The sequence below is a fragment of the Pseudoalteromonas sp. HF66 genome (genome assembly GCF_011806445.1).
GTDB lineage: Bacteria > Pseudomonadota > Gammaproteobacteria > Enterobacterales > Alteromonadaceae > Pseudoalteromonas > Pseudoalteromonas apostichopi.
Map to the genome: position 1 here is coordinate 57,672 of NZ_JAATOU010000012.1, position 57,671 is coordinate 115,342.

The following is a 57,671-nucleotide window of genomic DNA, read 5'->3' on the forward strand; positions in this document are numbered from 1 at the left end:
ACAACTCAGGTGCGAACCCAAATGAGTTTGTGAAGCAATCTATCGCTTTTGATCAGCAGGTTAAGCAACTTTATATGAGTATGCCTGAAGAACTCGCGGCCCGCTGTTTTGAACAGTGTATTGACAGGCACCCTGATATAAAAAATAGCTTTTTGGTAAGTGGTTTATCAACAAGTGGCTTAATTTACCCAGATGAGCAACATACCATGCGCTGTTTTGCAGCGCTACTTAATTACTTTAATCAATTAGGTTCGCTGTTGCATCAAGACTAATTTCAACTTTCTGCACCTCGTTTATCCAATCTAAATAATCATCTGCACAGAGCGGCTTTGAAAAATAGTACCCCTGCCCAAACTGGCAGCCATAACTTTGCAACATAGCCAGACTTTGCTCATCTTCGATACCCTCAGCTACAACATGCGCCCCTAAAGTAGTGGCTATATCACAGGTTGCCCTACAGATACTTTGATCATTAACCGAAAACGGCAAATTCAATACAAACTGCTTATCTATTTTTACTTCATCAAAGCCAAGCTGACTTAAATAAGCAAGTGAAGAATAACCTGTACCAAAATCATCAATCGCGAGCTTTAATCCGATTAAACGGTAGTCATCCAGTGTTGCTTTAATCTTTTTACTTTCTTCCAAAGTTGCTGATTCTGTAAGCTCTAACATCACTGAGTCAGCCGATACTTTTTGCTCATTTAAAATGGTGATTAAAAGCACCGGTAAGTCTTTATTTAATAGATCTTTTGCTGATATGTTAATGGAAATAACGTGATCGGGTATCAGTTTGCAAAACTTCGCTTGCCACTCAATACCTCTTTCAACAACCCATTCAGTCAACTGATTGATCACCCCTGCTGACTCTGCTATCGGAATAAACACATCAGGGCTTACTGCGCCAAATACTGGATGCTGCCAACGCAGTAATGCTTCACAACCCACTACTTTGCCTGTTTTCAGACATATCTGCGGCTGAAAATGCAAGCTAAGTTGGTTTTCATCAATTGCAATTTTAAGAGCCGCAGCAATAGATAACCTTTGCTCTGAAAGACGCGCACTTTCAGAGTCGAACATACGCCAACGCTCACCTTGTAAACGCTTTTCCGACATCGCTTGTATAGCACATTGAAAAATTTGCTTCGCAGTATTGCCATGCATAGGGTAATACGCAACACCAATATCAACACTGTCGACTAAATTAATCTCTTCATGAGTTAGTCCTTCTTCAAACACGCCATGGATCAAACATGCAAACTGCTCTATGTGACTTAGCTCAAGCTCTCCCATTACTAAACAGCCAAACGTACTGTCATCAACATGAGCGAGCCATGCACTTCTGCTGGCTTGAATTTCGAGTTTCAATGCATTCATACTCTGCAGCTGACTATTTAAAATACTTAATCTTTCATTGATACAAATATTGGCTTGTTCAAAGCCAAAAGTAGAACGTGCATTTGAAAGTACATGAGCCTTAAATAATAAAACTGAAAAGTGTTGTTTCTGCGATACTTTTTTTACAATTTGCGCGATCAAAAATTGTTTATTTGGCAGTCTAGTATCTACATCATGCAGCATCGAATAACTAAATGCTGAAATTTGTTGGCGATCTTTTAACAACAGCACAGAACAAATCGCCAATGAAGTAATAAGCAAAATGGTATTATGAACGTCATGATAACCAATGCCAAAGCCATTCCAGATGAATAAACTAAATACTTGAATAACGATGGTTAAAAGCATAAAAACACGCAGATGAGTACGGTTGTTAATACGCTTAATCAAACTGTAAAAGATTGCTGCAACAAAGCCCAAAAAGCCCAAACAGCTGACTATAAATAGCCACTGACGATTAAATTGAGGCAATATTGATGAGAGCAAGGCCGCAATCAACAAACAAGCCATCATTGTTTGCCAAGCTTTTTTAAACTTAGCTGTGTAAGTATGAATCGCTAAAAAGTGATATAAAAAATAGCTAACAAAGCACAATGCAAGCTCATTAACAGGCCATTTAGCTTCCCAATCTAAGCCGTCAACCAGGTAGCTAATCAGGCCGTTATCAATCAAGAAACCAATACAAACCAGTACAAAGTAAGCACTTAAGACCATATATTTTGGTTGCTTCGATACAAAGAAGTACATTGCGCTTACTAAGATACATAAAATGAGTACACCTAAAATAGCACCGTAACCTAAAATTGTTTGGTGTAAGTTGGCTTCAAATACTTTTGCAGCAACAACTCCCACCTCAATGGTCAACGCCCTATCATGCACAAAATTAACCAATGCCCAGCGATGCCCTTGGCCATGCTCAATCAACCAATGAGGGCGAACATTCGATAAGCTTTCTAGTGAAGCAAGCCGCTGATTATTAGTAGCCTGAAAATTTTCATCTAAAAGATAAAATTTAGCCCATGTTAAGTTTGGCTCGCCGAGAAAAACAACATAGTTTTTGTTCTTGGGTAATTGATATAAATCGATGATCAGCCAATGAGATGTTTTTGCTGCAAGGCGAATCGAGCTTGTTTCTAACGCATTTAATTTTTTTGCGTTTTGTAACGATGCTTCGAGGGATTGGCTCAGTTTGGCAAGTGGCTGCTCTGAATTAAGCAACCATACAGGCAAATCTTCATTAGCAGCAGAAACAATGCCGCTGTGTAGCAATACACAACACCATAATATGAGCAGCTTTGTAATTATCCGACTGACTTGCTTGCCAATAAAGTGCATTTTAGCTCCGTGCTTTAAACACCAGCTAAAAGTATGGGGGTGATAAGCTTAAATTGCCAATTATAGTTAACTAAATTAGGTAAAAAGTTTGGCAACAAAATATTATGTGGCACTCAAGCCACATAATATACGATTATTTATTATCATCACTGATACGACTTGCTACGGCCGAATTTTGATCTTTATATTTCGCGTCTTTACGGGTGTTATATGGATTTTCTGCAGGGCTTGTCATGGTTTCAAAGCTCATAGCACCAATTTTCATCATCGGACGAAGTGCTAACGGCAATTTGCCTGAGTTATAAAACTCTAAGACAATATTTCCAGACCAACCTGGATCAATACGATGAGCGGTTACGTGTACCATTAAGCCTAAGCGAGCTAATGATGAACGTCCATCTAACCAACCAACAATATCAGCGGGCAAAGTCACTTTTTCATAAGTGATAGCCAAAGCTAACTCGCCAGGATGAAGGAAGAAAGCTTCTTCTTCTGCAAGCACAATTTCATCACTCATGATTGATTCCATCGCCTTGTTTAGCTGATCTTTTGGACCACTTAAGTCAACATAAGCTGCGGTATGATCTTGAAAGACTCGAAATTTATTGCCCAAACGTAAGTCCACAGTCACACCTGAAATCATTTCTTTACTCGGTGTTGGCTCAATAACAATGCGGCCTTCGTCAATATACTGCTGAATATGGGTGTCTGATAATCTCATTAATTATTCTACCTAAAACAACTTAAACATCTGATTTTAAGCTGAAAAAACACGCTAAGCTTTAAACTAAACACAGCAAAAGTCGCGTGTGTATTAGTAAAGCCAAATGGGGTGGATATAGTGTGACATATATTACACAAATCAACAGCGTGTTGCGCGAATAATTCTCAACAAAATAAGATAAGCCATCTCAGCTAATAACATCAGCTATTTCCGATTTATCTGAACTGCTGAGGTTTGTTTTAATTCCCCGATTACAGGGAGAATGAGGATAAGTTGTTATGGATTACGTTATTTTATCCGTAGTAACATTGCCAGCATGCGTTGTCGCAATTTTAATCGCCAAACATTACGCTAAAAAGCACGATTTATGGTATGGCTTTCTCGTTTTTGTAGGTTCACTACTATTAACTAGCTGGTCGGTGGCTGGCTTAGTTGCTAACGAAACTTTCTTTTTTCCGCTACCTTCATTGCTCAGTATTGCCTTTTACTTCTACTGTTTTGGTGAAACCGATATTGTGTTTATGCCAAATTTTTTAATTAATCCTGGCATTGCTATTTTTTGCTATTTTTCTGGTTACTTTTTTTATCGTAATAAACTCTTTTAAAGCCCTGCTATTTTAAATCGATTAGCTTATCTCCATTAGTTTAATAAAAATAAAAGCCGCTCATTGAGCGGCTTTGGTTCTATCAGGGATCATATATTAAAAGCTATAACGGGCACCAATTGTGTAACGAGGTCCGTATTGACGAGCAAATAAGAATTGCTCTTCGTAACGACCGTAGCCACGCTCAGTTTCGTTGTTAAGATTTATACCTTCAAAGAAAACGGTCATGTTTTCGTTAATGTCATAGTTAACGCTTAAGTCCCATTGACCGTAAGTGTCGCCAAACTGTGGCGGCGCATCAGATGAACCTTGTGACTGACCCACACCAATCAAGTACGAATCACGCCATGCGTAAGTTACTTTAACTGACAAGCCATCTTTATCATAAAAGGCTTGGAAGTTAGCTGAATCGCTCAAACCTGATAACGGAGCTTGTTGGGTCAAACTATCAACATCAAATTCAACATCACCATCTACAAATGTGGCATTCACACCTAAACCGAAGCCACTTTCACCAAATAAGTGTTGAACAGCAAGTTCAAAGCCATCGACTGATTTGCTGTCGGTATTTTGTGGCTGAGAAATGTTCCATACCATGAGGGGGTCTGAGCTCGTCGGTTCAATAGCGCCATCCGCATTGCCATAACCAAGCGCTAACATTTCATTGAAAATAGCATCACTCGTAGCCTGCTCTCCGCGCGCTTCAACTGACGCTACAGCCTCTTGGTAACGAGGACCATTTAAGATGTCATGTAAACCATCAATCGTTGTTTCAGTAATTTGTGTTTGAATAAAGTTATCAACGTCTTTTTTGAAGTAGCCAAGCGATGCATAGCTACCTTCGCCGTAGTAATATTCAAGCGATAAGTCTAAGTTAGTTGATTCAAAAGGTAAAAGACTAGTGTTACCTTGGCCACCAGTGCGTGAACCCGGTTTAGGACTACCTGATAAGCTTCGGCCACCAGCAAGGTTACCAAGCGGTGCACGGGCCATGGTTTTACCCCATGAAACACGCCCCACAAGCTCGTCTGTGATCTCAACTTTTACATCGATATTAGGTAACCAGATATCGTAATTACCTTCTTCTTGATAAAAATTATCTGTGCCACCAGTTTCGTACTGCATAATCCATTCAGATGCACTCACCCAGTTCACTTGGCTTTCAACGCGTTGGCGAACCGTACTGGTTACATCCGTTTCTTCATAACGAAGACCTGCGTTAATCTGAACGAAGTAATTAGCTACATCAAATTCCCACAAGCTGTTCACATAAAAACTTTGCGTTTTCTCTTCTACATAGCTTTCGCTGTCGATACCATCAAAGAATGGGTCAATTGAATATTGATTATCACCCAATAAATCTTCATTTAAAAAAGCAAGCTGACGAGCTAACGCCTCTTCAAAGCTATAGGTGTAATAGTAATTTGGCTCAAGGGCACTACCACCACCAGCGAACTGGTCAAGCATGTCACCAGTTTCGTTATAAGTGAACATGCCGTCAGGGAGAATTTCGGTAAATGATGGATTAAAACCCGGACCGCCTCTTAAGCCACTCCAGGCCGTGAAACCACCCATGGTTTGCTTGGTATTTGCCGCCCCAAATTTTACTTTAACTAATGGAATTTCGAAGCTTTCATTAAACCAAGTTGTATGAAGCTGGGCTTGCTCAACCTTAGACTCACCTGGCGAATAACTAAACTGGCTGAAGTTTGAATCAATTTCACTTGGGTCAAGTACTGTTGTGCCGTTGTTCCAGTTAACGTATGCGTGCGGAATTTCACCTGTGCGGTAGTCATATACTTTGCTCTTTAACTGGTCAGAACCAAGGATAATTTGACCGTCTGAGCCTAAACCGTCATCTGCACCATTATCTGTTTCGTTTTTCGAATCATGATAATCGAACTCAACTTCCCACTGATCGTTAATTTGCCACTCTAGGTTTAAACCGATTGAACGCGCTTTAACTTCTGTAGTAACACGGCTTGCAGTAAATGAGCCGTCGTTTCCACTGATATCGGCATAAAGTGCAGTACCATTTTCATCAAGCTCATAGCCATTAATGTTACCACCGAACTCATTCCAGATACCCCAACCTACGGTATTCACACCAGTAATAGCACGGCTTGCTGTGTAATCAACTGTTGCAGTAAAGCTTTCAACTGGCGAGTACTGTAAAGTTACTTGGCCATTAGTACGCTCACGTTCAACATCAGCAATACTGTAGTTCATGTCTTTCGGGAAGAAATGATTACCGACACGGTTGCCTTCGCTATCTAATGGACGCGGGTCAATGTACTCTCCTTCATCAAGAGTTGGTAAATCAACATTAGCTTGCCAACCTTGAATATTGGCACTTTGCTGTTGAAAGTCACGTTCTTGATGTGAGAAAGATGCCGCAAAACCAAATGTATCATCAGCATAGGTATTGCTGTACATCGCTGAAAATTCTGGCGTTACATCATCACCTTTTTCATTTGACGAGTCATGAATAGCTTTAATAGACGAGCTAAACTTTTCGCCTGGGCTATTTAATGGGCGAGTTGTAATAATATTTACAGTAGCGCCTAGACCACCACTTGGTACATCAGCTTGACCTGATTTTGCTACTTCAAGTGCACTTACACCATCAGCGGCAATATTCTCAAGGGCGTATGAACGCGTATAACCCGTGCCTGGCATTTGGCGACCATTAAGCATTACTAGGTTAAACTCAGGGCCAAAACCACGTACCGTAATTTCGCTACCTTCGCCGTTTGAACGACTCACCGATACACCGGTAATACGCTGTAATGATTCAGCTAAGTTAGTATCTGGGAATTTACCCATCTCTTCTGCTGAAATCGCATCAACAACACCTGTTGCATCACGTTTCATATCCATGGCGCGGATCATACTGCCACGAATACCTTTAATTTCGATAACTTCAATATCGTTATCAGCTTTCTCTTGCTCATCCTGTGCATAAGCCGACATAGTGCCTAGCCCTGCGGTTAAAATCATCGCAACTGACGCTGCAAGAGGTGTTTTAATAAATTTTGTGCTTTTCATGATTTACCTGCTTTTGCAATATGTTGTCATGGATACTGGGTGCTGTAATCAGCACCCATCACTTGTTGCCAATGTTCATTACGGGTTTGCAATAACTGCATTATCAATACGGTAAACCGCACCTTCACCCATCCCCCATGACGGGAACACCATAACAACGTCGATTGCACTAATATCAAGACCTGCACTTAGTAGATCAGCAAGTGTATAGGTATACGTTTGCCACTCACCAACTACAGGCTCGACACCTTCTTGGCTTGCACTTAACGCAAGCTCCACAGCTTGAGCTGCATCGTTTGACTCAATTTTGAATAACCACTGAGCATCTTGGTTGCTGGCGTTTGAAACTATTTTCATTTCAAAGCGAACCACACCTTGTGATAATAAGTGTGAAGCATCAAAGCTTACGCCGTCATCAGCTAAGAAGCCCATAACTGTTGGTTGAGCGCCAATTTGAAACTCAGCAACTGAGCCATGTGCTTCGTCGTCAGTTTCAACTGTTGGCGTACTACCTGCACAACAATCCCAAATACTCCATTGGTCAGCTACATTATTAGCAAATAATGTTAGCTCTGACGCAGCCGTATCTTGCTCAGGTGCATAGATGCGGGCATTGTCAACACGGTAAACCGCACCTTCACCTTGCCCCCATGCAGGGAAAATCATAATTACATCAATTGTACTGACATCTAAACCAGCGTTTAATAAGGTGCTAATTGGGAATGTATAGGTTTGCCACTCTCCAGCAACAGGATCAACACCTTCAGCACTCGTGTTAAGGTTTAATTCAACCGCTGTAGCACCTTCATTTGACTCTACTTTTAAAAGCCAAGGTGCATCTGGCGTTGACGATAAAGACGTGATCTTCATTTCAAATTGCAACATGCCATCATCAACTAATGCTGATGCATCAAACTGGCTACCACTACCACCTGATGAAGTACGGTTGATAAAGCCCATTACTGTTGGTTGAGCACCAATAGAGAACTCAGCTGTCACACCATGCTCTTCATCGTCGACTACTTCGACAGGCGTTGAACCGCCACAACAATCCCATAACGGCCAATCAAGGTTCATTTCATCTGCAAATAAGGTTAATGAAGGTAATGTCGTCGTTGCACCATTGGTGATCTCTACGTTATCAACACGGTAAACTGCGCCCTCACCTTGACCCCATGCAGGAAAAATCATAATCACATCAATCAGTGAAACATTTAGCCCTGCATCTGCCAGTGTTTGCAGAGGGAATGTATAGGTTTGCCATTCACCGACAACTGGACTTACACCTTCAGTACTCGCACTTAGATTTAACTCAACCGCAGTCGAGCCTTCATCGCTCTCAATTTTAAATAACCAAGGTGCATCTGGAGTTGAAGGAAGCGAAGTTACTTGCATGTCAAAAGTTACATAACCGTCTTCTAACATAGCACTAGCATCGAAAGGTGAGGCTTCTCCGTTTTCATCTGTGATAAAAGCATCACGACTAATGAAACCATTTACAGTAGGTTCTGCGCCAACAACAAACTCAACCACATCACCGCGCTCAGCATCTTCTACTAGCGCAGGTGTTGAACCGCCACAACAGTCCCATGCAGGCCAGTTAGGATTAAAGCTGTTATCAAAAATGGTGAGTGGCGTTACGGTGCCATCACTCGGTGGAGTCGGAGCTGGTGCTGCACCCTGCACAAGTGCATCTTCTGGATTGTCGTAACCAGGACGAACTGTTTCACAGCCTTTGCCTGTGTCTGGGTTTTGCGAACATTCATAAACACGAACATAGTCAACTTCAAAAGTCTGACCATTTTCGAATGCACTAGCATCAATACCTAAAGCATTAACGTTTTCTGGCCAGTCACCGCCCACTGCAAAGTTAAGAATTAAATAAAACTCTTGATCAAATGGGGCTGTGTCCCAATGAGTTTCTAACTCACCCGTTGTTTGATCAAAATACTCGGTATACCAACCCTTATGTTTTAGAGCAAGCGCCTCACCATTTGCATTGTAAAGTAATTCTGATTTGCGCTGCGTGGCATACAAGTAGTCATCGACGTACCAGCGGATTTCACCCTCTTGCCACTCAATAGCATAGGTATGAAAGTCATCAGCAGGGTTTACACCTTGGTCAAATGTGTAAGCTTTGCCGCTTTGATCGTTATTTGGCCACTCTTTACCATAATGAAGTGTTCCGTAGATGTTTGACTCGACACCATCCTCGGTTGGAACTTTCAAGTTAACCGACTCAACAATGTCAATTTCGCCTGAACGAGGCCAGCCACCGTAAACTTCATCGGTTGGCATCATCCAAAACGCAGGCCAAGAGCCTTGGCCACTTGGTAATTTAGCTCTTACTTCAAAGCGACCATATTTAAAATCAGCTTTGTAACGAGTATTGATACGTGCAGACGTATAAGGTTTTGCTGCCCCTTCTTCTGCAGGTAATGCAACAATATTAAGAATACCGTCTGCAACAAAGGCGTTTTCTTCACTATCGGTATAACATTGTTTTTCGTTATTACCACCACCTGCACAGTCTATTTCGAAATTCCATTTGTTGTCATCTATGGCATCGCCGTCAAAGTTATCTTCCCAAACCATAACCCAATCTGAAACTGGCTCAGTCGGGTTTACAGTATCTATTTTTGTATCTGTGGCAGAGCCACCGCAGCCAGCTACAGTCACTACTGAAAGCGCCATTGCTAGTTGTGTTAAGTGTGTTTTGAATTTGTTCATTGCATTGAACCCTAACATTATGTGTTTGTTAGTACTCAACTGATTCATATAGTATTATTTTAATCAGTTAATTGTAAGCGCTTACAAAACAGATTAAATAAAAAGAACCATTAATGTAAGCGCTTACATTAGAGTATGGCATGGTTATTAAAACGTCAATAAATTATTAACAATTACTGCAAATTTTTTGACATGTTTTACGCAAATTTAGGCTATATGCTGCTAAAAGCGTGGTTGGGAGTGAATTTAGTACAAAATAATCAAGTCTTTGTTAATAAGAAAAACCCATTAACAAAATCTTTGCAACAATCAATCTTCAGTAATAACAATTTCAACGGAGCTTGTGTGTGACTGCTGATAATACAAGCTACTAGCAAGTACACGGGCAGCTGTTTTGTATGTTTCACTTATTTGAGCCGCGTTATCTTTCGCTATTAAATTGCCCTGCTCTGAGCTTTCACGAATTTCAATGGCCAACGGAATATTAGCAAGTACAGGCACACCATGGCGATGAGCTAATTTTACGGCGCCATCTTTACCAAATACATGGTTTGGTTGCCCACAATGGCCACACAAGAAGTAGCTCATATTTTCAATTAAACCAAGCACAGGGACGTTTACTTTATTGAACATAGCTATACCTTTTTGTGCATCGGCAAGGGCTAAGTCTTGAGGGGTGGTAATGATCACAGCACCACTAGCAGGCACTTTTTGGCTCATCGTCAATTGAATATCACCCGTACCAGGGGGCATATCAACGATTAGATAATCAAGCTCTCCCCAAACGGTTTCGTTCATTAATTGATTAAGTGCTCCTGATGCCATAGGACCACGCCAAACGGTGGCATCATCACTTGGAACTAAAAAGCCGATCGATTGCGCTTTGAGATTATGTGCCTCAAAAGGAAGTAAGTTTTTATTATCCGCTGTTTTAGGTTCAGCTCCTTGCAGACCTAAAAGTAATGGAATAGACGGGCCATAAATGTCGGCATCGAGAATACCTACTTGTGCACCCTCTTGCTCTAAAGCCGAGGCAAGATTCACTGCCGTGGTTGATTTGCCAACTCCACCTTTACCTGATGCAACTAGAACAATATGTTTAATTTGCTTAAAACTATAAGAATTAGGTAATTTGACTTTGGCGCTAATTGACACAGGCACTGATAATTTATCGGCGACAAACTTTTCAATTTCGTTGATTTCACCACAGCCAGCAAAAGGTAGGCTTAGTTTTACTTGCCAGCTTTTATCGCTGTTTTGATTAAGCTCTTCGAGCCAGCTTTGCTCAATACCAATGGCAAATGCGCTACTACGATAGGCGGCGAAGGCATCAATGATCGGTGCTTTTTCAGTCGATTTACTTGAGAATAGTTTTGACAGTCCAAACATAGCAATAAATTAGCGTTTCTTTGATGAAAAGTGCTGCGGAATTATGTAACATTCAAGGCATTAAAACCAGACAATTAGATAATATCATTGCTTTAGGTTGTATATAAGCAACTCACAATGAATTAAATAATGATATTCGTGCATGTTTGCATCGAACTAATCTCAATTCGGAATGATTATGGCACAGCGAAAGATCCTGATTACTAGCGCATTACCTTATGCCAATGGCCCGACTCACTTAGGTCATTTACTAGAATATATCCAAACTGATATTTGGGCGCGTTACCAAAAACAACAAGGTCATGAAACCTACTACGTTTGCGCGGATGATGCCCACGGCACACCAATTATGCTTAATGCGCAAAAACAAGGGATCACGCCTGAGGAAATGGTTAAAAACGTGAGTGTTGAGCGTCAACGCGACTTTGCTGATTTCAACATTGAATTTGATAACTATCACAGCACGCACAGTGAAGAGAATCGTCACTTTAGTGAATTAATCTACAATCGTTTAAATGAAGCGGGTCACATTAAAAAGCATACTATTTCTCAACTGTTCGACCCAGAGAAAGGTATATTCTTACCAGACCGCTTTGTAACAGGTACTTGCCCTACGTGTAAGTCAGAAGATCAAAACGGTGACAGCTGTGATTCTTGTGGTGCTACTTACAGCCCAACTGAGCTTATCAACCCACGTTCTGTAATGTCGGGTGCTGAGCCAATCTTAAAAGATTCTGAGCATTACTTCTTCGATCTTCCAGCTTTTGAAGACATGCTTAAAGAGTGGTTACACTCAGGTACGATTCAACAAGAAATGGCGAACAAGTTAGATGAATGGTTTGCAGATGGCTTACAGCAGTGGGATATCAGCCGTGACGCACCTTATTTTGGCTTTGAAATCCCTGGTGCACCGGGTAAATACTTCTACGTATGGTTAGATGCTCCAATTGGTTACATGGCGAGCTTTAAAAACCTGTGCGATAAAAAAGGTATCGATTTTGATGCATTCTGGAGTGAAGACTCAGATGCAGAGCTTTACCACTTCATTGGTAAAGACATCATCTATTTCCACAGCTTATTCTGGCCGGCAATGTTAGATGGCGCAAAATTCAGAAAGCCAACAAACGTATTTGCCCACGGTTTTGTGACAGTAAATGGCGCAAAGATGTCTAAATCAAAAGGCACCTTTGTTAAAGCGCGTACTTACCTTGATAACCTAGACCCTGAGTATCTTCGTTATTACTACGCAGCAAAACTAAACAACGGCATCACTGACCTTGACTTAAACCTTGAAGACTTTGCACTGCGTGTAAACTCTGACTTAGTAGGTAAAGTTGTTAACATCGCAAGCCGTTGTGCAAGTTTCATCACCAAGAAATTTGACGGTAAGCTTAGCGACACAGTGATGGATGAAGCACTGTTAGGTGAGTTCCAAGCGGCTTCTGCAAGCATTGCAAATCACTATGAAAACCGTGATTACAGCCGTGCAATTCGTGAAATCATGGCCCTTGCTGATAAAGCAAACCAATTTATAGATGCTAAAGCGCCGTGGGTGTTAATTAAAGACGAAACAAAACAACAAGAAGCACACGATGTATGCTCTCTTGGTTTAAATATGTTCCGTGTACTTATCACTTACTTAAAACCAGTTCTTCCAGGTATGGCTGCTAACGTAGAAGCCTTCTTAAACGACGGTTTAACATGGCAAGGTGCGCAAACAGCGCTTGTAGGTCACGCAATTAATAAATTCAAACCGTTAATGCAACGTGTTGAAATGGATAAAGTAAATAAAATGATTGAAGAATCTAAAGAAAGCCTAGTTGCTGAAAAAGACAAGATTGATCCAAACAGCCCGCTAGCAAAAGAGCCAATCAGCCCAGAAATCGAATTTGATGATTTTGCTAAAGTTGATTTACGTGTAGCAAGAATTGCTAAAGCAGAACACGTTGAAGGCGCAGATAAGTTATTAAAACTAACCTTAGATTTAGGTGGCGAAACGCGCCAAGTCTTCGCAGGTATTAAATCTGCATATGCTCCTGAAGACATCGAAGGCAAGCTAACGGTAATGGTAGCGAACCTTAAGCCTCGTAAGATGCGTTTTGGTATGTCTGAAGGCATGGTATTAGCAGCTGGCCCTGGCGGTAAAGAAATTTATATTCTTAACCCAGATGAAGGCTCAGAGCCTGGCATGCGCGTAATGTAATTGCACAATTACTAGCTACTAAAAAACCGTTGTGTTTTAGGCACAACGGTTTTTTTATGTTGAATGTATGGTTATGAACTTGGGCATGCCGGGTGCTCAGTCAGTACTTGAGTAATTATTTGCCCGAACTGCTGGTGTTGTTGCTCTGTGATAGCAAAAGCAGCATTGTAAGCGAGAGTGTCAGCAAGCTCACCGGTTATTACTTCATAAAAAGTCATTGCGGTAAGTAAGTGCCCTGCATCTGAAGCATGATTACCATCGGCACTGTAAAAATTCAGATCTGGTAATGCAGCTATTGCTTTGTCCCAAACTAAACCGACAGGTGCAACACAGCTTGTTTCTTTTTCGCTAATAGACAAGTGTAATTGATAGACAAGCTCCCCTTCTTTGCTGTCACCTCGCTGTGGATGCTCAGGAAATAAGATGGGTGTGATATCCAGCTCTTTCGCACTTGCAATCAATCGCTCTGCCTCACTCGTAGAATAGTTAACAGAGCCAGACTGAGAATATTTCTGTCCTTGAAAAATAGCATGACTCCAATTGTCTTGCTGTAGCTTTTCAACATTGCCCGATTCGTTAACTATCTCATCTAAAAAGCGACCACTGACGGTAAGGGTTGATACTTGAGCGTTGGTTAACTCACTTGAAATGAGCTGTTCAAGCAAATCCCCTAATTTAGCGCTATGGCTATTACCGTAAATAATAACTTTATAGTCAGCACTACCACTGTTATCGACTAGCCCAACAGTTGTATCTGGGGTGGAGCTGTCAGGCTCATCGACTTTTGTAGTTTCGCTTTTTGAGCTTGAACCACATGCAACGAGACTAAATGAAATGACTAGTAACAAATAGCATCGAATTAACCTAGCAAGCTTATCATTGATCATATTTAACCTTTTTGGCTTATTATTTTTATGTCGTTAATATTGAGACATAAAACTGTAAATTGCCAATTTTTATACGATTTTCATCTAAGGTGCTAAATATAAATCATGTAAAACTCGCTCTTTTCGAGGTAAATAATAGTCATCATAATCAAGTGACACTATGACTCTTTTAGCTTTACCTAACAACTCACTGCGAGGCACTAAACCAATCACTCTCGAGTCTGCACTATGATCGCGATTATCACCCATCGCTAAATACATATCCTTTGGAATTACGACAGGTGCAAAATGCTGCATCACCGAAGAGGCTTTTGATACCTGGATGGCGTGCTGAACACCTGCAAGGTTTTCAATCAGTGTCTGCTGTTGTTGCTTGTCATCAGTTAATGCGTAATTAAGCGCTTTACCGTTAATAATCAATTTATTATCTACTAAAGTCACTGTATCGCCCGGCACACCAATAACACGCTTTATTAAACGATTATTTGCAGCCTTGGAATCAAATACGATGATATCCCCGGCTTTTGGCTCATCGGTGCGCATAAGCGAAATATGAGTAAATGGCACACGCAGATCATAAGCCATTTTATCCGTTAAAATACGATCCCCTTCGACAATGGTCGGATTCATTGAACCTGTTGGCACTTCATACCAATCAGCTACCGCACTTCTAAAAACACTCATCAAGCAGATAAATACAATCAATGAACGGTTATTTTTCCATACTTTTACAATCCAGTTCATAGTCATTCCTTATTTTGTGGTTTGTTTTACTAAGAGCCTTTAGCTGAGAATTAGTTCTTAACTAAATGTAACGAGATACGTCAAAGATAAAAATATCATACATGATGTTAAAAATATTTGACACAGCAAGCGATGAGTAGTTTACTTAACATCAAGTCAAATATATTTTACATGGGATTATGAAATATGAGCTACAAAGAAATGACAATTTGGGGCACTTTAGTAGTGACAATTGGCCTTTTAAGTTATTACCTCCTAGGTATTAATTCACTACAAGCTGCTGGAAATCTTAGCCAAGATACCATGGTTTCATACTTATATAAGGTCGTTGTTGTAGCGGTAATCTTAGAGATAATCATGCAATCGATACTTGCAGGCATTAAACACAAAGAAGCAGACTTAGGTGATGATGAACGCGATAAGCTCATTGAATTAAAAAGTACCAAACTTGGACACTGGTTTTGCTCTGCAATTATCTTAATGTGTGTATTTCTAACGACTCAAATTGAGCGTGTGTCAGACCGTATGTTGTTACCTGAGGTCTCTGATCTATATAATATTATGCATTTACTTATTATAGGTTTTTTAATTAGTGAAATTATCACTAATGCTAGCAAAGCATATTTATATCGAAGAGATAGCTAAATGACAAAACAGCTCAGTAATACCATTCGTGAACTTCGATTTCATCACAATGAAATGACTCAGCAAGCATTGGCAGAGGCTGTTGGCGTTTCAAGGCAAACCATAGTAGCGATTGAAAAAGGTAAGTATTCTCCGTCGCTCGAAGTGGCTTTTAAGATTGCTCAATTGTTTGATAAGAAGCTGGATGATGTTTTTTCATATCAATAGGCCAACAAAAAAGGTTAGCTATTTAGCTAACCTTTTTTGTTCAGTAAGCATCGTAAAATCTTACGGCTGCTGATTTTTGAACTGCGCTTTGGCTTGTTCAACTTCGTCATCACTGATCCCAACTGATTCAGCCGCTTCTTTAATAAGGTGTGGCTGCGTCATCACTAATGCCATAAGTTGTTGAAGCTTTTCTGGTGGGATACCTAACTGTTGAACCAAACCCATTGCCATCATTGGGTTTTCCATAAATGCTTGGAACAGCTCACGCACTTTTTCGTCACTTACATTGTGCTCTTTGAGCATTGCAATAATTGGGTTCATACTAACCTTTACTTTTAACTACTAATAAAACCAATAATATGGGCAAATTAATGTTATTCAACTAACATCACCACTTTTCCCGAATTTTCGTTGTTATCTAAAATACGATGAGCCTCATTTGCATCTTGCCAATTTAACGTTTTATAGATATTGCAATCCAACAGTCCTTGTGCCAAATCATCATAAAAGCGGGTTATAAACTGCTCTTTTAAATCGCGCTTAAATTCAATTGAACGGTTTCGTAAGGTTGATGCATGAAAGGAAATACGTTTGCTAAGCAGCCTTGCAAAGTCAACCTCAGCAAAGCGCGCATCTAAAAACGCTAACATCACAATTTGGCAATCCATTGCTGCAACGGCGGCATTTTTGTTTAAATAGCTCCCTGAAACTGGATCAACAATGGTATTGGCCTGTAAATTATTTGCTTTGAAGTATTCTACAAAGTCGGTGGTTTTATAATTGATGGTATGGTCAGCACCCAGCTGTTTGGCATGCTCGCACTTTTCATCGCTTCCGGCGGTGATCACCACTTGAGCGCCAACGCGTTTAGCCATTTGAATTGCGGCACCGCCTACGCCACTGGCTCCTGCATGAATAAGTGCCGTTTGCCCTGCTTTAAGCTGACCAAATTGAAACAAAGCAGAAAATGCCGTTAAGTAAACTTCGCTGATTGCAGCGCCTTGGGCCATTGTCATTTCATCTGGTAAAGGCATCACTTGCGCAGCATCAACGGCAACATACTCGCTGTAAGCACCGCCCGCACACAAGGCAAAAACGCGTTTATTAAGCCAGTCACCGGATACTGCACTACCTTGCTCAACAATGGTACCGGCGCATTCTAACCCTAGAATTTCACTGTCACCTTTGGGCGCAGGATATTTACCTTGTCGCTGTAAACAATCTGCCCGATTAACGCCGATTGCTGCAACAGCAATAAGAACTTCGTTATCTTTTAGGGCTGGTTTATCTGTTTGCGCAAAATGTAACTGTGAGTCTTCGTGCTTAATATAACGCATATCACCTTCTATTTAATTCGTTGCCAGATCTCAGCTTCGACTAATTTGCCATTTTCATACAAGGTGTGGTGCCACAAGTCACCTTCTATTTTGTAATCAAATGCCATGGTCTTACCAAGTAGTGAAGGTACATTACCATAGGAAAAAGTTTCGATAAATTGCTGGTCTTGCAAAACATATTTGCCGCCACCAGCATAATGAAAGTTGCCTTGCTTTTGGGTGATATAGCTAAAATGACTGGGTGTAATCAGTTTAACAGAGGTTATTTCTGGCGATTTTGCCGTCACATAGCCGTCATTGGCTGCATATTTGCCTTCAACAAATTGCCAGCTACCTAATAACGGATTGGCGCTTACCATAGACGAAATAAATAAACTCGATAATAACAGTGTGTTTTTCATAGTGCGTTCCTTAGCAATTTTTTCAATAGCATACGCTAACACTATGTTACTATTAAACAGTTATAGGTTGAGATTTTTTCATTTGAGCTTTCATCGAAGAAAAGCGCCAAGACTGCTTATAAGGATAAACATCAAGCAATTGCCCATCGTTAATAGCCGCTTGTAATTGCTGCCACATAGTGGCTGTGAAAATATCTTGGTGGGCTGCATTAAAATAATCAAACGCCCGCTTATTGGCGCTAAAAAACACTTTAAACTGGCTCGGAAATACGTCGTTTTCTGCGATATCAAAGTAGCTTTCGCTGCTGAGCTCATCCAATGAGTCATCAGTTTTTGGCAGCTCTCTAAATTGACATTCTGTCATTGGGCAAATTTCATCGTAGTCATAGAACACTACTCTTCCCCAACGAGTGACACCAAAGTTCTTCATCAGCATATCACCGGGAAAGATATTAGCCCCCGCGAGCTCTTTTATTGCTTTACCGTAATCAACCATGACTTGCTGCAGTTTTCGCTCATCACAGTCATTGATATACAAATTAAGCGGCGTCATTTTGCGTTCTACATAAACATGGCGCAATATAAGTGCATTCCCCGAAATTACTAAACTATCACCAATTTGCTGCTGCATTGTCTTTATTAGCTCTTCACTAAATCGACTTAAATCAAACGCTAAATAACGAAATTCATGTGTATCAACTAACCGGCCAACTCTGTCGGCTTGTTTAACAAAATCGTATTTGGCCATGACCTGCTGTTTGGTGGCTGTTTTCGGTGCACTGAATTTATCTTTGATTACCTTATAGACATAATCTGAGCCTGGGGTTGTAAATACTAGCATTACCATGCCCGGCGTTCCTGGCGCAATAATGTATTTATCATCCACAGGGCTATTGCGCGTGGTATCAACTTTGTAACGATAGAACTCGGTTTTAGCATGTTTGATAAAGCCTATGGCATTAAACAACTCAAAGCGTTGCTTATGGGGCATTAAAACACTGAGATAATCAACGTATCGTGCGGGTTGGTCGGTATCGACCATAAAATAAGTACGCGCAAAGCCAAACAATAAGCTAAGTTGGTCAGCTCCCATCATCACAGCATCAATATGCAGACCTTTTTCACTATTTAACAACGCAATCGCAAATGGCATGTTATCGCCATTTTTAGCAATACATCGACCTATGATGTAACACGCTTTATTTCTGAAAAACAAAGAATTTGCGTATTCAATATAACCATCGTTGAGTGCAAGTAGCTCATAGACTTGCGGGCATTGCAGTTTTGCACCCGCAATTAAAGTACGCTGCAACATGGCAACATCACCAGTAAAATCAGCGTATTGTGAACGAAACACATGGCGTTTTATTAAGCTACTGATGGCACTTTCAAAACCATTTTGTAAAGAAATGCGGCTAACCAATGAATCAAAAGGCCGCGGCCCAAGTTGATAACGTGCTTTTAGTACAAACAAATGTACATTGCGGATTTTTCGTGAGTCCCAAATAGCACCGAAGGTTGAGTTAAAAAAAGTATGAGCAATCGGCTGATTTTCATGGCTTTGCACCATTTCTGCGTATATTTTTTTGGCTAGTAACCAAATTGCAGGATCATCTACCTCGCTATAAGCAATAATTTTTACTGCTTGGCTTACCTTTTTTACTTGCCCTTCATAAACCTGTAATCGCGATTTCATAGCCCCTTGAACTTGATGCCACTGGCGCTGTTCAAAACGACTTTGTGCACCGAGGGTAATATTTAAAAACTCTGCAAACATTGCCTCAAAGCCAGCATACACCGCGCGGGCAAGCTTAGTCGCTACTACCTGATTTAACTGTTCGCTGTGTGATTTAACAGCCAAATGTGAGCTCTGCTGTGGCATTATTTTTATCGCTTATGCTGATTATTTTAGTCGCCTTGTTTACACACAATAGCAAGCGCGCTTTAATTTAGGTAATTAATAAAGATAATAAATAAGATTGATCAAATGAATATTAGGCACGTCGACCTCAACCTATTGGTGTATTTAAATGTCCTCATTGATGAACAAAGTGTGTCAAAAGCCGCCAATAAACTGGCTTTGACTCAACCAGCAATGAGTAATGCCCTTAAGCGTTTACGTGATTTATTTGATGATCCATTATTAGTGAGAGCCGCTGGCACGATGACGCCGACAGCAAAAGCGCTCAGCCTTAAACCTGAAATAGAATCACTGTTAAAAATGGCCGAAGAAATTACTCAGCCAAGTGAAGTATTCGACCCTAGCACAGCTAAAATTACATTTCGGATTATGGCAAACGACTACCTAGAATCAACCCTAATTGCGCCGTTTATCACGCAGCAGCTGGAAAAAAATCCGGGACTTAACTTTGATATTTTGAGCCCAAGCGATGTTAATCTTCAAGATATGGAAAAAGGCACCATCGACCTTGCCATAAACCGCTTTAACGGCCTGCCCCGCTCATTCCACCAAGCCAGTGTTTGGCGCGATAATTACTGCTGCTTAACACACCCAGACAATCCCTACTTACAACAGCAAAATCTTGAAGGCTACCTTGCACAAGAGCACATTTGGGTGAATCGGGCAGGTTGGGGCGTAGAAGCGGCATTGACGAATAAATCAGGTAGTCAAAAACTCGGCTGGGTCGATGAGGCATTATGGCAATTAGAACAAACCCGCAATATTCGCGTATTCACCCGCCACTACATGGTGGCAAGCTTGCTATGTCAATCACCAAAACTGATTGCCACATTACCTCGTCGACAAGCCATGTTATTAGCAAAACACACTGATTTGGTAATAAGTCCAGTACCTTTTCAAATTGTTCCTATTGAAGTGAAAATGTTATGGAGCCCTTTGTTACATCACGCAAACCCGCACCAGTGGCTTCGCAGAGAGCTACTTGCCTTTGCCAGCACCGTGGCTGATCGCTAAAAACAGCGTAATATTGATAAAATCAATATCAGTTATTGAAAACAACAATTTCATTAATAATGAGTGAAGGGCTAGAGTGAAGTTAAGCACATAAACAAAGAGAAAATGATTATGGAAACTTCAGCGCAATTCACTCAACAGGACGGCCTTTACATTAATGGTCAATTACACTCATTCATCGAGCAACAACTTTGTAAAAAAAGTAATTTACCTTGTGAAGAAATTTACCAAACATTAGCCACTATGGTTGATGAGTTTGGTTGCCAATGCCGTAAAACCAAACATCAAGATGATGATGTTTTACAAGCGGACACACTGTTAAAAGCATACAGCACAGTACGCACTCACCCGCATTGTCATGTTGATGCTCAAACAACAACTGCAGTACTCGATGAATACTGCTGCCAAGTACCCGCTATTTTAGTGGTTGCGTTAATGGACACATTAACAGGCATGACAAGCAATGAACCAGGTGCAGAACATATTTACCAACGTGCAGCACAATTAACAGGTAAACCATGTGTCTACGCAGTTAAAAGCGCCAGTGCCGCATAATATGGTTAATTATTTGAGTTACTTATTCGCGCGATGATGCTTTTTGCAAAATCACTGCAACTAAGCATCGTCGCATCGGCTACTAAATTAGCCAAGTCAAACGTCATTTCATTTGCTTTAAGCGTCTCTTCTAGAGCTTTTTCTATTCTATTCGCAGCTTGATGCCAGCCCATAAAACGTAGCATCATTACCGCACTTAAAATACTGCTTGTTGGATTTGCACTGTCTTCACCGGCAATGCGATTAAATGTGCCATGAGTCGGTTCAAAAAAGGCTACTTCATTATTTAAGTTTGCCGCAGGCATAATTCCTACCCCACCGACTTGTGCTGTTAACATATCAGCTAAGTAATCGCCGTTTTGATTGGTTGTTACCACCACATCGAATTGCTCAGGAGTGAGCAGCGCTTGTTGTAACATGTTATCGGCAATGACTTCTTTGATGATTAAATCATCTTGCTCTTCACGTTTGATAACTAACCAACGACCATTGTCATGCGCTATAGCGTTAAATTCTTGCTCAGCAAGGGCAAATGCCCAGCGTTTAAAAGCGCCATCGGTAAATTTAAGTACATTACCTTTGTGCACCACAGTCAGTGATTCACTGTGCTCTTTAAGGGCAAAGTTAAGGGCATAGCGCATCAAGCGTTCTGCCGCCTCTTTCGAGCTGTTTTTAATACCAATGCCGCATTGGTTATCAAAACGTAGTCGGGTGACACCCATTTCTTGACACAGAAAATCAAGCATCCGCTCGTTGTCAATACTGCCAGCCTGCCACTCAATGCCTGAATAAACGTCTTCTGAGCTGTCGCGGATTACTGTTATTTGGGTTTTTTCAGGTTCTTTTAAAGGTGATGGTAAGTGCGGATAACTGCGAATGGGCCGCATGTTAACGAATAAATCCATCTCATGACGAAGGGCCACATTTAAAGAGCGAAAGCCACCGCCAAGGGGGGTTGTTAGCGGCCCCTTTATGGCAATTTTAAACTGCCTAACGGCATGCAGGGTTTCTTGCGGGAACCAGTCACCATCATAAAGCGCTGCTGCTTTTTCGCCATTGAACACTTCCATCCAATGTATTTGTTTATCGCCTTGATAAGCATGGTCCACTGCTGCATCGACAATCTCACGCATCACCGGGCTTATATCATGACCGACACCATCGCCTTCAATGTAAGCGATAACTGGATTGTCAGGAATATGCCACTGGCCCTTACTATCGATAGTAATTTGCACGCCATTCGATGGTACTGAAATATGTTGATACTGCATCATGTCTTCCCAGCAAGGTGTTTTAACAATATTAATATCAGGAAATAATTAATTTGTCTGTGCTTACAAAGAAATAGCCGCTATTCAAGCAATCAATGCGTTACCTTGGTTATCTCGTCTTGCATGGCACAAAATAAGGATGCAATAAGCTGCGTATCGAGCGTGACGGTATCTTTTTTAAGCGCAGTATCTACTGCAACGGCTTTAACATAGAGCATTTCACATTCGAACATGTTTGCAGCGCCTTTAAGCATATGAACATTTCTGCTTAAGCCATCAATGTCCATCTTTTTGTATTGCTCGCGCATTTCTCGATATTGTTCTTCAAGGCCCTTTATATAATCATCTTTAAGCGCCTGAAATTCTTTTTCAGGTAACTTGATATCGGCTAACTCATCGCAATCTAAGTAACTGGCAATTTTATGGCTAAACGCGTTTCTATCAATTGGTTTGGCGATTAAATCATTGAAGCCTTGCTTCATATAACGAGCAATTTCATGCTTCATGGTATTAGCTGTAAGTGCAATGATTGGCGCACTCACTCCCGTTGCTTGCATCATTTTTAATGCTTCTTGACCGTCCATAATCGGCATTTGAATATCCAGTAGAATAAGGTCAAAGCTGTCTTCTAGGGTTGCTTGCACTGCGTCTTTACCATTTTCAACGGTGGTCACTGTCAGCCCCATACGCTCTAATATTCGCGCAATTAAACGCCGGTTGTCTGGGTGGTCTTCAGCAAGTAGTACCCTACCCTTTAAGTTCTCAGGTGCATCAAGCTTACTAAACGGTGAGGTTTCAACAAGTTTGACTTCACTCATATCATTGAGCCAACGTGTATTATCTGTGGTATAAACCGACATGGTAAAAATAAATTCACTGCCAGAACCGACATTACTTTTAACACTGATATCCCCATCCAATTTTTTGGCGAGGCTTTTAGAAATATTAAGGCCAAGACCAGTGCCGCCATATTGCCTAGAAATACTTGAATCCGCCTGATAAAAGGCACTAAATAAAGCTTGTTGCTCTTTGTCTGTCATGCCGATACCGGTATCTTTTACGCTTATCGACAACTTATCGTTATGACAGCTCACCGTTAAGGTTATACGCCCGACTTGAGTAAACTTAAGGGCGTTGGTTGTTAGGTTTAATAAGATTTGCCTTAATCGACTCGGATCAGTAATTAGGTAGTCTGGCAACGGGAACTGATAATCAACACTGAACTTTAAGCCCTTATCACGGATTTGCTTGCCAATAAGTGACTCAATATTGGCAATCGTGGCAAACAAGTCTGTTTCGACTAAATCTATTTCTAGCTTGTTGGCTTCAATCTTCGACATATCGAGTATATCGTTTATTAATCCAAGAACATGGCGGCTATTTTGCAATATAACGCCAATCCCATGGTTGCGCTCATGAGGCTTAATGTCCCCGAGCATAATGCCATCTGCATAGCCAATAATTGATGTCATTGGGGTGCGAATCTCATGACTGATATTCGCTAAAAAGCGACTTTTAGCTTCATTCGCATCGCGAAGCTCAGAGGCAAGCTCTTCAAGCTCCAAGGTTCTTAAATGTACTTTTTCTTCTAGATTTTTATTGAGCTCTACGTTGTCATCGTGAAGCAGCCTAAATTTATCGGCCACAGCAAACGCCAGCAACATGGCGTCCATGGCTGTGCCTATCAACCCCAATAAATATAAATTAATGGAAGTAGCTGGCAGCAAGCCTAAATTAGTTAAATTACCCACCATATTCGGTAGCATCATGGCAATGTAAGCCAGCACAAAATAGCGTGCTGGCTTAAAGCCAATGAGCATACAGCGAATACCTATGTATAAGCCTAAACATAAAGCAACACCCGTTACTAACGTTGACCAATAAAAACCAAAGCTTGGCCATAAAATACAAAACGGAATACCCAAAGTGGCAATTACACCCACCGTGAGTGATAATTGCGCCAGTTTCGGAAATGTTTCTTTGAGTTTAAGTAAGTTGTTGTAAAACAGAATATTGGTTAATGGTGTGAGGGCAAAGCCGAGCCAGTGAAGATGAGGATTATAGTAACCAAACAGCTGATCAGAAATATGGAAAAAATGGCTCCAAGCAAACACCCAGGATGCAGTAAATAATGCGTAATACAGGTGTGTAACATCACGGGAAACCAAGTAAATTAATAAATTATATAAACCAAGTGCAATGCCCACCCCAAAGCACAGCATCATGATCATATTTTCGACGGTTATGTTCTGAAAATAATCTTGATAAGGCGTTAATACCAGCTTTGCGGGAGTATAAAAGTAGTCACTCTCAAAATAAGTGATTAACGTGTAGTGCTTACCTTTTTCAAGAGATAAACGATTGCCATAGTGAAAAGCAAATTGGTTAGGCTCGACCCCACCGGTTACAAAGTGCTGTATCGGGGCACTTGGATCAGATATATCATAAATGCGGCTTTCTATTTTCGAAACCAAAGTGTTATACGGATAGAGGACTAAATCTTCGATATCACTTTGATTTTCAATTTCAACAATTAACCAATAGCTACCGCCGACAGAGCTTATTCGAGATTGCGGTTTTTTGCTGACTCGCCAAGCATCAATCGCAGCCACAGATTGCGGGAACATATTATCGTTCGCCATAAACACTTCACCGACATCATGGAGGTTTTGATCAGCTACAGCATCAGTGTAGACAAACGTATCTTGTGCATTAGCCGAAACACTTAATATAAACAATAACAGCAGAGTACTTAAATACAGCTTTAACCGCATTCACAAAACCCCTGTACCATTGTGGTGATGGCAACGACTAGAATTGTAGTGAAACATCAAAGCCATAGCGACGCCCTTCCCCTTTAAAGTCTTCAAGCATGCCTAGGAACGAACTTAAATCGAACTTTAACTGACTATATTCAGTATCAAATAAATTTTTGCCCCACAAAGTAAATGACCAATTATCAACATCGTATTTTAGATGCGCATTCACAATGCTAAAGCCGTCTTGGAGAGCATATGGATTCATATTCTGATCAAAATAGAACTCAGACTGATAATCGTAAATAATGTTGGCCGATAACGGATACGACGCCAAGCTGGTATCGTATTTTATCCCCGCTGAAACATTCCATTTAGAGGTAAATGGCAGTTGGTTATCGGTAATACTGTTACCAAGTGGGTCAACGTATTCTTCAAATTCAGCATGGGGGATATAACCTACTGAAAGTAGCATGGCTAATTGCTTAGTTGCTTGGTAATTAATTTCAGTTTCAAGACCATAAATAGTTGAATCAGCAACATTTTCAAGTAATTGCACAGGAGGCATTTGCGGTGTTTCTGACGCTTGGTTCATAAACACCTGTTGGTCGTTATAATCATAGTAAAACGCTGCCCAATTCATTCTTAATTGCTGGCTAGGCCAGAACGACTTCAAGCCAACTTCATGGGCATTTAAGCGCTCTTTGCCGTAGTTTGCTAACATTGCTTGTTCTTCAGATGACAAAAAGCCGCCATTGTAGCCGCCACTTTTACTACCATTAGCAAAACGATAATAAAGGTTGCTTGCATCTGAATAGCGATAATTAATTGCAAATTGCCCGCTAAAGCCATTATCTGATTGCTCATCGGTAACGCGATAAAATGGTACAAGCACACCGTCTAAGTCGTTCACATCAAGCACCGTATTTAACGTGGCGATTGAGTCATACTCAAGTGACTCATAGTCATATCTAAGACCCGCGGTGATCATCCATTTATCTGCGACAGGCACTTCAATTTGGCTAAATACTGCCAAATTTTGCATCTCGATTTCGTTATCGTAGATAAAGGTCGCGGTTAAGTTTGTGGGTAAAATGCCACGAAAATCGCGCAAAATATCATTTAAATTATCTTGCTCAATTGTTTCATCTGCAAAATACACCCCACTGGTTAACGTGTAATCAGCAAATTCGTTAAGTAATCTGAATTCTTGGCTAATTAGATGTGTATCTAACCCTAATACTCCTTCACACAAGCGAGCTGGCGAGCCATCACAATTAAAAGCATGGCTTCTTTCGAGATCGTTAAAGCTCGAAAGCATTGTAAAAGTACTTTGCTCGTTTAAATGCCAATTTACTTCAGCAATAAAGCCATAGCCATCAGATTTATGAGGCGAGTCATTATTGACGCTTACCGCAAAGAAATCATCACTGCCATCATTAAAACCAAAGTTGTCAAAGCAGCGTGTTGAGCCTGCATCTGCTGGTGAACACAGCTCACCCGTTAAAGGGTTGGCGACAATACCAATACTGCCAACAGGCTGGGCAATACCATCCCAGTCTTCAATATGCGCTTGCAGGTAAAGATCAACCTCATCCCACTCAGATAGAAAAGACACACGGGCATTTTTTTGCTCCATACCTGCTGTTGGTGAGTCTGTATAGATATTATTTGTTGAGTACTCATAGTCTTGATAGTTAACAGCAATACGCATTGCACTTGAATCTGATAGTTGTTGGTTCCACATACCATCGATGCTAGTAGCGTTATTATTGGCAATGCCTAATGTCAATGAACCATAGCTATCAAACTCAGGGCGGTTTGAGCGAATCAGAATTGCACCACCGGTAGAATTGCGCCCAAACAAAGTACCCTGTGGGCCGCGTAAAATATCGAGCTGTTCAATATCGTATAAGTTAACAATTTGATTATTGGCAGACCCCACCGCAACGCCATCAATATACATAGCGACAGGTGAAGTGTTCGCCGTATTGTAATCAAGTAACCCTACCCCTCGAATACTAACAGCAGGTGGCGTTCCTTCTGCGGCGTTTTGGGTTATTTTTACATTTGGCGCAAACAAACCAATTTCAGTTGAATCTTTAAAATGCTGAGCTTTTAAAATTTCGCCATCCACTTGGCTTACCGCTACACTCACGTCTTCAATTGCTTGCGGACGTTTTTGTGCATAAACGCTAATAACTTCCATGTCTTTTTCAATCTCAGCTCCTTGTGCAACAGCGCTTGCCATTACACATGCCGCCAAGCTGGTGCTCGACAACATCATAAACTTAGGATCTTTCAGAAAGGGTCGCTTCATTAGCTTTTAGACCTTAAAAGAGGGAAACTTGTTAAATTGTTGTAATTTAGTGGTAAGTATAGACCAAACAATCAATTAAAGTCGCATATAAATCATGGAATTTCATGACTTATATGCATACTTATTTACAACTTTACTCACACTAACCTTTTTCGAATGCGTGCTCTCCGCTGATCTTAGTTGGCCAACCACATATTGCCCGCGCTGTTTGCATACCGGCCATCACAGCAGCCTCAACACAGCCTGCATTAACCCCTGTTTTTATCCAGTCGCCAGTGATGCGTAAATTGACAAACTGACTGCCATCTGTAGCAAGGCGGTATTTACTCGAATCAACCACAGATAAAACATAGCGCTCACTAGGGTCTACATTAACGCGCCAATATTGCTGCTCAAGTACAGGTAAAATGCTGTGTGGATCACTATAAAAAACCTGCCAATCAAACTTGTTATCAATATAGGCTTCGGGCCAAAGTGGCCGCATATCTGCGCTAAACAAATTATGCATATTCAATTTGACTTCGGCTTTCATTTGCTCTGGGAATTGATGAGCACTGGCAGGTGGGTAGTTTTCGCAGCTAAACGCACTGCAAAAATAGGCAATGTTCACTGGCGCATTTTCACTTGGCCAATCTTCTTTATCTAGCAAATTGCCCATTGCGGCCCAAGTATCAAACGGCTCAACAAAGCAGCTTAAAATAGGCCCTTCATCAGCGGCATTAGTTTGCTTAAAGCCAAGTTGTGGATCGGTTTTATTCAACCATACTTGGCAAGCCTGAGTCGCCACACTTTGAACTTTTGTTGCTTGTTGAGAAAGTACATAATCTACAGCTAAAAGTTCAGAGGCTACATGTTCAAGTGAGGCAACTGAGACACCTAAAATCAGTGTATCAAAATCAATACCATGGCGAAGCGTCACTGTTGGCAATGGGCTACTAAAGTGCTCTTGATACACCTCGGGCCAATTACTCCAAAATGACTCTAAATTGATCTGATATTCTTGTAATAAGTGCGCTTGTTCAGGGCTGATTTGCTCATACAATGGCTCACTAGGCCAGCAAGGTAGCTTTTTTACATCAATAAGCGGTTCATAATCTTGGCCAATTAAACTCACCTGTTGGCAAAGTTTAATTTCACTTACCAGCGACTCACCTTGGTCATTTTGTCCTGCCGATAAGTTAGTTAACTGATGAAAAAACTTAAACTTAACGCCGCGCTGCTTTAAAAGCTCATAAATTGGACCGAAAATGACATCGCCCATCCCAGCTTGCATTTTCCACATCACGCCACCTTTGTAGCAAAGGCCTATTCGTAACATGGCAAGGGCGGCAACGCCGGCTTCAACATTGGGTTTATTAAAGTCTCCTTTTGGGTAAGCGAACACCAAATCATAAAAGCCACGTACTGGCGCTGAATCGACACTGTAAGTTTTGTTAGCACCATTTTTTTCTAGCCACTGACGAAAATCGTAGCAATTAATGACGCCAAAACCGTCTCGATAGACCTGGTCTTTAATCAGTCCTGTGAGCATTGCAATAGCAAGATCGGCGCAAATATAAAGTCTACGCAACTCTGGGTTGTCATCCAGTAAATCAATGACTTGATCTTTGAACCAACGTTTTAACTTTCTGACGATATACCAAATCACCAAGCGATCAGCTTGATTATCGGTGTGCGTAGCCTGCTTTTCAGTGAACTGTAGCAAATGGGTTATCAATGTTCGTGGGTTCGAGGCAATTTCAGTTGCGCCTGCTTCAATATCATCAATAAACTGCTTTGCGCCATTTAAATGGGTATCAATATCTGCTTTGATTTCTTGATACATGTGCTTGAGTAACGATTGATCCCGTGATTTTTTAGTCACTAACGTAGTTTGAGCATGTTGCTGCTGACAAACATGCTCAATGCCTTCGGTCCATTTTTTTAGCCATGCTAATGTCATGGTGACAAAGTCCCACACTGTTATATCTAGGCTGCCATCAGCGGGGTTACCTGCAACGGTTGGAAAATCAATCGGCCAAGTTTGCCATTCGTTATCAATAAACTCTTGTAAGGCAATAAAGCTGTGTGGTTTAAAGGCCTGCTGCCAAGTAGCCAATGAACAACTAGCGGGTCTATTGAGTGAATTATATACACCTTCTAAGGTGCGAAAACTATTCACGTATGCGCCAAACCAAACATGTAAACCATGCTCTTCAATTCGCTGTCCGAAATGGGCGTTACGGCCACTTGCCCCTTTCCCGCCAAGACGCCAGCCTTGTTGATAGACAGTAATTTCGCGCTGGCTTTGCCAATTAACTTGCTCGGTTAAGTACACAGCCGCAGTCATCGCTGCAACACCGCCCCCGACAATAGTGATTTTTTCTTTTTCCATGGTCACCTCTATGCTGGTAACAGTTGTGTTGCGCCAAGCTGGTCAAAATCCATATTGACGTAAAAAGGTAAATGAACAACTTGCTTGCCAAGTGCGATGCCAAACATGTCATTTAAAGGAAAACTCGCAAGCGCTTTTACATCAAGACTAAAATCATTGTGTAAAAGTTTTAATTGGTGAATTTTTTTGATTAACGATGGAGAGTGAACCACGCTTTGATAAACCGCTTTTTCTCCTACACCATCGGGAAATTGTTTAAATAAAATCTGATCCATCTGCGGATGAATAAACCCGTCTAATAATTGTTTAAGAAGCGATAAATCAATGCCTTTAATTTGCGCATCAAACAAGTCTGTTACGTGCTTAGAAAATTCCGATAAGTTATCGAGTAAGTTTTCCTTGGTACTTGCCTGTGTTTGCTCAATGGTTAATAGCTCATGCATCGCTAATTTAGAGTCTGGGTTAAACACATCAAAACATTCTAAAGTTATACTAAAGGGCCCCGCATCACTCACAGCTGTAGGCATTTGGTATTCACATAAGTATTTATTGTAACCCCAAGCCTCTCTGCCATTAATTAAGGCATAGATATTATTCACACTAATAAAAGCCGGATACCAATATAAATGGCTAATATCACCATCTTGCATTTTTGCTACTGGAAGCCAAATAATAATATCGGTTTCTTGCATCCAGCCATGCTCAGAAAACGGTGGCGTTAACGAAGAAATTTTTTCGATATCAGTGAAGGTAAGTAAACAAGCACTCCCTAACACATTAAACGAGGTTGATTCAGTTGCTAGTAGATTTAAAGTTGCATCAACATACTGCTGCATTTTTTGCTCGCAGCCAGACACAAAAAAACCATACATTTGCGCGTTGATCATTCGACAAGGTGGTTTAGCAACCGGGTTAGATAAGAAGTGGCTGTAATTTGTTTGGTCCGTCATAGTCATTACTTATATTGTTGTTTAGTAATGACTATAGACCAGTTTTTTAATCGTTGGGGACAAGTTCTGAGTTACAACACTCTTTTAATAGCTGTTCGGTAAATTGCTGATAGCCGAGCTGATTAAAATTCTCAGATAGCGGGTTCATAAACCCATGAGCATAGTCGGCTACTTCACAGCTCACCTTGGCTTTACTTTTTAATGAAGCAATCACAGGCTTAATATCAAAATGCTCTTCACTGTGAGGAAAAATAAATCGACAAGGAACGTTAGCCTCAAGCTCAAGATGATGTCTAACTTGTGATGGATAAAAGGCAATGATTTTTTTAATGAAAGAATCTTTTAATTCTGCTTGAGCACGCCACACAGCGGCAGCGCCTGCACTAAATGCAATAATCGTGGTTGGCTGACGGACAGTCGCCATTTTTAAATGCACTAGCTCAAAATAACTGTCATGGCCGCATTGAGTCATAAAATGTTGATATTGAAACTGCTCATTTATGGGGAGCTGAATTTCCCCCATGTAAGGGTCACAAAGACTAACCTTACCGCGAAGCTGCTGAGCAAGCAGCGATAGATGCGCTGTTTTACCGAATATATCTGATACCAAAAGGTAATTCATAAGCATACTTCTTATTGTTATTTTGTGCCTAATCACAATACGCCTGTTTCTATTAAACATCCAGAGATTATTTTTGATGTTTAAAAAATAAACCTTGCGCTTAATTGATTCTTACAGTACTCTGATTGTCTGGTTTTTAGAAACCACGCGGTTAACCCCTTACCTTGATCCAGTAATTCCCGCATATTCGTATAAATACTTGCAGCTTGTTCACTAAATGACATTTTGATGAATTTCAAATCATCACCAAACTGTCACAAACTTAGTCGACACTGTTAGCAAGACAACAAATGTCGGTCTGTATTTTTTAAATGCCTATTAAAGCTCTACAGACACAGACAAAAGAAAAAGTGAGTTTTATTATGTCATATAAATACAACGGATCTTTGATCCAAATCGCACATCCAGTGCAATCAATCTCGGTAAACAAACAGCGTGTAATTTTTAGCGACACGCAGGGCTTAAAAAATGCCATCTTCCAAAAGGCGAGTGATGCACGCCAATTTGTGAAGTGGTTAAAAGCCAACTAAACCCTACCGATAAACGCCAGCCAACAAGCTGGCGTTTTAGTTTTCACCACCAGCCAGCATAAGCCTATATTCCTGCTACACTTATATTTTATTTCCTAAATAGGTAGTAACTATGCGTAGTGTGTGGTCTATTTTACTATTACTTTTTTCCTTGCCAGCTTATGCAAATAAGCAACCTAAAGCCATTGAGTGGATCATGGTTGATTTTGCCCCCTACTACATCATGCATGATAAATATGAAGGCACAGGTCGTGATGAAAGTGTGATCAAATTATTAGAAAAAGCACTGCCTGAGGTTTCATTTAAACGCACTTTATTGCCAGCCAGTCGTGCTGTGCATGAACTATCAAACCCACACAATAATTACTGTATGCTGTCGTTATATCAAAACGAGCACCGTAAGCAGCATATTCAGTTTACTGAACATTCATCAACTGTAGGTTTGTCGCCGTCTATTGCAATACGTAAAGAGTTAGCCGCAAAACTTGAGTTAGACGTCACAAAACCTGTGTCACTAAAATCATTATTAGCCGAAAACCTTGCATTAGGGGTATCAATGAGCCGCTCTTTCGGGACTAATATCGACAAGGTGATTAACGAAAGTCATGATGCCAATATCATTTCACGCCCCGGCAGAGACACCCTCGCAAGCTTGACTTATATGCTACAAAAAAAGCGTATTGATATATTACTTGGCTACCCAAGCGAGCATTATTATCTTGCTCATTCCATGGGCTTTGAAGATGAACTAACCCAAATCACACTTACTGAAGCACCAGCGTTAAGCATTGGCTATGTAGGCTGCACTAAAAACAAGCAAGGTGAGGTAACGGTAAAATTATTAGATCAAACACTTGAGAAAATCGCTCATACAGATGCTTTTCATGATGTGTTAGTGCGCTGGCTACCTGATAATTTGCAGCCAATTTTAGAAAAGAGATTAAAAGATAGAAACGAAAGTGCCGCTCACTAAGCGGCACTTTTATTAATTAAACATTGATAAACTTACTTACGTACGCCTTCAATAAATAAACCTATATCAACATGTGTCGAAGCAGGACCAAGGTTGTAGTCGATACCATAGTCAGCTAGTTTTAGGCTTGTTTCGCCTTCAAAGCCAACACGATAACCACCCCATGGATCTTTACCTTCACCAATTTTATCAATTTCAAAGGTAATGGTTTTAGTGACACCATTTAAGGTGAATTCACCCGTTACATCAGCTTCATCACCGTCTTCATCAAATTTGATTGAAGTACTTTTAAATGTTGCGGTTGGGTACTTATCAACATTTAAGAAATCTTTGCTACGTAAATGTTTGTCACGCTCAGCATGATTTGAGTCGATGCTTTTCGTTTCAATCGTTACATTGATTTTAGACGCATTCGGCGCTTTATCGTCATAGCTAAAATCACCTGAAAAGGTATTAAAACGACCATGTAACCAACTGTAACCTAAGTGCTTAATTTTAAAAGTTACAAATGCGTGCGCACCGTCTGTATCAATAACGTAGTCAGCTGCATTTGCGTTAGCAGTTGAGAAAAGTGCAGCACTTAGTGCTGTGCCTAATAGTAATTTTTTCATGTTAATCATCCTTCAATGGTTTGATCATTCTAATTAAGGTTTTATCTTTATCGATAAAATGATGTTTTAGTGCCCCTAAAGCATGTAAAACAACCACAGCTATTAGCCCATACGCGGCATAAAAGTGAATTTTACCTGCAATATCTTCTTGGTTTGCGACCGACTCTGGTATTGCCGGTACAGCAAATAAATTAAATACTTCAATTGCACGGCCATCAGCCGTTGAGATTAAATAACCCGATGTCACAATGACAATTAAAGCTAAATAAATCAGTTTATGTACTGAGTGTGCAACCCGATTCATTGCTTTCGAGTTACCTGCAACAGGCTCAGGTTGAGTACCTAACAAGCGCCAACCAAAACGAAACAACAATAATGCCGCTAAGGTAATACCCACGCTTTTATGTAAATCCAACGAGCCTTTGTACCAAGCGTCGTAATAAGTTAGCTCAACCATATAAACGCCTAAGCCAAACAAACCAAACACCCCAAGTGCCATTAACCAGTGCACTAAGATAGCCACCCAGCCATAACTTGACTTTGAATTCTTTAACATACTCATTTCCCATGAGAATCGTGAAACTAAATATAGATTAACTGATGGGTTATATAATGAAAATAGCGTAAAACGAACAGCTTCTGTGCGTATATGCACACTCCAGGCAAAAGTTGTAAGGAAAAAGGAAAACAGGTGCTAGGTGCTAGGTGCTAGGTGCTAGGTGCTAGGTGCTAGGTGCTAGGTGCTAGGTGCTAGGTGCTAGGTGCTAGCAGATTATGGAGAACTTATTACCGCAATGTAAAAATGTATCTTCAGTAAAAACGAATGTAGTTTCGCTAAGCTGGGCTGGTGGCTGAATTTGACCGATTAGATACTTTTTTTCGAATTAAATTTGCTACTGGTTTTTCAAAAAATTGATATGAAATAGCTGCTGCTATGACACTCAGCAGCAGAGATAGCAAGAGTTTTAGCTCAATTGACACGTCTAATTGGTTCACTTTTGCGATTATTGGCATATGAAGCAAGTAAAGCGAGTACGATATCTTTCCGATAAAATCACCAAATCGATTAGCGAGCAATACATTATTGTCTGGCACGAGGAAAACAACACAAAAGAAAACAGAGCTCATTACAAGCAGAACTTCATAACTCAACCACATTCTTACCTTATCAGCAGTATTTATGGGAGAAAATGCTGGGTACAGCAGAGGAATAAAACCAAGCGTTAATACAAACCAATGTTTTCGCAAGTAATATGGAATAGTTAATGAACGATAGTTCATGCCCAACATAACCCCGACAAAAAAGAAGGGTAATGTCCTCAATACACTAAACAGACTGTATGGAACACCATTTATATCACCATAAATACGTGGATAATTTGTAAAGAACAACAATAGTATTACAGCTAAAATTGAAAGATAAATATACCCTGTTCTATTTTTCGCCATTGCCCAAAAAAGTGTAAATATAAAATAAAAGTGTATTTCTGGCGGTATTGACCACAGAACACTTTCGCCATAAATAAACAGCAAATGGGCTAATAAGGTCTCGGTATCAGGAATGTTATAAAGAACAGAACTACCATTATTCGATAACAAGTAAGAAGCAAGAACAACCACTAAATACAGAGGAATAACTCTAGCAAAGCGAGCAGAAAAATAGCGGACAATATTATCTTTGTTAAAGCCTTTTTCTATATATAGATAAGACATCAAAAAGCCACTAAGAAGAAAGAAAAGCATCACCCCATATGCCCCTGAGCCCCCTCCTAACACACCACCAAGCCAATTAGTTATGTCGCTAAAATGAGTGAAAAAGACAATGAGCGCAGCTAAAGCACGTAGTGAGTTAAGTTTTCTAATTTCCAAAATACGTCCTTGGATAAATGTAAGAACTTATATTAATGTTTAATCGAGCTTTGAATATCTAGTGAAATTGAATAGCTATAAGATTTAACTCAGCCGATTTCAAAAGAAGTAACACCAAAAATACGATTTAATGGCAAGCTCGGACATTCGCTGGTATACATTCTGGCGGTTTCAAATGACACCTGCATGTTGTATTTCTGTGCTAAAGCGACAGCAGCTTGATTGATTTCTGGCGTATCAAGGAAAATAACGTCGGATGCACTCGCTTTAGATTTTAAAGCAAGGAACAAAGATTCGGCCAATTCTGGTGAGTCGGCAAATAAAGGGCCAATTTTAAAGCCGTTTTGGCATTTGCGAATTACGCCGTACCCTGCCAATTTCCCGTTGTTCATTATGCCAAACGCATCGCACTGGGGTTGGCTTAACCACGCTTTAGTAAAGTTTGCCCTATTTACCGGGAAAAAAGCCTGTTCGTATGCGTCAATGATTTCGAATGGCACAGCATTAAGATCTACAATGTCTGCATTTTGCGGTGACCTACCACCGCCTACTCCTGCAAAGCGAATATTGCGATAGGCCAGATTAAAACCAGACTTTTTATAGTTCTCTTGCTGTTCCACCACACCATCAAGGCCAATATTCAAGCCTTCAAGACGTTTTAAAGCGGCATTCCAGATTTGTATTCCGTAACCTTTACCACGGTAATCAGGTTTAACAATGTAGAAGCCGATAAAGCCAAATACATCGTGGTAATTAATGGCAGAAATTGTCGCTATAGGCTCATCGTCAAGAAAACCAACAAAAAACCCTTCAGGATCAGCAGCAAAGTAACAATCAGCATCATTAAGGCCTGGATTCCACCCCTCTGCTGCTGCCCAATCAATCATGAGTTCGGCTTCCTTCTTGGTCATGGTTTTGATTGTAAAGTGTTTACTTTGCATCTGCTTTCCTTAAAAAGTTGAAATGCCTCTAACTCAATAGCTATTTGTATTATGATGCCACTCAAAATACATCTATTTATTAAACGCATACCTAAATCTAGCCGCTATAAAAATGTATAGTAAATTTCAGAGCAGCTATATTTTACTTGCTGTTATTTCAATCCTATAAACTTCAACACCCTCAGTACCAACCTCAATCGCTGCAGGTTTATCAAGGTTTACCATTAACTTAGGTTCTTGAAATTTATTGTAAGAACCATTTTCAAATTTATATAGTGTTGATGTCAGTGTCACAATTTGGTTGTTCAACGAAGGGGTTACATCAAATTTAAGAATGCCATCTGCAGTCACTGTTTGAATTTTGTCTTCTTCAGTTTTAACTGCGTGCGTTTTTACAAGTTGGTTATTCAAATAAAGGTTAAGGTCTAATTGCAAATTTTCTGCAGCAGAGGCTCCAAATGCCGCGAGAGATAACAGTACCATTCCTAACTTTTTCATTATATTTTCCTTAATAGTAGGCTTATACCTAGAAGCGTGGGAAAAACAACTTAACAGGTACTGAGCCTTGGCGCAATTATTTAACACTCAGTTAGTTAAGCGCTTCATTCGTATGGAAATATCTATTTTTTGAGTGGTGAATACCTACTTGCTATGAAAGAAGGTACAGCTTTTGAAACTTAGAACTTACCGCTTAAAACGATTAGCTTGCTACTATTCGCTTTCTTCCACCAAACCAATATAAATCTGGCTATTGGCATCAACCTGAAAGCAACTGATCAGGTTTTCTTTCACTAGCTCTAACATAGCGATAAAGCTTACTACAACACCACTTCTGCCCTCTTCAATGGTAAAAAGAGTATGAAAAGGTAATTGTGATTGCGCTTCTGAGAGCTTATCTAATATTAAGCTCATGCGTTCACGGGTCGATAAAGCTTCTGCTGTAATATGATGGTGTTCAAATGTTTTAGCTCGGGCCATAACGTCGCTTAGCGCAACGAGTAAGTCTTTCATGTCAACATCAGGTAACAGTACCTCACGTTCACTGAACTCTGGCACCAGCGCTTCGGCTACAAAGATATCGCGGCCTTCGCGAGGGATCTCATCAAGATTCTCCGCTGCTTTTTTAAATTGCTCATATTCTTGTAAACGTCTTACAAGCTCAGCTCTTGGGTCTTCTTCCTCTTCAAGCTCTTCATGTTTTGGTAGTAATAATCGTGATTTAATTTGTGCTAATAACGCTGCCATCACAAGGTATTCACCAGCCAGTTCAAGCTGAAACTCGCTCATCATTTCAACATAACTAACGTATTGCTCTGTAATACTAAAAATAGAGAGCTCTAGTACATCAAGTTTATGTTTTTTGATTAAATACAGAAGTAAATCGAGAGGCCCTTCAAAGGTTTCTAAAATGATCTCTAACGCATCAGGTGGAATGTATAAGTCTTCAGGTTTGTCGACTACCGCTTTGCCATGCAAAAAAGCCAGTGGCAGCTTTTGCTGAACTGGCTCTTGTATATTATCTGGGGCATCAAGCTCTGGGCTAGTCAACGAAGTCTCTACATTTCAAATGGTTTAGTATCACCACAACCCACACGTAAGATTTCAATATCATCATCCGACAAATCAATCACTGTGGTTGCTTGTTCAGGAAGATAACCACCATGAATAATTAAATCAACTTGCTTTTCAATGCGATCGCGAATTTCATCAGGATCAGCCTCGGTATATTGCTCACCCGGTAAAATCAAAGAACACGACATTAACGGCTCCCCTAGTTCAGCCAATAAAGCGCAGGTGATTGGGTGTTCGATAACACGAATACCAATGGTTTTTTTCTTTTCGTTTAATAAACGCTTTGGTACTTCTTTTGTGCCTTTAAAGATGAAAGTATAAGGCCCCGGCGTGTTATTTTTAATTAATCTGAATAGCTGGTTATCGACGCGAGCATAAGTAGATAGCTCCGATAGGTCGCGGCAAACCAAGGTAAAATTATGGTGTTTTTCAATACCACGAATACGTTCGATGCGCTCTTTTGCTTGCTTATTACCAATGCTGCAGCCAAGTGCATAACCCGAATCGGTTGGGTATACAATAACACCACCTTGCTTAATAATATCAACCGCTTGGCTGATTAAGCGTGGTTGCGGATTATCTGGATGAATATGAAAAAACTGACTCATTACACGCTCCTATTGCCCTTCCCATGCTTGCCAAACCCCTTGGCAATCTTTTGGCAAGTATAAATTTTTACCTAACTCCAACCAACTGGTCGGAAAATGAAAATCTGACCCTTGCGACGCAAGTAAACCATATTCACGACTAAGTTCACCTAAAAACTGGCGCTCACTCGGTGCTTGTTGTGGTTGTGCTACTTCCATTGCATCGCCACCCGCGTCTTTAAATTCAATAATTAACTTACGCAGCCATTTGTTAGACATTTGATATCGCCCAGGGTGAGCGAGTACTGCAACCCCACCAGCTTGGTGAATTGCAGCAATTGCCGTTTGCATATCGCACCAACTACTTGGTACATAGCCTGTTTTTCCTCGCCCTAAGTATTTTTTAAATACGCCAGGGAAGTTTTTAGCTACGCCACGCTCTATCAGTGCACGAGCAAAATGCGCGCGTGTGATCTGTGCGTTTTCAGCGAATGTTTTTGCTTGGTCGTAAATGCCTTCAAAACCATTTTTAGCAAGGCGGCGACCTATCTCGGTGGCTCGCTCTTCACGCTTGGCTTGTTGCGCGTGTAATAATGACAGCAGTGAATTGTTCTCATCATCAATATTTAAGCCAACAATATGAATCTCAAAGCTTTCCCATTTTGTTGATACTTCAACACCAGCAATCAATTTAAGCGGTAAATTATCATCTGCAATGACTTTGCGTGCTGGTTTTATCGCACTTAACGTATCGTGATCGGTAATTGCAAACACATCTATGTTTTTCTCAACCGCGCGGTGTAACAATTGCTCGACTGATAGCTGACCATCTGAGTATGTGGTGTGGCTATGTAAATCGTATTTTATCAAAGGGAAAGACTGCTTTACGTAAGTTCTTGAATCAATGATGTGAGTATAACAAAAATTTAGTGCGAGGGCGTGATTATCTTTTTAAGTAAGACATATAACTGTGTGTTTTACCCTCATAAATGGGCAATTACGATGGGTAAATGCCGAACTCGTATTAATATGTAAATTAATGCTTGACAGTATCGGCTTAGGTACGCTTTACTGTAGGCACTTTCAGACACGTTAAATAAGAAATAACAATGAACAAAACAATTCAAATCACAATTTGGTGGTGGCACTCGTAACTAGCGGGTGACGAATTGTCGTGTCTAACGATTTCAAAACCCGCTCATGTAGCGGGTTTTTTTATATCTAAATTTTAAGGTTTTATAATGAATTACATAGCAACTCTTACACATCATTGGTGGTGGCGCCTGGCTTAGCGGGACGGTAAGGGTCTATCTAATTTATAGGCATCTTTATACGAACCCCGCCAAGCATCGCTTCGCGGGGTTTTGTTTTTTAAAGAGTTTTTGGGAATGAGGGAGAATAAGGTTTGATTTTTAGTCATATAACGACGACACCGGGTGAAGTAACCAGTATCACTCAAGTGCGTGACTACATTAGTAGCCCACTTGCGTTATACAGTTTACTCGATAAGCCTAATTCACTGCTGTTAGAGTCTGCTGAAATTGATTCAAAAGACAGTGTAAAAAGTCTAATTTTGGTTGACTCAGCGCTACGTATTGTTTGCCAAGGCAAACAGGTCACACTCACAGCACAGTCAAATAATGGCAAACAATTACTGCCTTATTTACAAAGTCATGTGCAAAACTGTTCTGCTGAGCTTGTAGATGACACGTTAACGTTAACCTACAACGAGATCGCAAGCGACATTGATGAAGCCAGTAAATTAGTAGCAGATAACGCATTTAGTGCGCTACGTAGCTGCATTAACAGTATTAAAAGTACCACAGACAACCCGTTTTCTGTGTTCTTAGGCGGTGTGTTTGCCTACGATATGGTTGCTAATTTCGAAGCCCTTTCTGATGTACCTGACGGCGAAAATAGCTGCCCAGATTATGTTTTCTACTTAGCTGAAACGCTCGTTGTCATCGACCATCAGGCAAAAACAACAGAACTAATCGGCAATGTGTTTAACGGCCCTGAAGTACACGCTAACTGCTTTGAAGTGGGTCAACAGTTAGAACGTTTAAATACCGTATGTGACAATGCACAAAGCTACCAAGGGCAAAAACAAACAGGCTCAAACCCTATTTCTATCGATGTTAGCGACGAGCAATACTGTGAACATGTTATCAGGTTAAAAAAGAACATTGTTGATGGTGATATTTTCCAAGTTGTTCCATCACGTACTTTTTCTCTCGCCTGCCCTGACTCACTTCATGCTTACAGCCAATTAAAACAACAAAACCCAAGCCCATATATGTTTTACATGCGCGATGAAGAGTTTGTATTATTTGGTGCATCGCCCGAGTCAGCCCTCAAATATTGTCCAGAGAGTAAACAAGTTGAGGTATACCCTATTGCCGGCACTCGCCCTCGTGGCAAGTTTGCTAACGGACAAATTAATCCAGACCTAGACAGCCGCATTGAGCTTGAGCTTCGCAACGATCAAAAAGAACGTGCTGAGCACCTGATGTTAGTAGATTTAGCGCGAAATGATGTAGCTCGTATTAGCGTACCTGGCACACGCCACGCTAAAGAATTATTAAAAGTAGACCGCTACTCACAAGTGATGCACTTAGTTTCACGTGTTGTTGGTACTTTAAAGCCAGAATTAGATGCGCTCCATGCCTACCAAGCCTGTATGAACATGGGCACGTTAGTGGGCGCACCTAAAGTACGTGCCGCTGAATTAGTTCGTCAAACCGAACAAAAACGCCGTGGCAGCTATGGTGGTGCAGTAGGTTATTTAACGGGTGATGGTGCCATGGATAGCTGCATTGTTATTCGCTCTGCCTTTGTTAAAAACGGCACAGCCTTCGTGCAAGCAGGTGCAGGTGTGGTGTTTGATTCAGAACCACAATCAGAAGCCAATGAAACTCGTGCTAAAGCGCAAGCCGTGATCACTGCGATTCAATCGACCTACGAGGCACAATAATGACAACAACATCAGCCTATAAAATCTACTTTTTAGATAACTTTGATTCATTTAGTTATAACTTAGTCGATGAACTTTCTATGTTAGGGTGCGAGTTAGTGGTATACCGTAATAACATCAGTGCACAAAGCATCTTTGACAAAATGTGCCAAGAGACAATGCCCGTGTTATTAGTGCTTTCACCCGGCCCTGGCGCACCATCGGATGCGGGTTGTTTAATGGAACTCATTGAACTGTGTAAAGGCCGCTTCCCGATGCTGGGCATCTGTTTAGGACAGCAAGCACTAACACAAAGCTACGGTGGGATTATTGGTCATGCAGGTGAAACAGTGCATGGCAAGTCATCAATTATTGCGTTGACTGAGCACCCAGTATTTGCAGGTATGGGCGATAAAATGCCGGTTGCTCGTTATCATTCATTAATGGCAACCAAAGTCCCTGATGACGTTGAAGTAATTGCTTCTTATGAGACTATTCCGATGGCAATTTACCACCAACAAGATAATGCCCTTGGCTATCAGTTTCATCCTGAGTCAATTTTAACGCCAAATGGCGCATTGCTATTACAGCAAAGCATTGAATTTTTAACCGCACGCGTGCAGTAGAGGAATAACATGGAAGCAACAACCCAAACCCAGTTAAACCAATTATTAGCAAAGCAAGATTTATCATTTCTGCAAGCAACTGCATTGTTTGACGCCATCATGAATGGTCAGCTTAATGATATTGAATTAACCGCTGCACTTATCGCCCTAAAACTAAAAGGCGAAACGAGTGATGAAATCGCCGGTGCGGCAGCATCAATGCGCGCCAATGCAGTGCCATTTAAAACCAGCAAAACCTTGCTTGCAGATAGCTGTGGTACCGGTGGCGATGGCTCAAACACAATTAATATTAGTACCACTGCTGCTATTGTAGCCGCCGCTGCGGGCATCAACATGGTCAAACATGGTAATCGAAGTGTATCGAGTAATTCTGGCTCTGCGGATTTACTAAAAGCCTTGGGTATCAATATCGATATGAGCCCTGAGCAAGCAGCCATTTGTTTAGAAAATACTGGCTTCACATTTTTATTTGCGCCGCATTATCACAGTGGTGTACGCCATGCGATGGGCGTGCGAACAGCCCTTAAAAGCCGCACAATTTTTAATATTTTAGGGCCGCTTGCCAACCCTGCTGCACCCGAGGTTCAATTGCTTGGTGTTTATGACGCTTCACTGTGTTTACCAATGGCAGAAACCTTAAAAACCCTTGGCACTAAACGCGCCATGGTGGTTCATGGTGCAGGCACTGACGAAATTGCCTTGCACGGGACAACCAAAGTGGTTGAGCTAAATAACGGTGAACTAAGCGAATACACGCTAACAGCGAGCGATTTTGGTCTTGCAAACTATTCACTTGAACAACTAGCAGGCCAAGGGCCAGAATATAACGCAAAAGCAAGCTTAGCGATTTTACAAGGTCAAGGTGAAATGGCGCATAACGCAGCTATTATAGCCAACGTTGCGGCACTTCTTTATTTAACTGATAAAACAAGTGATTTAAAAGCAGCCGCAGATCAAGTAAGTGAATTATTAGCATCAGGCAAAGCGATGGACACATTGAACGCAATTATTGAGGTAAGTCATGGCTAACGTGTTAGACAAAATTGTTGCCGACAAACGCATTGAATTAGAACAAAGAAAAGCACAGCGCCCGCTTGAGTCATTCATTGAGGATGTTGTACCAACCAAGCGAGACTTTGAAGCAGCGTTAGCAGCAACTGGCACACAATTTATTTTAGAGTGTAAAAAAGCATCACCGTCAAAAGGGCTTATTCGCGAGCCGTTTAATTTAGACGAAATTACTTCGGTATATAAAAAGTACGCAACCTGCATGAGTGTGCTTACTGACGAAAAATATTTCCAAGGCAGCTATCAGTACCTTGAATATGTGCGCAGCCAAGTTGAGCAGCCGCTAATTTGTAAAGACTTCTTTATTGATGAGTACCAAGTCTATTTAGCACGCTTGTCTGGTGGTGATGCTATTTTATTAATGCTCTCTGTCCTTGATGACGAACAATATTTAGCGCTTCATAAAGTGGCTGATTCTTTGAATATGTCGGTACTCACTGAAGTCAGTAATGAGCAAGAAGTAAGCCGCGCACTTGCACTTAATGCCAGCCTTATTGGCATTAACAACCGCGACCTTCGTGATTTAAGTACTGATCTTGCGACAACAGAGCGATTACGCCAGCTTATCCCAAATGACAAAGTGGTCATTTCAGAGTCGGGCATTTATACCCATAAAGATGTAAAACGCCTAGCGCCATTATGCGACGGCTTTTTAATCGGTAGCTCACTCATGGCTGAGCGCGACTTAGAAGCCGCGTGTCGTAAAGTGATTTTAGGTGAAAATAAAGTGTGTGGCTTAACCCGTTCACAAGACGCGATGGCAGCCTACGCGAGTGGTGCTGTTTATGGCGGTTTAATTTTTTACCCTAAGTCACCACGTTATGTCGATATCGACTGCGCCAAGCAAGTAACACAAAGTGCCCCGCTCGCTTATGTTGGTGTTTTTGTCAATGCGCCTGTTGAACAAGTAGTAGATTATGCACAAAGTTTAAAGCTAGCTGCAGTGCAATTACATGGTGACGAGAATAGCGAATATATTCAAACTCTCAGAAAGCAATTACCGCTTGGCTGTGAAATTTGGAAAGCACAAGCCGTTAAAGGCGAATTACCAAAACCGCTCGAAGGGGTTGACCGCCATTTATACGACACTTACAGCAAAAGCCAAAAAGGCGGCACAGGCGAAACATTTGATTGGTCTGTACTAGAAACGGCAACGGTGCCATTTATGTTAGCCGGTGGTTTAAATCCAGAGAATATTCATGCAGCGCTTTATCGCGGTGCCAATGGCCTTGACCTAAATTCTGGCGTTGAAGCGTCAGCGGGTAAAAAGTGCCAAACAAAATTACAAAATGCGTTTTCGCATATCAGAAATTATTGAGGTTATAATGCAAAATCCAGCTTATTTTGGTGAATTCGGTGGTATGTTTGTACCACAGTTGCTTGTGCCTGCACTCAAGCAACTAGAAGCAGAGTTTAATAAATCACAAAAAGATCCAGCTTTTCAGGCTGAATTTGAAAAACTATTAAATGAATACGCAGGTCGCCCTACGCCACTAACATTGACACGTAATTTAGTTAAAAACCCAAAGGTAAAACTATATTTAAAGCGTGAAGATTTACTCCACGGCGGTGCGCACAAAACCAACCAAGTACTTGGTCAAGCACTACTTACAAAGCGCATGGGGAAAAAAGAAGTCATTGCAGAAACAGGTGCTGGCCAACACGGTGTTGCAACTGCCCTCGCGTGTGCCCTACTTGGCTTAAAGTGCCGTGTTTACATGGGCGCAAAAGACGTTGAACGTCAGCAACCAAACGTATTTCGAATGAAACTAATGGGTGCTGAGGTTATTCCTGTCACAGCAGGCTCTGGTACTTTAAAAGACGCAGTAAACGAAGCACTACGCGATTGGTCTGCTAATTACAAAGATGCTCACTATTTACTGGGCACTGCAGCAGGCCCTCACCCATTCCCAACCATGGTACGTGAGTTCCAAAAAATGATTGGAGAAGAAGCAAAACAACAAGTGTTAAAAGCAGAAGGTCGATTACCGGATGCCGTGCTTGCTTGTGTTGGCGGTGGCTCTAATGCAATTGGTATGTTCACAGACTTTATTGATGAGCCAAGCGTAAAACTGATTGGTGTAGAACCTGCTGGTAAAGGCTTAGATACGCATCAACATGGTGCGACCTTATGTAAGGGCACAAAGGGCATTTTACACGGTACTTATACTTATATTATGCAAGATGATGATGGTCAAATTGAAGAGTCTTACTCTGTTTCAGCAGGTCTTGATTACCCAGCCGTTGGTCCACAGCATGCTCATTTACATGAAACAGGCCGTGCACAATACGTTGGTATTAGCGATACTGAAGCTCTAGAGGCATTCCAATTATTAGCTAAAAACGAAGGGATTATTCCAGCCCTTGAGTCAAGCCACGCCCTAGCATATGCCCTTAAATATGCCGAGCAACAAACCGAAGACACTATTTTAGTGGTTAACCTAAGCGGCCGAGGCGATAAAGATTTGGCTCACGTACACAGTGTTTTATCAGAAGGAGGCGCACTATGAGCCAGACTAACCGTTACGGACAACTGTTCGCCACATTAAATGAAACAAACCAAGGTGCGTTTGTGCCGTTTGTGACCATTGGCGACCCTAATAAAGCACTGAGTGTAGAAATCATCAAAAGCTTAATTGATGGCGGCGCTGATGCCCTTGAGTTAGGTATTCCATTTTCTGATCCGATTGCAGATGGCCCTGTTATCCAAGCGGCCAACATTCGTGCGCTTGATGAAAACATTAATACCCAAGATTGCTTTGATATCATCAAACAAGTGCGTGAATACAATGCAGATATTCCAATTGGCCTATTATTGTATTCAAATCTGGTGTTTAAGCGTGGCATCGAAAAGTTTTATCAAGATGCTAAAGAAGCAGGTGTCGATTCAATTTTAGTGGCTGACGTACCGCTACATGAATCAAAGCTATTTCGCCAAACAGCAATGAAAAATGGCATAGACCCAATTTTTATTGCAACGCCTAATGCTGATGACGACACTTTACGCGAGTGTGCTTCATATGGCCGTGGTTACACTTATCTGTTATCGCGCGCGGGCGTTACGGGAACAGAAACTAAAGCACAAATGCCAGCAGACTCGTTAGTTAAAAAGCTAAAAGATTATCATGCTGCACCAGCTTTATTAGGCTTTGGAGTATCAACACCGGAAGATGTTAAATCAGCACTCGAATCAGGGGCCGCTGGGGCGATTTCAGGTTCTGCAGTAGTTAAAATCATAGAAGCAAACCTTGATGACCAAGCAGCTATGCTAAGTGGGTTGAAAGAGTTTGTAGCCAGTATGAAAGCAGCTACAAAATAAGTTGTTTAGTTTACTTAAAAAAGGGCCTTATAGGCCCTTTATTGTATCTAACTATTAATGATGGCGATGCACACCCTCTTTAATTTCTTCAATGAATTTTCGATTAAAAGCCTCTAAGTCAGCTGGGCTTCGGCTTGTGACTATACCTTCATCAACACACACCTCTTGATCAACCCAATTTGCGCCAGCATTGATTAAGTCGGTTTTAATGCTTGGGTATGACGTCACCTTGCGGTCGCGTAATTTGTTAACTTCAGCTAGTAGCCATGGTCCATGACAAATCGCTGCAATGGGTTTATTTTTACCTGCACTGAAGAAACCATCAACAAAGGCTTTTGCTTCGCTATCTTGACGCAGTGTGTCTGGATTGAATAAACCACCAGGTAGCAATAGGGCATCATATTCACTTGAGTCAGCCTCGCTAACCACACGATCCACTGTGACTCTTTCACCCCATTGGTTTTCATCCCAGCCAGTAATATCTCCACGTTCAAGAGACACGACTTCTACAAGTGCACCTGCTTCTAACAATGCGCTGCGTGGTGATAATAGCTCACTTTGCTCAAAACCATTGGTTGCTAGAATGGCAATCTTTTTACCATTAAGTTGGCTGTTTAAATTTGACATGTTATCTCCATATTTAGGTAAACCTAAAGTAATAGCAGCAGACAACATGCCAAATTTAACACATTGAAAGTATTAACTTAATTTAAAAATATTCTGTTTCAGTGTGTAAATGCTACAACGAATTTGCAAATCCTGCTTATAGGGCGTCTTTTAATGCTTTAGCAGGTTTAAAAACAGGCTTGTTAGCGCCTTCAATTTCAATTTCTTCACCTGTTTGTGGATTACGACCTTTACGTGCTGGGTAATAACTCAATGCAAACGTACCAAAGCCATTAATTTGCACTTGATCGCCTTCAGACAGTGATTTTTCGATAGCATTTAACATACTAGTTAAGGCAGCTTGTGTGTCTTTTTTTGTTAATTCACTGTGGGCAGCCATTTGTGATACTAACGCGGCTTTATTCATAAAATGCTCCAAAATACGCCACTTAATCATCTGAGGTTAAGCGGAAAAAGATAAGGTAAAACAACCTAAACGCAGGTTTAGGCCAGATTGGCTCAGGAGGCTAAGCTTTCAGCTCTACTAAGTCAACCTTGTATCTTGCGCAATAACTTGATACAACCCAGTATCTTTTTAAATTAGAGCATTTATAAATCTATGCATGCGATTATTGAATACATCCCGCTGATTTTGTTCTTTGCGGTTTTCAAGTTAGTTGATATTTATTGGGCAACAGCATTGCTGATGCTAACCACCTTAATTCAGGTTGCTTATTGTTATTTTAAGGATGGCAAAGTGCCGACCAGACATTGGCTGTTTTTTGCCATCGCGGTGGTGTTAGGTACACTTACTTTAGTTTTTCACGATGAACAGTTTGTCAAATGGAAAGCCACCATTGTATATGCAATTTTCAGTGTCACTTTGTTAGTAAGCCGCTATGTACTTGGCAAAAACCTAGTGAAAAAAGCACTTAGCTCGATTTTAGAAAATGCCTCTGAGAGTAAACAAGAAATAAAGGTACCAGAAGCATTATGGAACAAGCTTAACCTGTTTTGGGTTGCAATTACTGCGGGTATTTCTGCGCTTAATATCTACATTGCGTATAACTTCTCACTCGACTTTTGGGTTAACTTTAAAGTGTTTGGCTTAATGGGTATTACCTTTGTCTGCGTGTTAGCAACAATCATCACCCTATTCAAATACTTACCAGAAGATGACGAAGAGAAAGATTCAAAGCAATCTTAGTGTCATAAAACTGTCGTCTTAGCTTGTTAGCGTAAACAAAAAAAACGCTGAGACGACATTGAACGCTAACCAATACCGATGGTTTGAATTTACCCTCATATTTGTTTCTTTGCCGCTCTTAGGCTTCTTTTTGCGTGCCTACCTCGCTAACTGGCTCATTCCCGCACTTATTATCTTAATGATTGTATGTGGCATGCTGCTTCTGTCTGATCCCCACTTTAAGCGTTTTCGCTTAACAAGCCTCGGGCAATTTAGTGCGGTAAAACGTCGTTTATTTAGTTTTTTCTTTTTAGGAGCGCTATTCTCCGGGATGTTTTACGGCATCATGAATCAAGAAAACTGGTTTTCACTACCACGAAACTCATTCAACGATTGGCTAATGTTGCTACTGCTCTACCCTATCTTATCGGTGATGCCGCAAGAACTTATTTTTAGAACCTATTTTTTCCATCGTTATAAACGCATTATGCCAAGTAAAACGGTGCGTATTATTGTCAGCGCATCGGTGTTTGCGTTGGCGCATATTGTCTATGCGAATGTATTGGCCGTACTTCTAGCATTTTTAGGTGGACTGTTGTTCTCATATACTTATTCGCAAAGCCGCTCTACCTTCGTGTGTGTAATTGAACACAGTTTGTGGGGACTTTGGATGTTTACCCTTGGCTTGGGTGATGTGCTTGATGCAGGAGCATTTTGATTATTAAAGCACAACAAATAGCAGGCATAAAAAAGCCGCGCAAAGTGCGCGGCTAAGTATTGAACTGGTTTTTAAAATCCGAAAATACTAAATGCAAAGAATTTAGTCGCCACCGTATTTACAAAGATTAGTAATAAAATGGCAGGGATAAAAGTTGATAGTGAGAAGTTCACATACTTCTCTGTGAAGCTACCAACATAGCCGTCACAGCCTTGGCTTAGCTCTGCTGATAAGTTTGCTTTTTTCCAACGGTACATAACGAATAAACACACCATTAAACCATTAAGCGGTAAAATTGTGTCGTAAAACACATCATAAACAATATCAAATAAACTCTTATCTGCGCCGCCATAACTAACAAACTTAGTGAGTGATTCAACCATACCAAACGACATCGTACAAAGCACAGTTAATACACCTGTAGATAAAGTTAAGATAAGCAACGCTTTTTTACGGCTAATACCTTTGCGGTCACTTAATGTTGCTGTTGGAACTTCTACAATTGATACAAGCGACGTAATTGCAGCAAAAAAGACGAGTAAAAAGAATACAAACGCAACAATTGATGCACCTACATAACCAATATCAGCTTGTAACGCTAATAGTATTTTTGGTAAATAAACAAAAATCATCGATACCGATGAGTCAGATAAAGTGCTTGGGTCAGTGTTTGGGTTAAAGCTAAATATAGCAGGAAGAACCATAAGACCCGCAATAAATGCAACAAGAGAATCGGTTACAGCAACCATTTTAGCACTACCAACAATGTCGTCTTTCTTTGAAATATAAGATGCATAGGTCATTAAAATACCCATACCTAACGACAATGAGAAAAACGCTTGTGCTAATGCACCATTTAATACACTTGCATCCATTTTTGAAAAGTCAGGCACTATATAGTACTTCACACCAGCCATCGCGTTATCAAGTGTTAATACATAAATAACCAACGCTGTTAGTAGAACGAATAAAGCTGGCATCATAAACTTAGCTGCTTTTTCAATACCTTCTTTTACGCCGCCAACCAAAATCAAGTTAACGATGATAGCAACCACTGCCATATAGCCAAACACGGTGTAGCTGTTAATAAAAGTGCCAAAGTTATCTGGCTGAGCCAAAGCATCTAAATTACCAAATGCAGTTTGCGATAAATAACCAAAAATCCATACAGTGATAACCATATAAAAAACAGCAATCATAAATGGCGTTAATACTGCTAAAAAGCCTGCAAAGTTCCATTTAGGATCGTTGCCCGCTAATAATTTGTAAGAACCAAGAGGATCTTTTTGCGCTTTACGACCCATTGCCATTTCAGCCATCATCACTGGTAAACAGATGAAAATGACAAACAATGCATAAACTAATAGGAAAGCACCACCGCCGTTTTTTGTAGCTGAAACAGGAAAACCTACTAAGTTTCCGATACCTACAGCAGAACCGGCTGCCGCTAAAATAAAACCGAGGCGGGAGCTAAAATGCTCGCGTTTTTCGCTCATTTAAAAACCTTATTATTATTTTCTCAACCCAGCGACTCTACCAGTGTTACACCGCGTATTTCAAGCTTTATAAGTTAAAGTTATATGGGTTTGTGTAAAGATTATTACGCGAATATTCTCTCGTCTATTGCTAAGAATATGCTACTATTTTTTAAAAATAACATTGAGAACACACCATGCTGTATATGATTTATTCAACTGATGTTGAAAATAGTTTAGAAGCACGCAAATCTGCGCGTCCTGCTCACCTAGCACGTCTACAAGAATTAGATGAACAAAACCGTTTATTCACAGCAGGTCCGCTTCCTGCCATTGATAGTGAAGATCCCGCTGAAGCTGGTTTTACAGGTTCGTTAGTCGTTGCTGAGTTTGAGTCATTAGAAGCAGCTCGTGAATGGGCAGCAAATGATCCTTACATTGCTGCAGGTGTTTACGACAACTCAGTTGTAAAACCATTTAAAAAAGTATTTGGTTAACGTCTGAACTTAACTGAATCATTAATTCAGTGTTTGTTCACGGCTTATTAACTAAGATTTGCCTATTGAAATTACAGAATTGAACGTAATTACTTGAATTTTAGTTAATTGGTTAATTAAACTAAATGGGTCTGGTTTAGGAGTTCCCCGTCATGCGCATATTATTAGCCTTCAGTTTTAGTCTTTTATTTGCATTATCAAGCTTTCATGCTGATGCCAGTAAGAAACAAGTCTCTGAAGTGACTAAAAAACAGGCTGTGACAATTGCCAAAAAATCTGAGGACGGCCGAACCCTAAAAATCACAGAGCAAGATAAAGTATTTACCGTAAGAATTTTAAAAACGAACGGCCATGTGGTTGATGTCCATGTGAACAAAAAGACTGGCGAAGTGAAAAAGGATTAAGAATGCGAATTTTAGTTATTGAAGATGATTTACACTTAGCAGATAACCTCCGTAATGCACTTGAAAAAGAGCGTTATAGCGTTGACCTTTGTCACGATGGTGAAGCTGGTTTATTCCATATTACCGAGTACCCGCTTGATATGGCGGTAGTAGATCTAGGCTTACCAAAAGTAGATGGTATCGAATTAATTACCAAAGCCCGTGCTCAGGGGATTACTATCCCTATTTTGATTTTAACTGCACGTGACCGTTGGCAAGATAAAGTAGAAGGCTTAGATGCAGGTGCTGATGACTACCTAACTAAACCTTTCCATGTTGAAGAGCTGATTGCACGCTGTAATGCACTTATCCGCCGCAGCGCAGGTAAAGCAAACCCAGAAATGACAGCAGGTCCTATCAAAATACACACTCGCTCACAACAAGTTTGGGTTAATGATAAAGAACTTAGCTTAACTGCATACGAATACAAAGTTTTAGAATATCTAATGGTTAACCCACAAAAGGTAATTTCTAAATCTGAATTGACAGAGCACATTTATGATCAAGACTTCGACCTTGATTCAAACGTAATAGAAGTTTTCGTATTGCGTTTACGTAAGAAGCTTGACCCTGACGGTACCCTTAACCCAGTTGAAACATTACGTGGCCGTGGTTATAGGCTTAAAAGTCAGTGGTAGCATCGCAAATACCGCTTAAAGTAAGGCAAGGATTTATCCTTGTCTTTGTTTTATTAGTAGCCTTGCCAATTCTGTTTTTCTCAATTGGTAAGGCTTACTACGCTTCTTTGGTCGAAGCGACCGAAAAAACCCTCGAAGCTCATTTATATTCTCTTATTTCTGAAGTTGACTTCACTGAGCGCGGCATTGTAATGCCGAGCACCATCTTAACTCCAGAGCTAAATCGTTTAAATTCAGATACCTATGCAATGATTTATCGTGGTGATCTTCCTGTTTGGTATTCTGAATCAGCCACCAACATCAATTTTATTCCAGATAACTTTGAAGCCCCAGCAGGCTCTGCGGATTTTCGCCGTGTTGAATACAACAAGACCGTGTACTGGCAATTAACCCTTACCGTTATTTTAGAAAACATTGACCAATCGGAGCATGCGCGTTTTATCTTATTAAAACGTAATGATGCACTTCTCAGGCTGATGGATGGCTTTAAACAAACGTTAGTAAATTGGATGTATGTAATGGGTGTGGCCATTGCAGCGCTTATGGCGATTGGTTTTGTTTGGAGTGCAAGGCCATTGCAACGTCTTGATAAAGAAATTAAAGCCATTGAATCGGGCGATAATCAGCAAATAAAAGGTCTCTACCCAGTAGAGCTGCAAACCATAAAAGCCGACTTAAACTTATTACTTGAATCGCAACAGCGCCAAAAAGAGCGCTATAGGGCTTCGTTAAGCGATCTTGCTCATGCATTAAAAACCCCCTTGGCAGTCCTTAAATCAAGCCCTTTAGCCAATGATGCCGATGCACAAGAGCAGTTAGATCGTATTAATGTGATGATCGAACATCAATTAAAACGAGCTGCAACGGGTGCTTCTGATACTTGGAAAAAGCAAACCCATATTAAACCTGTTATTGATTCAATTTTAAGCGCGATGAGCAAGGTTTATCGCGATAAAGATATTATTTTTACCTCTGAGGTTAGTGAAAAAGACTATTTCTTAGGTGATAAAACCGATTTAATGGAACTACTCGGTAATTTAATCGATAATGCCTGTAAAGCTTGCCGTTCACAGGTCGATATAAAGGTTAAACAGAACAAAAAGTTAACACTCAGCATAAGTGATGATGGCCCAGGTGTTCCTGAGCACAAACGCGAATCATTACTGACTCGCGGTACCAGACTCGATACTTACGAAAGTGGCCATGGTGTTGGCATGGCTATCGTATCTGATTTAGTAAACTCGTATAATGGCACATTAACCATTAAAGATGCAGAGAAGCTATCCGGCGCTGAGTTTATATTAGAGTTTAATTACCATGATAAAAAATAAAACATCCATATTCGTTAAGAGCATCTTTTTAGGTTTAATTACGACTGCATCACAGGCTCAAGCAGAGCAAGCTTGTGAGCTCGCGAGCAACCATACTGATGACACCAAGCGGTATATTCAATGCCTTGATCAAGTTATTGCAGACCTGCAACGTGACCAAAAAATGTGGGTTAATAAGCTCACTATGGATCTTGAAAAAATAAAAGAAGATACCGGTAATAGCCAATTGCTACCAATTTTTAATCGCAGTATAAAAAACCAAGAGCGTTATTTAGAAGACAGTTGTCGTTGGCGCTACTTACAAAAAATGCCAAATGGCACTAGTGCCGCTATTGCCTACAAACAATGTGAGATTGAAATTCTCAAAAACCATGTAAAGGTTTTACAACAACCTCTAAAGTGATACCAAGTCGCTATAATCGTTAATCATTTTGAAAAATAAAAAGGCGCTTAAGCGCCTTTTTAATCCTCAAGTTTTAGCTCTTCACCGTTACCTAGCAAAGTAGCAAGCCATCGCCCTTCTTGGCTGGTTTCTAAAGCAATTTTAACTATCATAGTTAATGGAACTGACAATAGCATACCAACTGTTCCCATCAACCAGCCCCAGAAAATCAACGATAAAAACACCACTAGCGTCGATAAGCCCAGCCCTTTCCCCATAAAGCGCGGTTCTACAATATTACCCATCACTGTGTTAATAACTAAATATCCACCAGCGATAAACCCTGCTACCAATGGGCCTTGCGTGATTAAAGCAAGTAACACAGCTGGTACTGCAGCAATAATAGAACCAATATTAGGAATATAGTTAAGCATAAACGCCACCACAGCCCAGAGCACAAAATAATCAACATTAAGTGCCCACAGCATGAATCCTGCAAGAACACCTGTGCCTAGACTAACCATTGTTTTTATGGCTAGATAAGAATTAATTGAATCTAAGAAACGGTCAACTTGCTGCATTTTCATTTCAGGGTCATCGAGTGCTAAATGCACTTTTTTGCTGAGCATTGGCCCTTCAAATAGCATAAACACGACAGTTAATATGATTAAAAACAGGTTCGCCATCACCCCACCTAACCCGGTGAGCATATTAGTTGCAACATCAATCATTTTACCTGGATCAAATAAAGAAATAATCTGCTCTTTATCAATCAAAATGTTATAGCTTGCAGCAACGTTAACCACCCAGACAAACTCTTCTTTGAGTTGTGCCTTGTACTCAGGTAAATTTTCTGAAAAATCGGTCATAGATTGCCCAACCAGACCGGCAAGGCTTATCCCTATACCGACAATCATCAGCATCACAAAAACCACAGCAATACCTTTAGGGATACCGTATTTGGCAAAGAAACGGATTAAGGGATTACAAATAATAGCGATAAAGGCCGCCAACACAAATGGAATAACAATCACACTTGCAGCTTTAATACCCGCTAAAACAACGACTAAAGCAGCAAATATTACTAAACTTTTATTTACACCAGTCAGGCTCGACAAAATAAAATCCTTGTTAACTTTTTTATCAGTGTAAGTGAAATACGCCGCAAAATAAATCACAAAGCTTCTGGCATAATTAATGCTCATTATACGTGCATAATTTGAACAATTTATGATACATATAAGTAAGCGTGCTAAAGAAGGAGCTTTATATGGCACATTTATCCGAACAAGAACTTACTTTTTTCAACCGTTTATTCGAGGCTGAAAACCTTGATGGCGATCCAACCGATACAAAAATGTCTGTTAGGCTCAACTTGCCAAATAAATTAAACGGCTTACTAGCAAATTCCAAACTAACTTTACTTGCCGAGGTGGGTATTTATCAGCTTTGGTTTCCACTTGAGTTTATCAATGACGAAAATGGCCAGCTGATACCCTTACTCAGTGCACCAGAAGTGATAGATACCAAAGGGATCGAACGCAGCTGGCGAACTCCTGATCTCGAAATACATACCGAGCAATTTCAAATATTGTCTTTATCAAGTACTGGCGTGTTACTCAAGCCTAAGCGTCAAGCTCCAGAGCTAAACAAAGACATATTACTCGCATTTGATTTACCTAGCAGAGATCACATTATTCTTAGTGTGAAGCCAATTCGAACCACTAGTAAAGGGATTGCAGGTAAGATCGTAAAGGTTTGCAAAGGTGAAGAGGAACTTCGTAGATACTTATTTGAGGCCCATAAGCACCATCACGCAAAGCTGTATGAGCAAGGTACCTTTACCACTGAACTTATCTAGTTGCAGTGACTTAACGGCTTAGATAAGCTTGGCGTTTTGCAGCAAGTCGAATAAGGTATTTTATGAGTTACCCTATAGGAACCCCAGGTAAACCGTGGAACGAAGCAGATAAAAAAGCATGGTTTAAATCACAGACAGTAAAACGTAGCTATATAGATGATGTTGTATCGCAATTAGAGTCTTTATCAATCGATTTCAATATTGAACAGTATGGTGCATTAAGTTACGACAGCGACAAGTACCCTCTTTACATTTTAAAGAGCAAGCAATGGCAAGCTGATAAACCGACAGTATTGGTTACCGGTGGCGTTCATGGCTATGAAACAAGTGGTGTGCATGGCGCATTAGCGTTTGCTAAGAACAAAGCTAAAGACTACTTTGCCGATTTTAATATTTTAGTAGCACCGTGTATCAGCCCGTGGGGTTATGAAACAATTAATCGCTGGAACCCTAATGCGACAGATCCAAACCGCTCATTCTACGCTGACAGCCCAGCTGAAGAGTCTGCAGCAATCATGCAGTATTTAGCTGACAATACCATTGCACCTTACGTGCATATCGACCTACATGAAACAACTGATACTGATAATAGTGAGTTTCGTCCTGCTCTTGCAGCACGTGATGCAACCACTCACGATAACTGGAACATCCCAGATGGCTTTTATCTCGTTGCTGATAGTGAACGTCCACATGACGCGTTTCAGGCAGCGATTATTAAGTCTGTTGAAAAAGTAACTCATATCGCACCTAGCGATGAGAATAACCAGTTGATTGGTGTACCGCAAACCCAATTGGGTGTTATTCATTACCAAGCGAAAAAACTCGGCTTATGTATGGGTTTCACTGATGCTGAATTTGTGACAACAACAGAAGTTTACCCTGATAGCCCACAGGCAAATGATGAAGTCTGTATTGATGCACAAGTAGCCTCGATTACCGGTGCATTGAACTATATTGTTAATAAATAGTTAGTTATATTTTAAATTTGGAGTAAATAAATAATTTACTCCAAACCACTTAAATAGATAAAACACACAAATAAAAAACTAAATTGAATTATTTATGTTTTTTAATAATTGTATATTAAATAACTAGACACATACATAGAATTGTATAAAATTCGCGCTCTTTTAATTCAAAAGGGAAGCAAATTGGAATTTAAGAATCACTATGGCAGTGTCAGTATCATCACTGATGGTCCAATTATAATTGGACAATTTTCTGGTAATATTAACGCACGTTTAGTCAATGACTTTGCAGTAGATATAAAAAAGCATATTTCTGATCTAGCTGGAAAGCCGTGGGCTTATATTAGTCATTCTACCCAATTACTTGCTACAACTCCTGAGGCCGAACGCGGGTTTATCCAATTGTTACGTGCTCTACAAAGCACTAACTGTGTCGCTACCGCATACATGTTTAGCTCATCAATTGTACTCAATCAAATGAAACGCATCATTGCACAAGCACAATCACCAATTCAGATAATGGACTGTTTATTTGATGATTTAGATAGCGCTAAAGCCCATGTGCTAAAGAAACTCGAATTTGCAGAAATGGCTTGTTAAAAACAAGCCATTTTCATTTTGGGGTTGGATTAATCTCGGTAAAACTTAGTCTCTTTAGTAATTGCGATATTGGCATCTTCTAATGCTTGAATGTGAAAACTGATAGGCGTTACTTTTGACTTTAAGTCATAGCCATCAGCAACCACAGTAACAGGTACTCGCTTCATCTGACCTGCTTCAACTTTGATAGTTTCAGGCAATTGTAAGCTTGCTTCTTCGATACCACTTATACCAATTGAATAACTCAAACTATGCTGCGTTTTATTGATGATTGATAAGGTATATGGATTCTCTACCAAGCCTTCAAAATTAACTCGGTACAGTGCATTACGGTCACGAATTACAGAGGCCTCGATTGGTGTGCGCATTGCCATCCACACAACCATCCCAACGACAAATAGCGCCGTCAAACCACCATAACCAAGAAGTTTTAGTCTAAATGGGTTGGTCGTTTTACCTTCCATTTGTTTTTCCGAGGCGT

General features: G+C 40.6%; 55 protein-coding genes (2 of these 55 cut by a window edge). 25 read left to right on the plus strand and 30 right to left on the minus strand.

Translation table 11 applies throughout. From position 1 onward, the window contains the following. Window positions 1-272, plus strand: the end of a protein-coding gene (locus HCZ11_RS12955) for a CLCA_X family protein (protein WP_167658604.1). 505 nt of this gene lie to the left of the window's left edge; 272 of the gene's 777 nt are visible here — the last part of the coding sequence; its start codon lies off the left edge, out of view; it ends in the stop codon at window positions 270-272. Here HCZ11_RS12955 and HCZ11_RS12960 read toward each other — a convergent pair. Continuing rightward, window positions 238-2,733, minus strand: coding sequence for an EAL domain-containing protein (locus tag HCZ11_RS12960; protein ID WP_167658605.1), 2,496 nt, complete (start codon window positions 2,731-2,733; stop codon window positions 238-240). The genes HCZ11_RS12955 and HCZ11_RS12960 overlap by 35 nt on opposite strands. A gap of 133 nt (window positions 2,734-2,866) precedes the next feature. Next, on the minus strand, window positions 2,867-3,454 hold the full coding sequence (gene dcd, locus HCZ11_RS12965; protein ID WP_130051745.1) for a dCTP deaminase: 588 nt from the start codon (window positions 3,452-3,454) through the stop codon (window positions 2,867-2,869). 281 nt (window positions 3,455-3,735) lie between these two features. Here dcd and HCZ11_RS12970 point away from each other — a divergent pair, with 281 nt between their 5' ends. After that, on the plus strand, window positions 3,736-4,062 hold the full coding sequence (locus HCZ11_RS12970) for a hypothetical protein (RefSeq protein WP_167658606.1): 327 nt from the start codon (window positions 3,736-3,738) through the stop codon (window positions 4,060-4,062). Between the two features lie 96 nt (window positions 4,063-4,158). On the opposite strand, the gene HCZ11_RS12975 is transcribed toward HCZ11_RS12970, so the two are convergent. The 3 genes from HCZ11_RS12975 to apbC all read right to left on the minus strand — a co-directional run bounded on the left by HCZ11_RS12975 (window position 4,159) and on the right by apbC (window position 11,229). Beyond that, complete coding sequence (locus HCZ11_RS12975) at window positions 4,159-7,110, minus strand: TonB-dependent receptor (RefSeq protein WP_130051747.1); 2,952 nt, start codon at window positions 7,108-7,110, stop codon at window positions 4,159-4,161. A gap of 78 nt (window positions 7,111-7,188) precedes the next feature. Beyond that, entirely contained in the window at window positions 7,189-9,840 is a 2,652-nt protein-coding gene (locus HCZ11_RS12980; protein WP_167658607.1) for a glycoside hydrolase family 16 protein, read from the minus strand. A 309-nt stretch (window positions 9,841-10,149) separates the two neighbouring features. Beyond that, window positions 10,150-11,229: an iron-sulfur cluster carrier protein ApbC gene (apbC, locus tag HCZ11_RS12985; protein WP_130051749.1), complete on the minus strand. Its 1,080-nt coding sequence runs from the start codon at window positions 11,227-11,229 to the stop codon at window positions 10,150-10,152. Window positions 11,230-11,407: 178 nt separating this feature from the next. On the opposite strand from apbC, the gene metG reads away from it, so the two are divergent. Further along, entirely contained in the window at window positions 11,408-13,432 is a 2,025-nt protein-coding gene (gene metG / locus HCZ11_RS12990; RefSeq protein ID WP_167658608.1) for a methionine--tRNA ligase, read from the plus strand. Window positions 13,433-13,503: 71 nt separating this feature from the next. Here metG and HCZ11_RS12995 read toward each other — a convergent pair whose 3' ends face one another. Together HCZ11_RS12995 and lepB are read right to left on the minus strand one after the other, a co-directional pair. Then, window positions 13,504-14,319 carry a hypothetical protein gene (locus HCZ11_RS12995; RefSeq protein ID WP_167658609.1) on the minus strand — a complete coding sequence of 272 codons (816 nt, stop codon included), beginning with the start codon at window positions 14,317-14,319 and terminating at the stop codon, window positions 13,504-13,506. 84 nt (window positions 14,320-14,403) lie between these two features. Next, window positions 14,404-15,063, minus strand: coding sequence for a signal peptidase I (gene lepB, locus HCZ11_RS13000; RefSeq protein WP_167658610.1), 660 nt, complete (start codon window positions 15,061-15,063; stop codon window positions 14,404-14,406). 186 nt (window positions 15,064-15,249) lie between these two features. On the opposite strand from lepB, the gene HCZ11_RS13005 reads away from it, so the two are divergent. Further along, on the plus strand, window positions 15,250-15,708 hold the full coding sequence (locus HCZ11_RS13005; RefSeq protein ID WP_130051753.1) for a hypothetical protein: 459 nt from the start codon (window positions 15,250-15,252) through the stop codon (window positions 15,706-15,708). Continuing rightward, window positions 15,709-15,915, plus strand: coding sequence for a helix-turn-helix transcriptional regulator (locus tag HCZ11_RS13010; RefSeq protein ID WP_054552938.1), 207 nt, complete (start codon window positions 15,709-15,711; stop codon window positions 15,913-15,915). Between the two features lie 60 nt (window positions 15,916-15,975). Here the strand turns inward: HCZ11_RS13010 and HCZ11_RS13015 are convergent, their stop codons facing one another. The 4 genes from HCZ11_RS13015 to aceK are packed head-to-tail and all read right to left on the minus strand — an operon-like array spanning window position 15,976 to window position 19,535. Next, window positions 15,976-16,236 (minus strand): DUF2999 family protein, encoded by a 261-nt coding sequence (locus tag HCZ11_RS13015; protein ID WP_130051754.1) that lies wholly within the window; start codon window positions 16,234-16,236, stop codon window positions 15,976-15,978. 53 nt (window positions 16,237-16,289) lie between these two features. Continuing rightward, a complete protein-coding gene (locus HCZ11_RS13020) occupies window positions 16,290-17,252 on the minus strand; it encodes a zinc-binding dehydrogenase (protein ID WP_167658611.1) in 963 nt (320 codons plus the stop codon). A gap of 8 nt (window positions 17,253-17,260) precedes the next feature. After that, window positions 17,261-17,653, minus strand: a complete 393-nt coding sequence (locus HCZ11_RS13025) for a hypothetical protein (RefSeq protein WP_167658612.1) — start codon at window positions 17,651-17,653, stop codon at window positions 17,261-17,263. Between the two features lie 52 nt (window positions 17,654-17,705). Further along, on the minus strand, window positions 17,706-19,535 hold the full coding sequence (aceK, locus tag HCZ11_RS13030; RefSeq protein ID WP_167658613.1) for a bifunctional isocitrate dehydrogenase kinase/phosphatase: 1,830 nt from the start codon (window positions 19,533-19,535) through the stop codon (window positions 17,706-17,708). A 105-nt stretch (window positions 19,536-19,640) separates the two neighbouring features. On the opposite strand from aceK, the gene HCZ11_RS13035 reads away from it, so the two are divergent. Both HCZ11_RS13035 and HCZ11_RS13040 read left to right on the plus strand, forming a co-directional pair. Further along, window positions 19,641-20,588, plus strand: coding sequence for a LysR family transcriptional regulator (locus tag HCZ11_RS13035; protein ID WP_130051757.1), 948 nt, complete (start codon window positions 19,641-19,643; stop codon window positions 20,586-20,588). A gap of 111 nt (window positions 20,589-20,699) precedes the next feature. Continuing rightward, a complete protein-coding gene (locus tag HCZ11_RS13040; RefSeq protein WP_130051758.1) occupies window positions 20,700-21,143 on the plus strand; it encodes a hypothetical protein in 444 nt (147 codons plus the stop codon). Between the two features lie 5 nt (window positions 21,144-21,148). On the opposite strand, the gene icd is transcribed toward HCZ11_RS13040, so the two are convergent. The 6 genes from icd to HCZ11_RS13070 all read right to left on the minus strand — a co-directional run bounded on the left by icd (window position 21,149) and on the right by HCZ11_RS13070 (window position 31,436). Then, a complete protein-coding gene (icd, locus tag HCZ11_RS13045; RefSeq protein ID WP_130052299.1) occupies window positions 21,149-22,414 on the minus strand; it encodes an NADP-dependent isocitrate dehydrogenase in 1,266 nt (421 codons plus the stop codon). A 92-nt stretch (window positions 22,415-22,506) separates the two neighbouring features. Then, window positions 22,507-25,188 carry a 7TM diverse intracellular signaling domain-containing protein gene (locus HCZ11_RS13050; protein ID WP_167658614.1) on the minus strand — a complete coding sequence of 894 codons (2,682 nt, stop codon included), beginning with the start codon at window positions 25,186-25,188 and terminating at the stop codon, window positions 22,507-22,509. 37 nt (window positions 25,189-25,225) lie between these two features. After that, the gene (locus tag HCZ11_RS13055) at window positions 25,226-27,490 is read right to left on the minus strand and encodes a TonB-dependent receptor (RefSeq protein WP_254869147.1); all 2,265 of its coding nucleotides are present in this window, start codon (window positions 27,488-27,490) and stop codon (window positions 25,226-25,228) included. A gap of 142 nt (window positions 27,491-27,632) precedes the next feature. Continuing rightward, window positions 27,633-29,864: an NAD(P)-binding protein gene (locus tag HCZ11_RS13060; protein ID WP_167658615.1), complete on the minus strand. Its 2,232-nt coding sequence runs from the start codon at window positions 29,862-29,864 to the stop codon at window positions 27,633-27,635. A gap of 8 nt (window positions 29,865-29,872) precedes the next feature. Continuing rightward, window positions 29,873-30,814 carry an acetoacetate decarboxylase gene (locus HCZ11_RS13065; protein ID WP_167658616.1) on the minus strand — a complete coding sequence of 314 codons (942 nt, stop codon included), beginning with the start codon at window positions 30,812-30,814 and terminating at the stop codon, window positions 29,873-29,875. A 46-nt stretch (window positions 30,815-30,860) separates the two neighbouring features. Beyond that, window positions 30,861-31,436, minus strand: a complete 576-nt coding sequence (locus HCZ11_RS13070) for a hypothetical protein (protein WP_130051762.1) — start codon at window positions 31,434-31,436, stop codon at window positions 30,861-30,863. A gap of 362 nt (window positions 31,437-31,798) precedes the next feature. Here HCZ11_RS13070 and HCZ11_RS13075 point away from each other — a divergent pair, with 362 nt between their 5' ends. After that, window positions 31,799-31,966: a hypothetical protein gene (locus HCZ11_RS13075; RefSeq protein ID WP_165381452.1), complete on the plus strand. Its 168-nt coding sequence runs from the start codon at window positions 31,799-31,801 to the stop codon at window positions 31,964-31,966. 112 nt (window positions 31,967-32,078) lie between these two features. Further along, window positions 32,079-32,939, plus strand: a complete 861-nt coding sequence (locus tag HCZ11_RS13080) for a TIGR02285 family protein (RefSeq protein WP_167658617.1) — start codon at window positions 32,079-32,081, stop codon at window positions 32,937-32,939. A 32-nt stretch (window positions 32,940-32,971) separates the two neighbouring features. On the opposite strand, the gene HCZ11_RS13085 is transcribed toward HCZ11_RS13080, so the two are convergent. From HCZ11_RS13085 to HCZ11_RS13120, 8 genes are all read right to left on the minus strand, one after another. After that, window positions 32,972-33,550 carry a YceI family protein gene (locus tag HCZ11_RS13085; protein WP_130051764.1) on the minus strand — a complete coding sequence of 193 codons (579 nt, stop codon included), beginning with the start codon at window positions 33,548-33,550 and terminating at the stop codon, window positions 32,972-32,974. Between the two features lies 1 nt (window position 33,551). Then, window positions 33,552-34,106 (minus strand): cytochrome b, encoded by a 555-nt coding sequence (locus tag HCZ11_RS13090; RefSeq protein ID WP_130051765.1) that lies wholly within the window; start codon window positions 34,104-34,106, stop codon window positions 33,552-33,554. Window positions 34,107-34,384: 278 nt separating this feature from the next. Continuing rightward, the gene (locus tag HCZ11_RS13095; RefSeq protein WP_167658618.1) at window positions 34,385-35,419 is read right to left on the minus strand and encodes an acyltransferase; all 1,035 of its coding nucleotides are present in this window, start codon (window positions 35,417-35,419) and stop codon (window positions 34,385-34,387) included. A gap of 89 nt (window positions 35,420-35,508) precedes the next feature. Beyond that, on the minus strand, window positions 35,509-36,360 hold the full coding sequence (locus HCZ11_RS13100) for a GNAT family N-acetyltransferase (RefSeq protein WP_167658619.1): 852 nt from the start codon (window positions 36,358-36,360) through the stop codon (window positions 35,509-35,511). A gap of 135 nt (window positions 36,361-36,495) precedes the next feature. Then, entirely contained in the window at window positions 36,496-36,858 is a 363-nt protein-coding gene (locus HCZ11_RS13105; RefSeq protein ID WP_130051767.1) for a hypothetical protein, read from the minus strand. Between the two features lie 213 nt (window positions 36,859-37,071). Beyond that, window positions 37,072-37,875, minus strand: a complete 804-nt coding sequence (locus tag HCZ11_RS13110) for a ScpA family protein (RefSeq protein WP_167658634.1) — start codon at window positions 37,873-37,875, stop codon at window positions 37,072-37,074. 41 nt (window positions 37,876-37,916) lie between these two features. After that, window positions 37,917-38,540: an L-threonylcarbamoyladenylate synthase gene (locus HCZ11_RS13115; protein WP_167658620.1), complete on the minus strand. Its 624-nt coding sequence runs from the start codon at window positions 38,538-38,540 to the stop codon at window positions 37,917-37,919. Window positions 38,541-38,549: 9 nt separating this feature from the next. After that, window positions 38,550-39,389, minus strand: coding sequence for a PHP domain-containing protein (locus tag HCZ11_RS13120; protein ID WP_130051769.1), 840 nt, complete (start codon window positions 39,387-39,389; stop codon window positions 38,550-38,552). Between the two features lie 535 nt (window positions 39,390-39,924). Between HCZ11_RS13120 and HCZ11_RS13125 the strand changes: the two genes are divergently transcribed. From HCZ11_RS13125 to trpA, 6 genes are read left to right on the plus strand one after another with little or no spacing between them, the layout of a single operon-like run. Beyond that, entirely contained in the window at window positions 39,925-41,493 is a 1,569-nt protein-coding gene (locus HCZ11_RS13125) for an anthranilate synthase component 1 (RefSeq protein ID WP_130051770.1), read from the plus strand. Then, complete coding sequence (locus HCZ11_RS13130) at window positions 41,493-42,098, plus strand: aminodeoxychorismate/anthranilate synthase component II (protein WP_130051771.1); 606 nt, start codon at window positions 41,493-41,495, stop codon at window positions 42,096-42,098. The genes HCZ11_RS13125 and HCZ11_RS13130 overlap by 1 nt, the downstream gene beginning before the upstream one ends. 9 nt (window positions 42,099-42,107) lie before the next feature. Further along, window positions 42,108-43,127: an anthranilate phosphoribosyltransferase gene (gene trpD / locus HCZ11_RS13135; protein WP_130051772.1), complete on the plus strand. Its 1,020-nt coding sequence runs from the start codon at window positions 42,108-42,110 to the stop codon at window positions 43,125-43,127. Further along, window positions 43,120-44,484 (plus strand): bifunctional indole-3-glycerol-phosphate synthase TrpC/phosphoribosylanthranilate isomerase TrpF, encoded by a 1,365-nt coding sequence (gene trpCF / locus HCZ11_RS13140; RefSeq protein ID WP_130051773.1) that lies wholly within the window; start codon window positions 43,120-43,122, stop codon window positions 44,482-44,484. The genes trpD and trpCF overlap by 8 nt, the downstream gene beginning before the upstream one ends. A 7-nt stretch (window positions 44,485-44,491) precedes the next feature. Further along, window positions 44,492-45,676, plus strand: a complete 1,185-nt coding sequence (trpB, locus tag HCZ11_RS13145) for a tryptophan synthase subunit beta (RefSeq protein ID WP_130051774.1) — start codon at window positions 44,492-44,494, stop codon at window positions 45,674-45,676. Then, window positions 45,673-46,485, plus strand: coding sequence for a tryptophan synthase subunit alpha (gene trpA, locus HCZ11_RS13150; RefSeq protein ID WP_167658621.1), 813 nt, complete (start codon window positions 45,673-45,675; stop codon window positions 46,483-46,485). The genes trpB and trpA overlap by 4 nt, the downstream gene beginning before the upstream one ends. Window positions 46,486-46,539: 54 nt before the next feature. Here the strand turns inward: trpA and HCZ11_RS13155 are convergent, their stop codons facing one another. Next, window positions 46,540-47,112, minus strand: coding sequence for a type 1 glutamine amidotransferase domain-containing protein (locus tag HCZ11_RS13155; protein WP_167658622.1), 573 nt, complete (start codon window positions 47,110-47,112; stop codon window positions 46,540-46,542). Window positions 47,113-47,248: 136 nt separating this feature from the next. Beyond that, window positions 47,249-47,518: an HU family DNA-binding protein gene (locus HCZ11_RS13160; protein ID WP_130051777.1), complete on the minus strand. Its 270-nt coding sequence runs from the start codon at window positions 47,516-47,518 to the stop codon at window positions 47,249-47,251. Window positions 47,519-47,710: 192 nt separating this feature from the next. On the opposite strand from HCZ11_RS13160, the gene HCZ11_RS13165 reads away from it, so the two are divergent. Then, on the plus strand, window positions 47,711-48,298 hold the full coding sequence (locus HCZ11_RS13165; protein ID WP_167658623.1) for an inner membrane-spanning protein YciB: 588 nt from the start codon (window positions 47,711-47,713) through the stop codon (window positions 48,296-48,298). 58 nt (window positions 48,299-48,356) lie between these two features. Further along, window positions 48,357-48,995 (plus strand): CPBP family glutamic-type intramembrane protease, encoded by a 639-nt coding sequence (locus HCZ11_RS13170; RefSeq protein ID WP_167658624.1) that lies wholly within the window; start codon window positions 48,357-48,359, stop codon window positions 48,993-48,995. A gap of 71 nt (window positions 48,996-49,066) precedes the next feature. Here the strand turns inward: HCZ11_RS13170 and HCZ11_RS13175 are convergent, their stop codons facing one another. Continuing rightward, window positions 49,067-50,491, minus strand: coding sequence for a sodium-dependent transporter (locus tag HCZ11_RS13175; protein ID WP_130051780.1), 1,425 nt, complete (start codon window positions 50,489-50,491; stop codon window positions 49,067-49,069). A gap of 176 nt (window positions 50,492-50,667) precedes the next feature. Between HCZ11_RS13175 and HCZ11_RS13180 the strand changes: the two genes are divergently transcribed. From HCZ11_RS13180 to HCZ11_RS13200, 5 genes are all read left to right on the plus strand, one after another. Then, a complete protein-coding gene (locus tag HCZ11_RS13180; RefSeq protein WP_175580462.1) occupies window positions 50,668-50,967 on the plus strand; it encodes a YciI family protein in 300 nt (99 codons plus the stop codon). Between the two features lie 152 nt (window positions 50,968-51,119). Continuing rightward, complete coding sequence (locus HCZ11_RS13185; protein WP_130051781.1) at window positions 51,120-51,371, plus strand: PepSY domain-containing protein; 252 nt, start codon at window positions 51,120-51,122, stop codon at window positions 51,369-51,371. A 2-nt stretch (window positions 51,372-51,373) separates the two neighbouring features. After that, window positions 51,374-52,048: a response regulator transcription factor gene (locus HCZ11_RS13190; protein ID WP_054552907.1), complete on the plus strand. Its 675-nt coding sequence runs from the start codon at window positions 51,374-51,376 to the stop codon at window positions 52,046-52,048. Beyond that, on the plus strand, window positions 52,042-53,379 hold the full coding sequence (locus tag HCZ11_RS13195; protein ID WP_167658625.1) for an ATP-binding protein: 1,338 nt from the start codon (window positions 52,042-52,044) through the stop codon (window positions 53,377-53,379). Before HCZ11_RS13190 ends, HCZ11_RS13195 begins: the two co-directional genes overlap by 7 nt. After that, the gene (locus HCZ11_RS13200) at window positions 53,366-53,782 is read left to right on the plus strand and encodes a hypothetical protein (RefSeq protein ID WP_130051783.1); all 417 of its coding nucleotides are present in this window, start codon (window positions 53,366-53,368) and stop codon (window positions 53,780-53,782) included. Before HCZ11_RS13195 ends, HCZ11_RS13200 begins: the two co-directional genes overlap by 14 nt. Before the next feature lie 59 nt (window positions 53,783-53,841). On the opposite strand, the gene HCZ11_RS13205 is transcribed toward HCZ11_RS13200, so the two are convergent. Continuing rightward, window positions 53,842-54,879: an AI-2E family transporter gene (locus HCZ11_RS13205; protein ID WP_130051784.1), complete on the minus strand. Its 1,038-nt coding sequence runs from the start codon at window positions 54,877-54,879 to the stop codon at window positions 53,842-53,844. A gap of 152 nt (window positions 54,880-55,031) precedes the next feature. On the opposite strand from HCZ11_RS13205, the gene HCZ11_RS13210 reads away from it, so the two are divergent. The 3 genes from HCZ11_RS13210 to HCZ11_RS13220 all read left to right on the plus strand — a co-directional run bounded on the left by HCZ11_RS13210 (window position 55,032) and on the right by HCZ11_RS13220 (window position 57,190). After that, on the plus strand, window positions 55,032-55,622 hold the full coding sequence (locus tag HCZ11_RS13210; RefSeq protein WP_130051785.1) for a hypothetical protein: 591 nt from the start codon (window positions 55,032-55,034) through the stop codon (window positions 55,620-55,622). Window positions 55,623-55,684: 62 nt separating this feature from the next. Next, window positions 55,685-56,590: a M14 family metallocarboxypeptidase gene (locus tag HCZ11_RS13215; protein WP_167658626.1), complete on the plus strand. Its 906-nt coding sequence runs from the start codon at window positions 55,685-55,687 to the stop codon at window positions 56,588-56,590. A 183-nt stretch (window positions 56,591-56,773) separates the two neighbouring features. Then, a complete protein-coding gene (locus tag HCZ11_RS13220; RefSeq protein WP_130051787.1) occupies window positions 56,774-57,190 on the plus strand; it encodes a hypothetical protein in 417 nt (138 codons plus the stop codon). Between the two features lie 29 nt (window positions 57,191-57,219). Here the strand turns inward: HCZ11_RS13220 and ccoG are convergent, their stop codons facing one another. After that, on the minus strand, window positions 57,220-57,671 hold the 3' end of the coding sequence (gene ccoG / locus HCZ11_RS13225) for a cytochrome c oxidase accessory protein CcoG (RefSeq protein WP_130051788.1). 931 nt of this gene lie beyond the right edge of the window; only the last 452 of its 1,383 coding nucleotides appear in the window; the start codon falls outside the window, past its right edge; the stop codon is at window positions 57,220-57,222.

Bases quoted from the DNA above. Each gene is read 5' to 3' on its own strand.
- HCZ11_RS13080 (WP_167658617.1), top strand. From the start codon at position 32,079: ATGCGTAGTGTGTGGTCTATTTTACTATTACTTTTTTCCTTGCCAGCT.
- icd (WP_130052299.1), bottom strand. From the start codon at position 22,414: ATGCAGTATCAACATATTTCAGTACCATCGAATGGCGTGCAAATTACT.
- HCZ11_RS13090 (WP_130051765.1), bottom strand. From the start codon at position 34,106: ATGTTAAAGAATTCAAAGTCAAGTTATGGCTGGGTGGCTATCTTAGTG.
- HCZ11_RS13190 (WP_054552907.1), top strand. From the start codon at position 51,374: ATGCGAATTTTAGTTATTGAAGATGATTTACACTTAGCAGATAACCTC.
- dcd (WP_130051745.1), bottom strand. From the start codon at position 3,454: ATGAGATTATCAGACACCCATATTCAGCAGTATATTGACGAAGGCCGC.
- HCZ11_RS13015 (WP_130051754.1), bottom strand. From the start codon at position 16,236: ATGAACCCAATTATTGCAATGCTCAAAGAGCACAATGTAAGTGACGAA.
- HCZ11_RS13010 (WP_054552938.1), top strand. From the start codon at position 15,709: ATGACAAAACAGCTCAGTAATACCATTCGTGAACTTCGATTTCATCAC.
- HCZ11_RS12995 (WP_167658609.1), bottom strand. From the start codon at position 14,319: ATGATCAATGATAAGCTTGCTAGGTTAATTCGATGCTATTTGTTACTA.
- HCZ11_RS13100 (WP_167658619.1), bottom strand. From the start codon at position 36,360: ATGCAAAGTAAACACTTTACAATCAAAACCATGACCAAGAAGGAAGCC.
- metG (WP_167658608.1), top strand. From the start codon at position 11,408: ATGGCACAGCGAAAGATCCTGATTACTAGCGCATTACCTTATGCCAAT.
- HCZ11_RS13115 (WP_167658620.1), bottom strand. From the start codon at position 38,540: ATGAGTCAGTTTTTTCATATTCATCCAGATAATCCGCAACCACGCTTA.
- HCZ11_RS13210 (WP_130051785.1), top strand. From the start codon at position 55,032: ATGGCACATTTATCCGAACAAGAACTTACTTTTTTCAACCGTTTATTC.
- HCZ11_RS13050 (WP_167658614.1), bottom strand. From the start codon at position 25,188: ATGCGGTTAAAGCTGTATTTAAGTACTCTGCTGTTATTGTTTATATTA.
- HCZ11_RS13055 (WP_254869147.1), bottom strand. From the start codon at position 27,490: ATGAAGCGACCCTTTCTGAAAGATCCTAAGTTTATGATGTTGTCGAGC.
- HCZ11_RS13160 (WP_130051777.1), bottom strand. From the start codon at position 47,518: ATGAATAAAGCCGCGTTAGTATCACAAATGGCTGCCCACAGTGAATTA.
- HCZ11_RS13165 (WP_167658623.1), top strand. From the start codon at position 47,711: ATGCATGCGATTATTGAATACATCCCGCTGATTTTGTTCTTTGCGGTT.
- trpCF (WP_130051773.1), top strand. From the start codon at position 43,120: ATGGCTAACGTGTTAGACAAAATTGTTGCCGACAAACGCATTGAATTA.
- HCZ11_RS13020 (WP_167658611.1), bottom strand. From the start codon at position 17,252: ATGCGTTATATTAAGCACGAAGACTCACAGTTACATTTTGCGCAAACA.
- HCZ11_RS13180 (WP_175580462.1), top strand. From the start codon at position 50,668: ATGCTGTATATGATTTATTCAACTGATGTTGAAAATAGTTTAGAAGCA.
- HCZ11_RS13065 (WP_167658616.1), bottom strand. From the start codon at position 30,814: ATGACGGACCAAACAAATTACAGCCACTTCTTATCTAACCCGGTTGCT.
- HCZ11_RS13085 (WP_130051764.1), bottom strand. From the start codon at position 33,550: ATGAAAAAATTACTATTAGGCACAGCACTAAGTGCTGCACTTTTCTCA.
- HCZ11_RS13185 (WP_130051781.1), top strand. From the start codon at position 51,120: ATGCGCATATTATTAGCCTTCAGTTTTAGTCTTTTATTTGCATTATCA.
- HCZ11_RS13005 (WP_130051753.1), top strand. From the start codon at position 15,250: ATGAGCTACAAAGAAATGACAATTTGGGGCACTTTAGTAGTGACAATT.
- HCZ11_RS12980 (WP_167658607.1), bottom strand. From the start codon at position 9,840: ATGAACAAATTCAAAACACACTTAACACAACTAGCAATGGCGCTTTCA.
- HCZ11_RS13175 (WP_130051780.1), bottom strand. From the start codon at position 50,491: ATGAGCGAAAAACGCGAGCATTTTAGCTCCCGCCTCGGTTTTATTTTA.
- HCZ11_RS13040 (WP_130051758.1), top strand. From the start codon at position 20,700: ATGGAAACTTCAGCGCAATTCACTCAACAGGACGGCCTTTACATTAAT.
- trpD (WP_130051772.1), top strand. From the start codon at position 42,108: ATGGAAGCAACAACCCAAACCCAGTTAAACCAATTATTAGCAAAGCAA.
- trpA (WP_167658621.1), top strand. From the start codon at position 45,673: ATGAGCCAGACTAACCGTTACGGACAACTGTTCGCCACATTAAATGAA.
- HCZ11_RS13130 (WP_130051771.1), top strand. From the start codon at position 41,493: ATGACAACAACATCAGCCTATAAAATCTACTTTTTAGATAACTTTGAT.
- apbC (WP_130051749.1), bottom strand. From the start codon at position 11,229: ATGTTTGGACTGTCAAAACTATTCTCAAGTAAATCGACTGAAAAAGCA.
- HCZ11_RS13075 (WP_165381452.1), top strand. From the start codon at position 31,799: ATGTCATATAAATACAACGGATCTTTGATCCAAATCGCACATCCAGTG.
- HCZ11_RS13105 (WP_130051767.1), bottom strand. From the start codon at position 36,858: ATGAAAAAGTTAGGAATGGTACTGTTATCTCTCGCGGCATTTGGAGCC.
- HCZ11_RS12975 (WP_130051747.1), bottom strand. From the start codon at position 7,110: ATGAAAAGCACAAAATTTATTAAAACACCTCTTGCAGCGTCAGTTGCG.
- HCZ11_RS12970 (WP_167658606.1), top strand. From the start codon at position 3,736: ATGGATTACGTTATTTTATCCGTAGTAACATTGCCAGCATGCGTTGTC.
- aceK (WP_167658613.1), bottom strand. From the start codon at position 19,535: ATGCCACAGCAGAGCTCACATTTGGCTGTTAAATCACACAGCGAACAG.
- lepB (WP_167658610.1), bottom strand. From the start codon at position 15,063: ATGAACTGGATTGTAAAAGTATGGAAAAATAACCGTTCATTGATTGTA.
- HCZ11_RS13025 (WP_167658612.1), bottom strand. From the start codon at position 17,653: ATGAAAAACACACTGTTATTATCGAGTTTATTTATTTCGTCTATGGTA.
- trpB (WP_130051774.1), top strand. From the start codon at position 44,492: ATGCAAAATCCAGCTTATTTTGGTGAATTCGGTGGTATGTTTGTACCA.
- HCZ11_RS13035 (WP_130051757.1), top strand. From the start codon at position 19,641: ATGAATATTAGGCACGTCGACCTCAACCTATTGGTGTATTTAAATGTC.
- HCZ11_RS13215 (WP_167658626.1), top strand. From the start codon at position 55,685: ATGAGTTACCCTATAGGAACCCCAGGTAAACCGTGGAACGAAGCAGAT.
- HCZ11_RS13060 (WP_167658615.1), bottom strand. From the start codon at position 29,864: ATGGAAAAAGAAAAAATCACTATTGTCGGGGGCGGTGTTGCAGCGATG.
- HCZ11_RS13155 (WP_167658622.1), bottom strand. From the start codon at position 47,112: ATGTCAAATTTAAACAGCCAACTTAATGGTAAAAAGATTGCCATTCTA.
- HCZ11_RS12960 (WP_167658605.1), bottom strand. From the start codon at position 2,733: ATGCACTTTATTGGCAAGCAAGTCAGTCGGATAATTACAAAGCTGCTC.
- HCZ11_RS13200 (WP_130051783.1), top strand. From the start codon at position 53,366: ATGATAAAAAATAAAACATCCATATTCGTTAAGAGCATCTTTTTAGGT.
- HCZ11_RS13070 (WP_130051762.1), bottom strand. From the start codon at position 31,436: ATGAATTACCTTTTGGTATCAGATATATTCGGTAAAACAGCGCATCTA.